General features: G+C 60.8%; 49 protein-coding genes and 12 pseudogenes (1 of these 61 cut by a window edge). 21 read left to right on the top strand and 40 right to left on the bottom strand.

Going from position 1 to position 56,449, the window contains the following annotated elements:
* Both AB4Z53_RS27735 and AB4Z53_RS27730 read right to left on the bottom strand, forming a co-directional pair.
* Positions 1-598: the 5' portion of a PhzF family phenazine biosynthesis protein gene (locus AB4Z53_RS27735; RefSeq protein ID WP_441598770.1), read on the bottom strand. 251 nt of this gene lie to the left of the window's left edge; the window shows 598 of its 849 coding nt (coding positions 1-598); it begins with the start codon at positions 596-598; its stop codon lies beyond the left edge, outside the window.
* A gap of 338 nt (positions 599-936) precedes the next feature.
* Positions 937-1,107, bottom strand: coding sequence for a hypothetical protein (locus AB4Z53_RS27730; RefSeq protein WP_441598769.1), 171 nt, complete (start codon positions 1,105-1,107; stop codon positions 937-939).
* A 462-nt stretch (positions 1,108-1,569) separates the two neighbouring features.
* Here AB4Z53_RS27730 and AB4Z53_RS27725 point away from each other — a divergent pair.
* Together AB4Z53_RS27725 and AB4Z53_RS27720 are read left to right on the top strand one after the other, a co-directional pair.
* Positions 1,570-1,834: pseudogene (locus AB4Z53_RS27725) on the top strand (integrase); the annotation flags it as partial.
* A 173-nt stretch (positions 1,835-2,007) separates the two neighbouring features.
* The gene (locus tag AB4Z53_RS27720) at positions 2,008-2,211 is read left to right on the top strand and encodes a kynureninase/PvdN C-terminal domain-containing protein (RefSeq protein WP_441598768.1); all 204 of its coding nucleotides are present in this window, start codon (positions 2,008-2,010) and stop codon (positions 2,209-2,211) included.
* A 1,601-nt stretch (positions 2,212-3,812) separates the two neighbouring features.
* Here AB4Z53_RS27720 and AB4Z53_RS27715 read toward each other — a convergent pair.
* Positions 3,813-4,607: a hypothetical protein gene (locus AB4Z53_RS27715; RefSeq protein WP_441598767.1), complete on the bottom strand. Its 795-nt coding sequence runs from the start codon at positions 4,605-4,607 to the stop codon at positions 3,813-3,815.
* A gap of 705 nt (positions 4,608-5,312) precedes the next feature.
* Here AB4Z53_RS27715 and AB4Z53_RS27710 point away from each other — a divergent pair.
* Entirely contained in the window at positions 5,313-5,654 is a 342-nt protein-coding gene (locus AB4Z53_RS27710) for a hypothetical protein (protein WP_441598766.1), read from the top strand.
* Between the two features lie 1,335 nt (positions 5,655-6,989).
* Here the strand turns inward: AB4Z53_RS27710 and AB4Z53_RS27705 are convergent.
* The 5 genes and pseudogenes from AB4Z53_RS27705 to AB4Z53_RS27685 all read right to left on the bottom strand — a co-directional run.
* Positions 6,990-7,907, bottom strand: coding sequence for a recombinase family protein (locus tag AB4Z53_RS27705; protein ID WP_441598765.1), 918 nt, complete (start codon positions 7,905-7,907; stop codon positions 6,990-6,992).
* A 277-nt stretch (positions 7,908-8,184) separates the two neighbouring features.
* Positions 8,185-9,337, bottom strand: a pseudogene (locus tag AB4Z53_RS27700) (site-specific integrase).
* Positions 9,338-9,359: 22 nt separating this feature from the next.
* Entirely contained in the window at positions 9,360-9,782 is a 423-nt protein-coding gene (locus tag AB4Z53_RS27695) for a type II toxin-antitoxin system VapC family toxin (RefSeq protein WP_441598764.1), read from the bottom strand.
* Entirely contained in the window at positions 9,779-10,030 is a 252-nt protein-coding gene (locus AB4Z53_RS27690) for a FitA-like ribbon-helix-helix domain-containing protein (RefSeq protein ID WP_113535836.1), read from the bottom strand. The genes AB4Z53_RS27695 and AB4Z53_RS27690 overlap by 4 nt, the downstream gene beginning before the upstream one ends.
* A 176-nt stretch (positions 10,031-10,206) precedes the next feature.
* A pseudogene (locus AB4Z53_RS27685) lies at positions 10,207-10,383 on the bottom strand (integrase); the annotation flags it as partial.
* A 388-nt stretch (positions 10,384-10,771) separates the two neighbouring features.
* Here AB4Z53_RS27685 and AB4Z53_RS27680 point away from each other — a divergent pair.
* The 4 genes from AB4Z53_RS27680 to AB4Z53_RS27665 all read left to right on the top strand — a co-directional run bounded on the left by AB4Z53_RS27680 (position 10,772) and on the right by AB4Z53_RS27665 (position 13,541).
* A complete protein-coding gene (locus AB4Z53_RS27680) occupies positions 10,772-10,999 on the top strand; it encodes a hypothetical protein (protein WP_441598763.1) in 228 nt (75 codons plus the stop codon).
* 296 nt (positions 11,000-11,295) lie between these two features.
* Positions 11,296-12,534, top strand: coding sequence for a phosphoglycerate dehydrogenase (serA, locus tag AB4Z53_RS27675; protein WP_441598762.1), 1,239 nt, complete (start codon positions 11,296-11,298; stop codon positions 12,532-12,534).
* Between the two features lie 453 nt (positions 12,535-12,987).
* Entirely contained in the window at positions 12,988-13,233 is a 246-nt protein-coding gene (locus tag AB4Z53_RS27670; RefSeq protein WP_060608251.1) for a type II toxin-antitoxin system ParD family antitoxin, read from the top strand.
* Between the two features lie 17 nt (positions 13,234-13,250).
* Entirely contained in the window at positions 13,251-13,541 is a 291-nt protein-coding gene (locus AB4Z53_RS27665; RefSeq protein WP_441598800.1) for a type II toxin-antitoxin system RelE/ParE family toxin, read from the top strand.
* 48 nt (positions 13,542-13,589) lie between these two features.
* On the opposite strand, the gene AB4Z53_RS27660 is transcribed toward AB4Z53_RS27665, so the two are convergent.
* The 4 genes from AB4Z53_RS27660 to AB4Z53_RS27645 form a co-directional block, all read right to left on the bottom strand.
* Positions 13,590-14,747 carry a tyrosine-type recombinase/integrase gene (locus tag AB4Z53_RS27660; protein WP_441598761.1) on the bottom strand — a complete coding sequence of 386 codons (1,158 nt, stop codon included), beginning with the start codon at positions 14,745-14,747 and terminating at the stop codon, positions 13,590-13,592.
* 204 nt (positions 14,748-14,951) lie between these two features.
* Positions 14,952-15,338, bottom strand: a complete 387-nt coding sequence (locus tag AB4Z53_RS27655) for a type II toxin-antitoxin system VapC family toxin (protein ID WP_441598760.1) — start codon at positions 15,336-15,338, stop codon at positions 14,952-14,954.
* The gene (locus AB4Z53_RS27650; RefSeq protein WP_441598799.1) at positions 15,338-15,592 is read right to left on the bottom strand and encodes a type II toxin-antitoxin system VapB family antitoxin; all 255 of its coding nucleotides are present in this window, start codon (positions 15,590-15,592) and stop codon (positions 15,338-15,340) included. Before AB4Z53_RS27650 ends, AB4Z53_RS27655 begins: the two co-directional genes overlap by 1 nt.
* A gap of 944 nt (positions 15,593-16,536) precedes the next feature.
* Positions 16,537-17,649 (bottom strand): site-specific integrase, encoded by a 1,113-nt coding sequence (locus AB4Z53_RS27645; RefSeq protein WP_441598759.1) that lies wholly within the window; start codon positions 17,647-17,649, stop codon positions 16,537-16,539.
* A gap of 125 nt (positions 17,650-17,774) precedes the next feature.
* On the opposite strand from AB4Z53_RS27645, the gene AB4Z53_RS27640 reads away from it, so the two are divergent.
* On the top strand, positions 17,775-18,737 hold the full coding sequence (locus tag AB4Z53_RS27640; protein WP_441598758.1) for a DUF1403 family protein: 963 nt from the start codon (positions 17,775-17,777) through the stop codon (positions 18,735-18,737).
* Between the two features lie 2 nt (positions 18,738-18,739).
* A complete protein-coding gene (scpB, locus tag AB4Z53_RS27635) occupies positions 18,740-19,429 on the top strand; it encodes an SMC-Scp complex subunit ScpB (RefSeq protein WP_441598757.1) in 690 nt (229 codons plus the stop codon).
* A gap of 97 nt (positions 19,430-19,526) precedes the next feature.
* On the opposite strand, the pseudogene AB4Z53_RS27630 reads toward scpB, so the two are convergent.
* The 10 genes and pseudogenes from AB4Z53_RS27630 to AB4Z53_RS27585 all read right to left on the bottom strand — a co-directional run.
* Positions 19,527-19,739 (bottom strand): annotated as a pseudogene (locus tag AB4Z53_RS27630) (hypothetical protein); the annotation flags it as partial.
* A 314-nt stretch (positions 19,740-20,053) separates the two neighbouring features.
* The gene (locus tag AB4Z53_RS27625; protein ID WP_441598756.1) at positions 20,054-21,094 is read right to left on the bottom strand and encodes a TniQ family protein; all 1,041 of its coding nucleotides are present in this window, start codon (positions 21,092-21,094) and stop codon (positions 20,054-20,056) included.
* Complete coding sequence (locus tag AB4Z53_RS27620) at positions 21,091-21,966, bottom strand: TniB family NTP-binding protein (protein WP_441598755.1); 876 nt, start codon at positions 21,964-21,966, stop codon at positions 21,091-21,093. Before AB4Z53_RS27620 ends, AB4Z53_RS27625 begins: the two co-directional genes overlap by 4 nt.
* A gap of 7 nt (positions 21,967-21,973) precedes the next feature.
* Complete coding sequence (locus tag AB4Z53_RS27615) at positions 21,974-23,623, bottom strand: transposase (RefSeq protein ID WP_441598754.1); 1,650 nt, start codon at positions 23,621-23,623, stop codon at positions 21,974-21,976.
* A gap of 263 nt (positions 23,624-23,886) precedes the next feature.
* Positions 23,887-24,122: pseudogene (locus tag AB4Z53_RS27610) on the bottom strand (IS66 family transposase); the annotation flags it as partial.
* Between the two features lie 135 nt (positions 24,123-24,257).
* Positions 24,258-25,205: an FAD:protein FMN transferase gene (locus tag AB4Z53_RS27605; protein WP_441598753.1), complete on the bottom strand. Its 948-nt coding sequence runs from the start codon at positions 25,203-25,205 to the stop codon at positions 24,258-24,260.
* On the bottom strand, positions 25,186-27,393 hold the full coding sequence (locus tag AB4Z53_RS27600; protein ID WP_441598752.1) for a PepSY domain-containing protein: 2,208 nt from the start codon (positions 27,391-27,393) through the stop codon (positions 25,186-25,188). Before AB4Z53_RS27600 ends, AB4Z53_RS27605 begins: the two co-directional genes overlap by 20 nt.
* 12 nt (positions 27,394-27,405) lie before the next feature.
* On the bottom strand, positions 27,406-27,873 hold the full coding sequence (locus AB4Z53_RS27595) for a DUF2271 domain-containing protein (RefSeq protein WP_060581929.1): 468 nt from the start codon (positions 27,871-27,873) through the stop codon (positions 27,406-27,408).
* 263 nt (positions 27,874-28,136) lie between these two features.
* Positions 28,137-28,652: a cytochrome b gene (locus tag AB4Z53_RS27590; protein ID WP_060581928.1), complete on the bottom strand. Its 516-nt coding sequence runs from the start codon at positions 28,650-28,652 to the stop codon at positions 28,137-28,139.
* A 54-nt stretch (positions 28,653-28,706) separates the two neighbouring features.
* On the bottom strand, positions 28,707-29,102 hold the full coding sequence (locus AB4Z53_RS27585) for a PepSY domain-containing protein (RefSeq protein ID WP_112597211.1): 396 nt from the start codon (positions 29,100-29,102) through the stop codon (positions 28,707-28,709).
* A 146-nt stretch (positions 29,103-29,248) separates the two neighbouring features.
* Between AB4Z53_RS27585 and AB4Z53_RS27580 the strand changes: the two genes are divergently transcribed.
* The 5 genes and pseudogenes from AB4Z53_RS27580 (at position 29,249) to AB4Z53_RS27560 (ending at position 33,504) form a co-directional block, all read left to right on the top strand.
* The gene (locus AB4Z53_RS27580) at positions 29,249-29,908 is read left to right on the top strand and encodes a response regulator (protein WP_060581926.1); all 660 of its coding nucleotides are present in this window, start codon (positions 29,249-29,251) and stop codon (positions 29,906-29,908) included.
* Positions 29,905-31,233, top strand: a complete 1,329-nt coding sequence (locus AB4Z53_RS27575; RefSeq protein WP_441598751.1) for an ATP-binding protein — start codon at positions 29,905-29,907, stop codon at positions 31,231-31,233. Before AB4Z53_RS27580 ends, AB4Z53_RS27575 begins: the two co-directional genes overlap by 4 nt.
* Positions 31,234-31,277: 44 nt before the next feature.
* A complete protein-coding gene (locus tag AB4Z53_RS27570; RefSeq protein WP_060581924.1) occupies positions 31,278-32,543 on the top strand; it encodes an MgtC/SapB family protein in 1,266 nt (421 codons plus the stop codon).
* 99 nt (positions 32,544-32,642) lie between these two features.
* A pseudogene (locus AB4Z53_RS27565) lies at positions 32,643-33,293 on the top strand (PduL/EutD family phosphate acyltransferase); the annotation flags it as partial.
* 34 nt (positions 33,294-33,327) lie between these two features.
* Positions 33,328-33,504 (top strand): PduL/EutD family phosphate acyltransferase, encoded by a 177-nt coding sequence (locus tag AB4Z53_RS27560; RefSeq protein WP_246812644.1) that lies wholly within the window; start codon positions 33,328-33,330, stop codon positions 33,502-33,504.
* Positions 33,505-33,613: 109 nt separating this feature from the next.
* Here the strand turns inward: AB4Z53_RS27560 and AB4Z53_RS27555 are convergent, their stop codons facing one another.
* The 9 genes and pseudogenes from AB4Z53_RS27555 to AB4Z53_RS27515 form a co-directional block, all read right to left on the bottom strand.
* Positions 33,614-33,853, bottom strand: a complete 240-nt coding sequence (locus tag AB4Z53_RS27555) for a YdcH family protein (protein ID WP_023513018.1) — start codon at positions 33,851-33,853, stop codon at positions 33,614-33,616.
* A 35-nt stretch (positions 33,854-33,888) separates the two neighbouring features.
* Positions 33,889-34,290, bottom strand: coding sequence for a hypothetical protein (locus tag AB4Z53_RS27550; RefSeq protein ID WP_060581922.1), 402 nt, complete (start codon positions 34,288-34,290; stop codon positions 33,889-33,891).
* An 83-nt stretch (positions 34,291-34,373) separates the two neighbouring features.
* Positions 34,374-34,580, bottom strand: coding sequence for an MBL fold metallo-hydrolase (locus AB4Z53_RS27545; RefSeq protein ID WP_060581921.1), 207 nt, complete (start codon positions 34,578-34,580; stop codon positions 34,374-34,376).
* 67 nt (positions 34,581-34,647) lie between these two features.
* Positions 34,648-36,625, bottom strand: a pseudogene (locus tag AB4Z53_RS27540) (heavy metal translocating P-type ATPase).
* 2 nt (positions 36,626-36,627) lie between these two features.
* Positions 36,628-37,324 (bottom strand): annotated as a pseudogene (locus tag AB4Z53_RS27535) (VIT1/CCC1 transporter family protein).
* 301 nt (positions 37,325-37,625) lie between these two features.
* A complete protein-coding gene (locus AB4Z53_RS27530) occupies positions 37,626-37,943 on the bottom strand; it encodes a PepSY domain-containing protein (RefSeq protein WP_060581920.1) in 318 nt (105 codons plus the stop codon).
* A gap of 62 nt (positions 37,944-38,005) precedes the next feature.
* Positions 38,006-38,227 carry a hypothetical protein gene (locus AB4Z53_RS27525; protein ID WP_246802823.1) on the bottom strand — a complete coding sequence of 74 codons (222 nt, stop codon included), beginning with the start codon at positions 38,225-38,227 and terminating at the stop codon, positions 38,006-38,008.
* A 194-nt stretch (positions 38,228-38,421) separates the two neighbouring features.
* Positions 38,422-38,709, bottom strand: a pseudogene (locus AB4Z53_RS27520) (phosphoketolase); the annotation flags it as partial.
* A gap of 27 nt (positions 38,710-38,736) precedes the next feature.
* Positions 38,737-39,324, bottom strand: a pseudogene (locus AB4Z53_RS27515) (transposase); the annotation flags it as partial.
* Positions 39,325-39,378: 54 nt separating this feature from the next.
* On the opposite strand from AB4Z53_RS27515, the pseudogene AB4Z53_RS27510 reads away from it, so the two are divergent.
* Positions 39,379-40,082: pseudogene (locus AB4Z53_RS27510) on the top strand (IS6 family transposase).
* 115 nt (positions 40,083-40,197) lie between these two features.
* Positions 40,198-40,428: a hypothetical protein gene (locus tag AB4Z53_RS27505; RefSeq protein ID WP_060581917.1), complete on the top strand. Its 231-nt coding sequence runs from the start codon at positions 40,198-40,200 to the stop codon at positions 40,426-40,428.
* Positions 40,429-40,716: 288 nt separating this feature from the next.
* Here the strand turns inward: AB4Z53_RS27505 and AB4Z53_RS27500 are convergent, their stop codons facing one another.
* The 7 genes from AB4Z53_RS27500 to AB4Z53_RS27470 form a co-directional block, all read right to left on the bottom strand.
* Positions 40,717-41,361: a helix-turn-helix domain-containing protein gene (locus AB4Z53_RS27500; RefSeq protein WP_060581916.1), complete on the bottom strand. Its 645-nt coding sequence runs from the start codon at positions 41,359-41,361 to the stop codon at positions 40,717-40,719.
* A 68-nt stretch (positions 41,362-41,429) separates the two neighbouring features.
* Positions 41,430-41,768 carry a hypothetical protein gene (locus AB4Z53_RS27495; protein ID WP_029742522.1) on the bottom strand — a complete coding sequence of 113 codons (339 nt, stop codon included), beginning with the start codon at positions 41,766-41,768 and terminating at the stop codon, positions 41,430-41,432.
* Between the two features lie 88 nt (positions 41,769-41,856).
* A complete protein-coding gene (gene fixJ / locus AB4Z53_RS27490) occupies positions 41,857-42,468 on the bottom strand; it encodes a response regulator FixJ (protein WP_029742523.1) in 612 nt (203 codons plus the stop codon).
* On the bottom strand, positions 42,464-43,948 hold the full coding sequence (locus tag AB4Z53_RS27485; RefSeq protein ID WP_060582018.1) for a PAS domain-containing sensor histidine kinase: 1,485 nt from the start codon (positions 43,946-43,948) through the stop codon (positions 42,464-42,466). The genes fixJ and AB4Z53_RS27485 overlap by 5 nt, the downstream gene beginning before the upstream one ends.
* Before the next feature lie 250 nt (positions 43,949-44,198).
* Entirely contained in the window at positions 44,199-44,966 is a 768-nt protein-coding gene (locus tag AB4Z53_RS27480; RefSeq protein WP_060581915.1) for an SDR family NAD(P)-dependent oxidoreductase, read from the bottom strand.
* 193 nt (positions 44,967-45,159) lie between these two features.
* A complete protein-coding gene (locus AB4Z53_RS27475; RefSeq protein WP_049810946.1) occupies positions 45,160-45,423 on the bottom strand; it encodes a hypothetical protein in 264 nt (87 codons plus the stop codon).
* Between the two features lie 547 nt (positions 45,424-45,970).
* Positions 45,971-46,450, bottom strand: a complete 480-nt coding sequence (locus tag AB4Z53_RS27470) for a MarR family winged helix-turn-helix transcriptional regulator (protein WP_029742527.1) — start codon at positions 46,448-46,450, stop codon at positions 45,971-45,973.
* Between the two features lie 46 nt (positions 46,451-46,496).
* Here AB4Z53_RS27470 and AB4Z53_RS27465 point away from each other — a divergent pair, with 46 nt between their 5' ends.
* From AB4Z53_RS27465 to AB4Z53_RS27445, 5 genes and pseudogenes are all read left to right on the top strand, one after another.
* Positions 46,497-48,014, top strand: coding sequence for an FAD-dependent oxidoreductase (locus AB4Z53_RS27465; protein ID WP_060581913.1), 1,518 nt, complete (start codon positions 46,497-46,499; stop codon positions 48,012-48,014).
* Positions 48,011-48,985, top strand: a complete 975-nt coding sequence (locus tag AB4Z53_RS27460) for a quinone oxidoreductase family protein (protein ID WP_060520149.1) — start codon at positions 48,011-48,013, stop codon at positions 48,983-48,985. Before AB4Z53_RS27465 ends, AB4Z53_RS27460 begins: the two co-directional genes overlap by 4 nt.
* Complete coding sequence (locus AB4Z53_RS27455; protein ID WP_060581912.1) at positions 48,982-50,214, top strand: MFS transporter; 1,233 nt, start codon at positions 48,982-48,984, stop codon at positions 50,212-50,214. The genes AB4Z53_RS27460 and AB4Z53_RS27455 overlap by 4 nt, the downstream gene beginning before the upstream one ends.
* 303 nt (positions 50,215-50,517) lie before the next feature.
* The gene (locus AB4Z53_RS27450; protein WP_112597219.1) at positions 50,518-50,817 is read left to right on the top strand and encodes a patatin-like phospholipase family protein; all 300 of its coding nucleotides are present in this window, start codon (positions 50,518-50,520) and stop codon (positions 50,815-50,817) included.
* Between the two features lie 295 nt (positions 50,818-51,112).
* Positions 51,113-52,736 (top strand): annotated as a pseudogene (locus tag AB4Z53_RS27445) (ISL3 family transposase).
* Positions 52,737-53,112: 376 nt separating this feature from the next.
* Here the strand turns inward: AB4Z53_RS27445 and AB4Z53_RS27440 are convergent.
* Together AB4Z53_RS27440 and AB4Z53_RS27435 are read right to left on the bottom strand one after the other, a co-directional pair.
* Positions 53,113-53,892 (bottom strand): transporter substrate-binding domain-containing protein, encoded by a 780-nt coding sequence (locus tag AB4Z53_RS27440; protein ID WP_441598750.1) that lies wholly within the window; start codon positions 53,890-53,892, stop codon positions 53,113-53,115.
* Between the two features lie 82 nt (positions 53,893-53,974).
* Positions 53,975-54,658, bottom strand: a complete 684-nt coding sequence (locus AB4Z53_RS27435) for a TetR family transcriptional regulator C-terminal domain-containing protein (RefSeq protein WP_441598749.1) — start codon at positions 54,656-54,658, stop codon at positions 53,975-53,977.
* Positions 54,659-56,449: the final 1,791 nt, after the last annotated feature.

The raw sequence follows: 56,449 nt of genomic DNA, 5'->3' as shown, positions 1-56,449 counted from the left end.
TTATGGGATCCCAGGGGGCAACAACACCGCCCCGCAACCCGGAAAGGACGGCAAAGTCCGGACGCAGCGCCAAGACGTCAGCCCTGGAGCGTAGCAGGACAGCCAGCCAACCAGGACCATTGTCCACCCAGTTGGCGTCGACGATGTCATCGTAGATCAGTCGCAGACCTTCGAGGGCTCGCGTGAGCGTGTCGAGTTCCACCGGGCCTGAGCGGCGTAGCTCGGGGGCTTCGAAAGCAAGCCGTTTTTTGTGGCGCCGAATGCGGATAAGTCCTGCTTCGCACTCCTGGATAATGTCACCACTCTTTGGCCGCCCACCGGAAGACAGCCAGACGTGACAACTCCCCAAGGTAGGGTGGCCCGCGAAGGGCAATTGAGCAACGGGCGTAAAGATGCGAACGCGATAGTCGGCAACTGCCGACTGCGGCTGTAAGAGGAAGGTCGTTTCGCTAAGGTTCGTCCAACTCGCGAAGGCAGCCATCTCAGATGCGGTCAAGGAATCTGCTCCGATGACAACCGCCAACGGGTTACCTAGCAAAGCTCTGGAGGAGAAAACATCTACCTGCTGGAATGAGTATTTTGTGGTTCCGTGTCTCACTATGAGATCCTAACGTTCTAAATTTATGCGGCTTTCCGCATTTGGCGTGACTCTGGCTGTCTGCCAATTCCATGGAGAGGATCATCGCATGCGCGCTGGCAAGGTCGTCGGGAAGCTGATCGGCCACATCGGTCATGGCGGGATGGAATCATATTCGCTTCCGCCGTGCTAGCGGTTTTGCTCATCCCGCAGACGTCGGACGCCAGGTTTCTCGCGACATTCGCCAGTCGATGCCTTCGAGCAAATAGCCGAGCTGCGCCAGGGTGACTATCACCGTGCCGTCAACCGCCGATGGCGAGATAAAGCGGCACCTTGGCCGTCATGCCAGATCACCTTGATCAGCCCCCGCTCCGGCCGCGAAAGACGAAGAGATGGCCGATCATCGGATCGCGCTTCAGCGTCTCCTGCACCATCAGCGACAGGGCGAGCCCCGGCGCATGTCGGTATAGCCGGCCACGAGCCAAACCGTTACACCGCTCGGGATCGGGATCATCGCCGCTCCTGCACATCGAGGATCCGGGCCAGGGAATCCGTATCGACGTCGCTCTGGACGCGCAGGCGACGGCCGCCGCTTCGTCATCAGGTTGACCTTCCTGCGCGGCCGGGAGACTGGTGGCAACTCCGGCGATGCCTTCGGTGGCGGCACTGGTAGGGCCTCGACGACCTCCACGGGAACAAGTTGCGGCACGGCGGGCGCGGATATCTGGCAGAGCTCCTTGCGCCAGCGGAAAAGCCGGCTCTCATTAATGCCGGCCGACCGACCTCCGAAACGCGGGCCCCCGGTTCAAATTTCGCCGCGACGAGACGCTCCTTCTCGTCCTGAGACCAGCGCCGAGGCCGTTCGACCGACGTAATCACCTCAATCTGATGCTTCGTCCTAGGCCTACTCTAGTGTTTGCACTAGGACTTGCAGCCTTCGGCCTACCTGAGCAAGCCGGTCGTTACCGGTCGTTACCGGAGGGGTACCTTCCGACGACGTCGCGACGCTCAAGCATCTCACAAACGAAGGCATGGGCGAAATCGCGCTTCGGGCGCTGGCCTCCCCTCCCCTCCCCTCCCCTCCCCTGGCCGGCGCACCAGAGTCTCGCCCACCATCTCTCGGGTCTGGACAAGCGCATGGAGGATCCGAGCGATGGCATGCCGGCGGACGTGGAAGCTGGTTTGCGCTGCCGACGTCTTTTTGATGGCGATGGGCACATCGCTCCGGAGACCGTTCGACGCCGACAGACGAGTTTTGGTCAGGAATCGCACGGCGCGTCGAGGGTAGTTGCGATGCCCGGCCTCTTGAAACAGGCAACGGACGCCCAGGCTCTCACCGCCAACCCGACGCCCCTGTATCTAATCATATTGCTGCCCAGGCTATCAACACACCTCTCTCCCATGTGGAGCGCGGCAGCCAAGTCGCCCTGATGCATGAACACGCCTGGCCGATGATGCAGGCGCTGATCGACGCGGGTGTGATAGGAGATTTCCGATCGCCCGATATTCTTAGGTTTGGCTTCACGCCGCTCTACACGTCATATGTTGACGTCTGGGATGCCATTCGGTGCTTCGAGGCGGCATGGAGACCCAACGATGGCGGCTGTCGCAATACTAGGTGCGCAAACTGGTGACGTGAACGAGCTCCGAAGCGCCGCATAGCCAAACTCAAACGTCAGCGATGATGTTGGCGCGCAGGCGATCAACTCAGCCGAGACGCCAAAGCTTTGTGACGATCCGTCTTAAATGGGGGCGGAGCCGCGGAGGTCAGCGACGGGAACTGCACGCGGCCCACACCAAGTCAGCTCCTGAACAGCATCCCGCTTAAGCCGGCGGGGCAGCAAGAATGAGGATCGCGAGCACGGTTGGTCGTCAGAAACTGGAAGGATCGCGAAGAAGCCAGCGGGGAAGCTGCTGACGCGCGTAACCGAGCTCACAAGTCGGTCGAAACTTTGTCGGCTGACTTGGCGAAGAAGCAGGGTCCCCTCCCCGGCTTTGTCGATCGTGGCTAGCGACACTCGTTGGCGCCGGATCGGTGGACGAGCGATGGCTCCAGAAATCAAGTCTGACGGTTCATCATTCCCTCTTCTTTCTTCCGAAGAGGCGCAAAGCATTGAATGAATGTGAAATTCCGTCGATGCCGAAAGTCGGGTTCGAGGGTTAGCATGGAACTTGTTCATGTGCATTGAGGCGGTCGGCGCACGATTAAATTCCTCTGGATGCGTATCTACCCGCGAGGCGAAATTGACTAAGGTACTGAAAACAAAGAGCATTGTATCGATATTGCCGACCGGCAACTTCTAGCCAATTGCAGCACTCGTGCGCCCACTTTCAATGACTTGCTGCGTTTGAGGTCCGCCATGCTTCTGACCGTGAAGTATCGCGGCTGTAAAGGATTAGGCCCTGACGTTTGGTCGAGTGGTGATTTGAGTAGTTTTTTGAGAAGCGCGGACTAGCGCTGCTGAGAGAGATTTGGCGCTTTCGCGGCGCTGCTTGGTCGCCAAAAGCCTGACAGCTGTCAGGCTTTTGGAACCCCGCGTCGTCGCAAGGGCGGACTTCTTAGCCGGCTACTGAAATGCGACCGAGCACGAAATCTCGCCATCGTCTGCGGAAATTGGGTGACCGCGCTTGCTCGCCGCATCCGGTGTTTGCCGGGTTTGATGCAAATGGCTGCATCGTCACCCGTATGAGGCAGATCGCTCTTTGGAACCTTGAATACTCAAGGACTAGTGAGTTCTGCGGGAACGAGCCGGAACTCGTCCATGATCGCGGTTTCGAAGGATCCTGACTGAGTGAGCAAAACGCTTTAACGGCTCCCGCGTAATCACTGAAAACCCTGACATCTGTCAGGGTTTTGTTGAGACTCTCGGCTTTAGAGGAGGCTCGCCTGCGCAGGCGCGCGTTGGTTCGATGGTCCCGTCGCGATTTCCACTGCGAGAAAGCCGACGTCGCTTTAATTTTCCGCCGGCTTAGACATGAGCCAGGAGTGGCTGAACCTGGCGTCCTTATCTAAGCTTATATGGGTGAGTGAGGCCGAAACGCCTTGCCTCATCAAGAAGGTCCCGAAGGTATGATGACCGCCACTTCCGCCCTCGCCCAGTGGCAGCTTTGGTATTGCATCCAACTGCCCAACGATATCGCGTGGGCCAGAGCCAGCTTGATGACCTGCTGCCCTGGGCTCACACCGCCAGGCAGTTCATGGCCGTAGCCTGAGAACAGCGCGCACAGCAGACCGTCAGCGCGAAACCGGGGTCAGCGTCAGCACCTCGCTGTTGGTCTTGCACGAACCCGGTACGCCGTTGATGCAGCCCTTGGTGGTTTGCTTGATGGTCAGCGTAGATCCGTCGCCGGACGGACCGATCTTGTAAGTGCCGCTGCCGGCGCCTGAAAAACCGCCCCCCGCAAGCACATACTTCACAGTCCCGCCCGAGCGCGACGTTGGCGTGTAGACGAAATCCGCAGTGCCGCCGGGGAACTTGCCGACAACCTGGAACGCCTCGTTCAGCTTCACCACAGTTCCACTGACCTTGATCCGGGCTCCGCCACCGGTGACCGCCCACGGGCCGGGACAACGCTTGTCCAGCACATGTTCGGCAATCCGGGCAGCGTCGTCCAGATATGCATCGTCGTCTGAAAAGCCGGTGAAGCTGTCGACAATGTCACCATCGGGGTTCGTTTTGGTCTCTATGGTCCAGTCGGCTTTCCCGGCGCCGAATGTGATACGCCCGCCAATCAAAAAGTCTGGCATCATCGTACCCAGCTTCTTTATCGCTGTGGTCGGGTCGGCATACTTGGACTGCTGAAACTTCTGTTCCTTGATCACCTCGTCGATCCGGCGCCATTCGACAACCTTTCCCGCGCACCACGCAAACTCCCCGCCGTCGTCCAGCATGGTGAGAAGGTGGTGTAAGATGGCCTCACCCAGACCGTTGCCAGCAAACTCCCGTCCGGGATAGTTGTCATCGGAGATTGTGCCGACCGCCAACGCCACATCGGCTTGCTGCGCTGGTGCGATCGTCGATGACAGCAAGACAAGCAGAGGCGCACAAAGCACTGGAACTGCATGCGACAGTCGTTTCCGAACTTGCACCTGGATGCCCCCCGCTCGCGGATCTTGCGACTACACTGCCTTTCTAGCCAGTGGGCTGTCCAACTAATTTTCGGGAAGGCGGCAGGACCGCCCTTCTACTCCCCTGCCCGCTCGGACGATCAGATTGCTGCCATTCGGCCAACGGGACGCTCGTTCCTGCCGGCCTCGACCAGCGTCGTGATGCTTTCAAGCCGGTTGTCCGAGGCAAGGTTATTGGCTTCGATTCAGCGCGAAAAGGTACAGGCATCGCCATGAACGCAGTGTGGGGTCGTTAACACCGACGCCCTGATCTTACCGGCAAGGTTGAATTGCGCCGATAAAGGCGGGCGAGAGGTGGGATGCACCAGCTTCTCCACACGCGCGCGACCCTCGCGATCGGCGAAAGGACCAAGAAGGGCGCGGCGGGCATCTTCGTCCCGGAACGCATTCGCAGGAACTCGGCCGGCCTCCCGCTTCGCCTTCCCCGTGCCGCATCGATCATCTTTTCTCTTGGGCCCCGAAGGTCCGCCACGGTAAGATACCATCGTCTGTTGCCCGATTTGACGACGTTACTATAGCGAGCGGTGTGCCGTTTGCTTCGAGGATCGAGAAGGTGTCCGGCAAGTCAGGGTGCGCGCGGAGTTGGACGGTGGACGGATCGTGGAAATGAGCATCAGTGACCGCGAGCTTATAGCGCTGATGAAACGCTATTTTACAGCAAAAGCCGAGCTGGAGGGCCTGAAAGAACAACTGGAGGCGGCGCGACACGCAGCCGGCGAGGCGATCGGCCTGTTCTACGATCCCCGCTCGAACGCCGAGCATGCTGGGGACCTGGAGCGCTCGCATCGTTTGAAGGCGGAGATGGTGGCGCTGATGCAGCGCGCCGAAGCGTTGTGGAGGGCAGGGTCGGCCGACGATCAACACGACAAATCGGAGGGGGAAACGGAACTGGAACCGCAACAGTGGCAGCAGTTTGAGAAGCGAGCTGATGCATTCTTTGGCGGATAGTCACCAACGATCAACCGGGTTGTTTGTGCATTTGTTCGGTCGTCGTTGTTACAGTAGCTCGCCGGTTGCGTTACCGATTTGTGCAACGACTGCTGCATGGTGGAAGGAACGCCGCGGTTTCCGGGTCGGTCAGGTAGCCGCAACTGCTTATGAAGTTGCTGCGTGTTCGGCCATCGTTGTCTGATCCTTTGGCTTGGCAACCGGTCGGTGATAAATATACGGGAAACCAAAACCCTGACAGCTGTCAGGGTTTTGCGTGCAAACTGGGTTTCGCAGGTAGTGCGTGAAGCTGGCCGCGCCGATACCGGCCGACCAACGAATGACATGTTTGTCGCTGTGTTGGTACGGCGGAGTCGGAATGACGGGGAGGTGAGGTCTTGCCGATAGGATCGGCGCGCACCGCTCCCTCATCGGTGGGGCCTTGATGCGCAGTGCTCTCAGTTCGGTCACCGGAAGCGAAAGCGGTCAGAAGCAGCGCCGATCTCGTAGATCGTCCAAGCGCTCGCCGGCACAAGCCTTCATGACCTGTGCAAGGACATTGGCGATGACAGCCCTTTAGCTCTTTGGTTATCGCGGCAGGGCGCCGGCGGGGACCGCAAGCCGCTGCGCTCGACTTGAGTAAGCGACCGTCAAACGAACTGCGGCGCCGCACGGCTTCGAAGGCATGCGGCCCGTCGACACGCAACAGTCGCTGCAAACACAAGCGAGCTTCCACCTCCACCGGGGCGCCGTGGATTGGATCGTCCGCCCGCTTGACTGGGCCCCGGAGGTAGCGCGCGACGAACCTCAGCGGTAGGCCCTCGAGGGCTGTCCAGGGGAGGGGAATGCCGGTGGCAAGCTAACACCAGGCTGAGATAAGCCGAGATCGGAGGCAAACGCGATGCCTTCACCTGCCAAGTGCTTGAGCGTCGCGATGTCTTCTTCGGATGCTGATCCCGGCGGTTGAAGGGAAGCATGGCGTCGAGGGCACAGAGTTGCTCGCGCGACGAAGGACGGCCTGGGCCGCAACATCGGGGGCTCGCCACGTCCACTACCTTACCTGGTCGTCCGCGGGTTGATGACCTAAACCGACACCAATCCGGCACATAACGAGTTGCCAGCGCGCCGCCGCCACTTGGAAGCAGGCGCAGTTCGTGCCGCGTTTCGCGATAGAGTATTTCGTTTTAGGTCTTCGTCGCCGCGTCCAGACAGACAGCACTGAGCTAAGGCTGCCGATCGATAACGACTACCGGCGCCTGGCGCTGCAGATCCTCCAAAGTCAAGCCTGGAAGTCCATGCCGGCAAACAGCGGCAGCGAGAGGAAGCGCGCAATCGGTCGCCCAATGAACCGTGCCTTCAGCGGCGGATGAGGCCAAACCGGTGAGCTTCGTCCAACAGGTTGCGGACGGAGGAGGGCTGCCATCTCTTGCCGCCGCGCGCAGGTCGTTCTCCCATCTGATCCAGTTGAGCGGCGATGTCGCGCAGCGACAGATCGGGATGGGCAATGGCGATCGCCGCCACCAGCTTCATCAAATGGTCCTCGGGGGCGCGGCGAGGGGACCGGGCCAGGAGTTCTTTTTCCGCGAGCTTTTCGCGGACCAAGCGATGAACGGCGCGACGAAGGCGCTCGACGGTCCAGTCGTGACCGCGGCGATTGAGCACGCGCACGACATTGTCCCAACTGTGCTGAGGCCGGAGTTGCCGCACCATCGGCAACCACGTCTGTGCGGACGCAACGAGTTCATCGAGATAGAGTTTCTCGCGTGCTTGGGAGACTGCTTTGATCGCCTCCGGTCGCCGTTCTCGCAGGCCGGGGTTTCCAGGAAGCTTACCGCGCGCCTTCGCCGCCTTGATGCCTGCTTTGGTGCGCTCGGCAATCAGCGCTCTTTCGAGCTGCGCCACCGCGCCGAGGACCTGGAGAGAGAACATGCCCTGTGGCGACGAGGTATCGATCGGGTCGCGGATCGACCGGAAATGCACCCCGCGCCCCTCGAGGTCCTCGATCACCGACAAGAGATGACTCACCGATCTGGCCAGACGGTCGAGGCGGACGACGACGAGGACGTCGCCCGCGGTAAGCTCGCCAAGCAACTTGGTCAATACTGGGCGAGCGCGCGATGCCCCGGAGCCGTGCTCCTGATAAATCCGATCACAGCCGGCGGCACGCAGCTCGTCCAGCTGGGCATCATGATTCTGGTCGTCGGTCGACACGCGGGCATAGCCGATCAGCCGCTTGAGAGGCTCTAAGACTTCAACTGTTTGTCGCTTGGCCATCGCGCTTTTCACGGCCTCGTTTCAAAATGGTTTGTACAAATAAGAAATGCGTGAGAAATAGGCCAGTTTCAAGCGTGTTTTATAGTGCGAATGGAAGCCTGCCAGACTCCAAGTGTAGATGCGGATGAGTGGATGGTCGCAGCCTGTGACGAAACCGCATCAGCGAGCCTCTGTGGCCGAAATGCAGCTCTCATCATAACCTAAACTCTCGAGCGGGGCTGGACACATTAACTCAGCCGGCGGCTGCGGGTTTTCGCTCGGGCCGATGCTGATGGCGCTAGGTAACCAATCGTGCTGCCCGTCCGTGTTTGCGCTCTGCGTCGTTGTAATAGCGCGCCGCCTGCGTAACGGACTTGTGCAGCGACTGCTGCATCGCTTCTGGAAGGGGAATGCCTCGGTTGGCGGCCTCGGTGAGATAGCCTGACCGCAGTCCATGCGCCGAAAACAAGGTCGGGTCGAGCCCCGCCTGTGTGCAACGGCCTTTCAGGAACCAGGTTGACGGATTGCGGCGTCAGCGCCCGGCGATCAATGTTCTCCCACTGGTCAGATGCGCCGAAACACCGGCCCGCTCTCGATGCCGGCCGCCTCCAACCAACCTTTTTCAATGCCAGCACCGGCCGGCCGATCAGGACCACCCGTTCGTCGTCATCACGCGTCGTCGTTTTCGTGCGGCCGACGCGGATGGATAGGCAGGGGAGGGGAGGGGAGCCAGGGTCGGCTGGATCGGCCTGCACGGGGTCCTCGTCGATGAGATCCTCGACACGAAGCGCGGCCACTTCCGATCGGCGACGGCCGCCGGAGGCGAAAGCGGTCAGAAGCAAGGCGCGGTCGCGAAGATCGACCAGACGTTCACCCGCGCAGGCGTCCAGCAGCTTCGCCAGGATATCGCCGGTGACAGCCTTTTTGCTCTTGCGTTGCCGCAGCCGGGCGCTGGCGCGAACCGCAAGCCGCAGCGCCGATTTGAGCGCGGGACCGTCGAAGGCGCCTGTCAGGCCGCGCCAGCGTGTGAGGATCGACCAGCTGGTCAGGCGGCGACGAACGGTTTCGGGGGCATGCGGCCCGTCGGCGCGCAGAAGCCGCTGGGACCGCAGGCCATTTTGCACCTCCACCGGCATGCCATGGCTGGGATCATCCGCGTGCTTGACCGGGTCCCACAGGTGATGGGCGACGAATTTCAGCAGTAAGCTTTCCGGCGCCGGCCAGGGGAGGGGGCTGCCTGTCGCGAGCTGGCACCAGGTCTCGAGATAGCCGAGGTCGGACGCAAGCGCCCTGAGCGTGTTGTCGCCCATGCCCTCGCTGGCGAGGTGTTTGAGGGTGGCGACGTCGTCGTCAGTCAGCAGGGCGGCGAGCTGATCACGACGGTCGAACGGCAGGATGGCGTCCAGGGCGTCGAGCTGCTCGGCGCGATGAAGGATCGCCTCGGCTACGATCGATTTGCGGCGTCCTGCCACCCTACCTGTCCTGCCACGGGTTTATGATCACCAAACCGAGGTCCTCGAAATCCGGTACATTCCGGGTTGCCAGGGCGGCGCCACGGGAAAGGGCGATGGCGGCGATCAGGGCGTCGAATTGACTGATCGGGCGACCCGCCTTGCGCCGCTCCGTTGCAATTGAGCCATAGATGTCTGCGGCCTCCCGATCGAACGGCAGCACGCGACCGGCGAGATCCTGGGCAAAGATCGGCAAGATTGCTGCTTCAAGGTCACGCCGGCGGCGACCATCGGGAAGCAGGCGTAGTCCATACAGGATTTCGGCTTCGGTGATCGTGGTCGTGAAGATGGCGGCAGGAGGCTGGCCCGCAAGCCAATCGACAACTGCGGGCTCCGGCGCCGGCAACAGCAGCTCGGATATGATGTTGGTGTCGAGAACGATCATGGCGCAGAGAAATCCGGCGCGTCACGGATCGGCTCGCGCGCGGGAAGTTCCAGTTCGACGCCGCCAAGCGGCTGCAAGCGCGCGCGGATCGCGCCAGCGAGGTTTCCCGCCGTTGTCTCCTGCTGCGCCAACACCATTTTAAGGATATCACGGGCCTCGTCTTCCATCGATCGGCCATGGATCGCTGCGCGAACGCGCAGCCTCTGTTTCAGTCGATCGTCGATGTTGCGAATGGTCATGCTGGCCATTAAATCGCCTCCACTCATCATTGATTGCATATAATGCAATGATGGCAATTTTTCAATTGAAGCCACAGTTCCGCGGCCGGAGGGGCTTTTACTTACCGATTTCAATTGGAGCGCTAGGCTGAGATTTCGCCCCTCGATTTTTACAACAACTTTACTCCGAGGAGGGGAGGGCCTTCTCAAGGACCGGATGCCTTAATGAGATTGACCTGGAAACGGTCGCGCCGCCGTTGATTTATGCGGGTCATTTCGGCGCTCGCATGCCCGAGCTGCTGTTGCACATGGCGCTCGTCAATCTCGGCCGAGGAGGCCAGGCCGGCGCGCAGCGAATGGCCGGGGAATTTTGCCGCCCGTTCTTTGATCTGCCGCCAGGACCGTGCCGGGTGTGGCACCCTGGACGAGACCCGCGCTTAACTCGATACGAGGCAACCCGTTTTGGCGCTGGATATGCGTAGGACCAAAAGCGTAAACCGCCTCATCCACGGCTGCGAGGGGAACCATGTCCCCGTTGGCGGAGCCGAGCGAATTCGCGATCGATCTCGCCGATTGTCGCAACGACCTTTGTCTCAGGGATCTGACGGCAAAGGCACGCCGAGGGGAGTTTTCGCTCGGGTCGATGCTGATGGCTCAAATGCGGGCGAACCCTGGTGCGGGTAGGAAGGCCGGATAGTACCGTGGCGAAGCGACTGTTAAGCTATGCCGATCTGACAGATCAGGGCCGAGAAAATTACGGAAGGAGGGATCGTGGAAATCAGCGCCAGTGACTGCGAACTTATCACGGTGATGCGACAGTATTTTGCGGCGAAGAGCGAGCTGGAGGGCTTGAAGGAACACTTGGAGGCGGCACGACAGGCAACCGGCGAGGCGATCGGGGTGTTCTACGATCCGCGCCGGAACGTCGAGCACGCCGCTGACTTGCAACGGTCCCATTGTTTGAAGGGAGAGATGGCGTCGCTGATGAAAATGCGCTGAAGCCGGGGGGAGGACAGCATTGGCCGATGACCGTCAAGATAGCTCGGAGGCGAGACTGGCAGTCGTTTGAGATGAGAGCAGATTCATTCTTCGGCTCGTAGTCACGATCAGATGATCAGCCGCGGGGCTCATCGAAGGGACGGCGAAGCCTTGTCAACCTTGGGATAGGAGGGATGGAAACCGCGGTACCTTGAGATTTGTTCGCGGTATCAGTGTGTTGATATTAGCCTGTCCGGCCGCTTAAATCTTCATGGCGCCGAAGCCACATCGGCCTTCCGGAAATCGGAGCAATATTTATGACCCGCCAACTTTCTCTCCCACGCGACCGAATTTCCGTGCTTCTGCTGGAAGGCATTAGCCAGACTGCCGTGGACTACTTTTCTTCGTCCGGCTATACCAACCTCATTCATTTGCCGAAGGCGCTTGATGACAAAGATCTTAAGAGCCACATCGTCGACGCTCATATCATCGGCATTCGTTCCCGCACGCAGCTGACGGACGAGATTTTCGAATCCGCCAAGAAATTGATCGCCATTGGCTGTTTTTCCGTCGGTACGAACCAAGTCGATCTGGATGCAGCGCGGCGGCGCGGCATTCCGGTGTTCAATGCACCTTATTCAAACACGCGATCGGTGGCCGAGCTTGTGATCGGCGAGATTATCATGCTGACACGGCAGATCTTTCCGCGCTCGGCTTCCGCGCATCAAGGTGGGTGGGAGAAATCCGCTGTCGGCAGCCGGGAGGTCCGCGGCAAAACGCTCGGCATTGTCGGCTACGGCAATATCGGCTCGCAGCTCAGCGCGCTTGCCGAAAGCATGGGCATGGTCGTGCGCTACTTCGATCTTTCCGATCGGCTGCGCCGGGGCAATTCGGAGTCGATGGCTTCGCTCGGCGACCTTCTCGAGATCTCCGACTACGTGACAATGCACGTTCCCGAAACACCCTCGACGCATAACATGATCACCGAAACGGAATTGCGCCGCATGAAGAAGGGCGCCATCTTCATCAACAACTCTCGCGGCACGGTGGTCGATCTCGATGCGCTTGCGAAAGTCCTGAAAGACGGGCATCTGGCGGGTGCCGCGGTGGACGTGTTCCCCAAGGAGCCGGCATCGAACAACGAGCGTTTTGAGACGCCGTTGCAAGGCTTGAGCAATGTCATTCTGACGCCGCATATCGGCGGCTCCACCGAGGAAGCCCAAGAGCGCATCGGCGGGGAGGTTTCAAGGAAGCTGGTCGAGTATTCCGACATCGGCTCAACGATGGGCGCCGTCAACTTTCCCCAGGTGCAGCTGCCCGAGCGCCCGAACGGCACGCGTTTCATTCACGTGCATGAAAACCGCCCCGGCATGCTCATCCAGCTCAACGAGATCTTCTCGTCGCGCGGGCTGAACATCGTCGCTGAGTTCCTTCAGACGCTTGGCGACACGGGCTATGTGGTGGTCGAGGCTGATGGAATTTCCGAAAATGCCGACGAAATTCTTCAGGCTCTACGCGAAATTCCTGGAACGATACGAACGCGGTTAGTCTACTGACAGCTGACCGGGACTCAGCGCACCAGCGAATGACCTTTGGTTTGGTTGCGATCGCTGAGCTCCGTGCGCTGCCCGGCCGTTCCTGCATGAGGCGTTCAGGAATTTTCGGGGAGGGGAGAGAGGGACCGGAAGGACCCGCCGCCGCGCCCCAGGCTGACGGCGTTGAGCTGAAGCTGCGGACCGATAGCGACTACCGTCGCCTGGCGCTGCAGATCCTGCCTATGCCATCGGACAGCGGTAAGAAAAAGCGTCGTGCTATCGGTCGCCTTATGAACCGTGCCGTCAGCGGCGGATGAGGCCAAATCGGTGGGCTTCTGTGGCGGAAATGGAGCTCTCATCATCGCCTCCTCTTGAAAGTGGGAGCGATCGTTCGCATTTGCGGCGCTGCCGCAATGTCAATAATTGCGCAAATAATGTTATTGTGGCATGCTGTGACGCAATCGGAGATGTGACATGAACGTTTCCATTGGTGACCGCTGGGAAGCCTTTGTATCTAACATCGTGAAGGATGGCCGTTACGGTTCCGCCAGCGAAGTTGTGCGTGAAGGATTGCGCCTCGTCGAGGAACGGGAACAGAAGCTGAGGGCTCTGACCAGCCTACTCAACAAATCGATTGCCGATGGCGGCGAAGCATCCGACGCAGATATTGACGCGGCGCTAGAAGCCAAGGCCGCCCAGCTGACCAAGGAAGGCTTTTAAGGGTGCCGCAGCTTCGTATGCTGCCTTCGGCGCTCACAGACCTGGTCAATATTTTCGAATACATCACCCGACAGAGCGGTAGCTTGGTGGTGGGCCGTCGGTTCGTCGGTGAACTTCGGCAAAAGTGCCGGTCCCTGGCCGATCTCCCTGGAACCCTCGGCCGAGCAAGGCCGGAATTGCGCCCCGAGATACGCAGCGCGGTGTTCAAAGGATACGTCATCTTTTTCCGCTACGTCGACGAACGAGGTCGTCAATATCATCGAGGGGCATCGCGATATCGACGAGTTGTTTTCCTCGGTCGACGCTAACGAATAGCACCTCACGCCCCCGCTGATACCAACGAGCTCGCGGGGGCGCTAGGTAACCAACCGCGCCGCCCGTCCCTGTTTACGCTCTGCGTCGTTGTAGTAGCGCGCCGCCTGCGTAACGGACCTGTGCAGCGACTGCTGCATGGCTTCCGGCATGGGAATGCCTCGGTTGGCGGCCTCGGTGAGATAGCCTGACCGCAGTCCATGCGCCGAAAATGAGGTCGGGTCGAGCCCGGCCTGCTTGCAGCGGCCTTTCACGATCAGGTTGACCGACTGCGGCGTCAGCGCCCGGCGATTAATGTTCCCCCACTGGTCGATGCGCCGAAACACCGGCCCGCTCTCGATGCCGGCCGCCTCCAGCCAGCCTTTCAATGCCAGCACCGGCCGGCCGATCAGGACCATCCGTTCGTCGTCATCACGCGTCGTCGTTTTCGTGCGGCCGACGCGGATAGATAGGCAGGGAAGGGAAGGGGAGTCCGGGATTGATGGATCCGCCAGTACGGGGTCCTCGTCGGTGTGGTCCTCGACACGCAGCGCCGCCACTTCCGACCGGCGTCGACCGCCGGAGGCGAATGCCAGAAGAAGCAAGGCGCGGTCGCGCAGATCGACCAGGCGCTCACCGGCGCAGGCGTCCAGCAGCTTTGCCAGGATATCGCCGGTCACCGCCTTTTTGCTCTTGCGTTGCCGCGGCCGGGCACTGACGCGGACCGCAAGCCGCAGCGCCGATTTGAGCGCGGGACCGTCGAAGGCGCCTGTCAGGCCGCGCCAGCGTGTGAGGGTCGACCAACTGGTCAGCCGGCGCCGAACGGTCTCGGGGGCATGTGGCCCGTTGGCGCGCAGCAGGCGCTGGGACCGCAGGCCGCTTTCCACCTCCACCGGCATGCCATGGCTGGGATCTTCCGCGCGCCGGCCCGGGTCCCAGAGATGATGGGCAACGAACTTCAAGAGTAGGCCTTCCGGCGCCGGCCAGGGGAGGGGGCTGCCCGTGGCGAGATGGCACCAGGCCTCGAGATAACCGAGGTCAGAGGCGAACGCCCTGAGCGTGTTGTCGCCCATGCCCTCGCTGGCCAGGTGCTTGAGCGTGGCGACGTCGTCATCGGTCAGCAGGACAGCAAGCTGATCGCGGCGATCGAACGGCAGGATGGCGTCTAAGGCATCGAGTTCTTCGGCGCGTTTGAGGGCGGATGCTGAGGCCGCCTCGCTCATTTGGGAAGGCCATTGATGGCGTAGAGATCGCCGTGTGCCGACGTCGTGCGGCGCCTCGAGCCCGGGATGCCTTCCGCGGCGCACAGCCATACGGCGTCGATCGAGCCGGATTTTCCGATTTGGCTCGGCTTGGCGCTTTGCGGGGTCGCCGACACATCCGCGGGCGCCGCTGCTGGGTCGCTTTGAGCCACCATGAATAAATCCTCACGCCGCCGCGATGTCAGTTTGCGAAAAATCGTTCCCCTTGTAGAGGAGAGGTTCTCCGGAAAGCGCGGCAAGAGCATAGGAAAAGCAGTCGCCGTAATTGAGGCTGGCCGGATGACGGCCTTTGCCATAGCGCCGCCAGGCGCGCCGCGCACGATCAGCATGTTCGGCTGTAACTGGGACGATTTCGACTTCTGCCTTGTAGAGCCAGAGGTCGAGATCGGCGCCTGCGGCCTCCCCAAGTCGAGTTTCGATCACCATGGCAGCCTCTAGGACGGACGCAGCGGAGATGAGCCTGACGGGGTCGTCTGCGATGCGCTCGTGGAAAGACGCCGCTTCCGGCTCATTGAAGGCGATGGCGGCAAGGACGGAGGTATCGATGACCATCAGGATGGCAGTCCGTTCTCGTCGTAGCCGAGAATCTCGTCGGCGGTGCGGTTGTCGAGGACAGGCCTAGCGTTCCAGCGTCGTTGGATCGCTTCGAGATCCTCAAGGAGTGCAGCTTTGCGCATGTTAGAGCCAAGCCGTCGCAGGCGCTCTTCGAGCGCGCGCTTGGTTGCCAGTGTGATGCTTTCGCCTGTCCGTTCTGCAAGCGTGCGGGCCAGCTGTTCGGTGTCGTGGTCTTTGATACTCAGCGCCATCTTGTCGTCCAAGGTTCCTGAATCTCTATATTCTACCTAATAGCACAGTCGCTGTGCCCGGACAATGCGAGGTTGGGGCGTAAGCGGACGTCGGCGAAATGGTTCCATTCGAACCTCAACGGGACGAGGAAATCTTCGAGGACGAAGAAACCCGATAAGATGGCCGCGACCGAAACCGCCTGGACGAGGGCGGTCGCGGGCGAGGTGGCTCATCCGTCCGCTCTTCGGCGATTTTGCCACGGACTTCTAGGCCCGATTCCGGGATCGTTGTTCAAATAAGAAACGCGCTGATAAAGGGGCGGTTGCAAGCGTGTTTTATGGTGTGAACAGAGGGCTTCCAGACTCGAAACGGAAGTGCGGATGACCGACGGACCGAAAGCGGCCAAGAAACCGCGCCAGCGGGCTTCTGTGGCGGAAAAGGCCGGAAATCGGCCCGCCGGAAGGGGGCCGGGTCGCGCCCTGTCGTTTTTGGTGGGCCAGGAGATGGAAAAGTCGATTGGCGGATGGCTCTCCGCCGGCCGCTCGGATCCAGTGAGTCCATTCGGCCAAAGCGGATGAGTCCGCTGGACAAGGTTGAAAAGCGGCTGAAAAGCCCGGATTTCCAGGCAAATCCACCGATCCAGGGCGACCGACACTAGGCGATTTGCGACTCGAAAACCATCACTATCGATACTGAGACCCTATCGATAGCGATAAACGTTCCCAGCGATCATACCAGGTGAGAAACTCTAATTTTGATATAGAGTTCGTTTAAGAAATCATTTACCATGATTTCAATGCCTTACAATCTCGCCAAATTGCCCATCCAGAGCCTGCTGCGGCCCATCTCGGACGCCGGGATCGCTGTGGCTTTTACTTAACAATTTCAATTGCAGCGCTAAGCTGAAATTTCGACCCTCGATTTTTACCTTACGATTTCAGCGCGGTACCGGGGGAGGGAACCTTCAAAGCCCGGAGGCCTTGGTCAGATTGACCCGGAAACGGTCGCGCCGACGCTGGTATTTGCGGGTCATTTCGGCACTCGCATGGCCGAGCTGCTTTTGCACATGACGCTCATCGACCTCAGCCGAGGAGGCCAGGCCGGCGCGCAGCGAATGACCGGAGAACCTGGCCGCCCGCTCGTCCTCACCAAGGTCGCCCTGCAGGCCGGCGGCAAGGGCTGCGGACTTGACGAGGCGGGCGACGGCCTTGTCATTCAGGCGGTCGGGGCCAACGTCTTTGCCGCGTCCGGTGACACGGCGGAAGAGGGGGCCTTTGGCGAGCTTGGCGAACCGGATCCAGGTCTCGACGGCGACGAGCGGGCAGGTGGTGTCGGCAGAGCCGCGGCCGATCTCGACCTCGCGCCAGCCGGTCTTGCCACGCAACGTCAACAGCAGCCCCTGGTCGAGCATCTCGATCCAACCACGCCCGTCCTCGGTCTGATCGCGTCCGAGGTCGAGACCGGTGATTTCGGAGCGGCGCAGACCGCCGGCAAAGCCAATGAGCAGGATTGCCCGGTCGCGCAGGCCCCGTAGCGTGCCGCGTTCCAGGGTCTCGAGCATGGCGATGAGTTCTTCCGGCAGGATCGCCTCCTTCTGCCGCGGCGGGGCGGCATGGCGCTTGCGGATCCCGGCCATGACGGTGGCGATGACCCGGTCCTTGCGGTCGAGCGATTGGCCCCGTTGGGTATAGTTCCAGGCGATCGCCGACAGGCGGCGCTCGATCGTGGAAACGGAATTGGCTTTCACGCCGCGCTCGGCGGTCCCGGAGGCGCAGGCGGTGATGTAGAGGCCGACGACGTGCGGATCCGGGGGGAGGGGAGCGAGGTTCTGGCGCCGGCACCAGGCGGAGAAATGCTTCCAATCGGAGGCATAGGCCTTGCGGGTGTTGGCGGAACTCGCGGCCTCGACATAGCCGCGGGCGCGATCGGCAAGGTCTTCGAGATGGCCGGGAAGAGGGGAGGGGCTCTCCGCCGCCGCCGTCAGCGCCGGATCATCACCAGAATGGGCCGTGCTTTCAGACGGAGCAGAGGTCTCTTTTGCGTGATTTTTACCGTTTTGCGCGACGATTTGGGCCATTCCTTCTATAAAGCGGAAAACGTCCGATAAGGCAACATTATCGGACATCATAGGCAGTCGACGAGCCGTGCGCTTTGTGTCGAATTTGGTGGCAATAAGCGCACGCGCGGCATAAGCTGAACACCATGGATTCGCGCCCGCTCCCGTCGTCATCGCCGTCCCTTCCGTCCCTTCCGTCCGTTCAACTGCCGGCCTGGGCGCTGCCCCGCGGCCGTGAGCCGAACGAGGCAGACGCCGCCTTCGCAGCTGGCATCGCCCTGAAATCGCTCGATGATCTCGTCAAAGCTGAACCGCAGTGGGTCGGCTGTTGGCGCGCGCGACAGGCGCTGAAATGTGCCGCCGTGGCGGTGCGGCTGATGGGGCGCAACGAGGACGAACACGCGTTGCGTGACGCGCTTTTGCTCACTGCCGCCGGCGACGATCCGGGACCGGCCGGAAAGGTGTTTCTGGCCTACAGAAGGCTTGTCAGCCGCAAGCCCGGCTTCTCCTCCAAAAATGTGGCCGAACTGGCTGACCTGCTGGAGCTTGCCTGGGACGACGATCTGGCGGCGGCGGTCGATCATGCCGATAATGCCCTGCAGTCCGGCCGTGCCGTGCCCTTTGCCGCGGCGGACCTGGTGAGCGCCATCAGTGCCGAACGTCCGGATGCCGAGCCACTCGCCTGGGCACTCGCCGATGCGCTGGTCGCCTCCATGCTGAGCTGGCCGCTCCCCATGCCGCTGCTGATGGGCGAGCGCTATGGCCCGGCTTTCCGCACGCTTGGGGGCAGAGGACGGGTGCGGCCAGGCGAGACCGCCTTCCCCCGTGCCGTGTGCCTCGCCCTGGTCGAAGGCGCTGGTGCTGCGCTGCGCTCGGCCGGCGAGATTGCCCGGCGCGCGGACCTGCTTGTCGCGACCGCGTCGAAGGTGCGCACCAAGGGCGCCGAACCGGTCATCCGTAAACTGCTCGATGACGATGCCGTGCCGATTTCGGCGCCGGGGACGGACCTGTCCCGCTGGGCGAGCAAGCGCCTGTTTGAACGGCTGGAAGCCGCAGGTGCTGTGCGCGAACTGTCGGGACGGCCGTCCTTCCGGATTTATGGGTTGTGACGATGACCGGAGCGACTGCAAAGAGGAGCTCGAACTCGAAAGTGAACGCTGCAGCTGAACAGCTGTTTGATCGGGAATTGGAGGATCTGCCGGCTGAACTTCGCTGGCGTGAATGGATGCTGCGCGTCGAGGCGGTGATCTTCGCCTCCGCCGAACCCGTCACCCGTGAGACCTTGGCGCGTGTGGTTGGCAAGGACTGCAGCATCGACTTGCTGATCGATGATCTGCGTGAGGAACTGCGCGCACGCCCCTATGACATCGTTACTGTTGCCGGCGGCTGGCAACATCGAAGCCGATCGGCATACGCAGCGGCGATCCGGGCGTCTCAAGCGCCGACCCGCTCGGGGGTAGCCCGCCTGTCTGAACATGAGGCGTCGGTGCTAATGGCGATTGCCTATCTGCAGCCGGTGACGCGCGGCGAGCTGTCGAAAGTCTTCGGGAAAGAAGTCAGCCGCGACACGATTGCCAGCCTGCGCGACGCCGGGTTCCTCGGCTCCGGACCACGCAGCCCCACGCCTGGCGCGCCATATACCTACGTGACGACGAAGCACTTTCTCTCCGTCTTTGGCATGGAGACACTCCGCGACTTGCCCGACCTGGAGCGATTGGAGGACGCGGGATTGCTCAGCCGGCAGGCTCTCGTGAAGGAGGAGTTCGCAGGGGCAGGTTCGGACGGTGACGACCAGGACTAGCCTCAGCTCATCTCGGTGAAGCAGCCAGATGAACTCGTCTTTCCTGGATGAAAAGGGCTAGCGAGCCGAAGTCACCAAGATGGTGCTCGTAGAATTACAGGCCGAAGACACCAATGCCGTTCTTGTTCGATGCGATGCGGGCAGGCGTTTCGGTGTAGTCGCCGTCGATATCGACGACAAGACCATCCCTAATTTCCTGGATCTCGGTCACGCCGGCGGCCTTGCATGCCTCGACTTCACTGTCCTTGATCTTGCGAGAAGCATTGGCGATGTCGATCATGTTCTCACCGACACCCCTACAAAACTCCTTCTGCGCGTGAATCGATCGCCATTGGTGAAATGGAAATGGGGAAGGGTGAAAGTCGATTTTTCCATGACTGCTAGTCAAAATCGGACCCGATACGCAAAATTCGAGAGAGAACAGAATTCGGCCTTGGGGTGGGGCAGTTGGCGTTGCATTTTTATGGGCTGAAGAGGCCGGGCCGGTGGCAAGGGCCCACGGACAATTGCCAGGTTGGCGCTAGGCGCGACCGGTTGTTCCGCACAGCAGAGTTGCATGGCGGCCGTCCCCCTTGGGACGACGTCACCCATTTCCGGCGCACCGCTGGCATCGGTATCAACACTTCATCGATCGCCGACAGGACCGCGGTTTCGACGGGTCGGCGGATGAGCTGCCTCCCTGATGCGTAAGTAGGCGCCCAGAACGGCTGGAAGCTCCGCAGCCGGTGGAGGCCGGCTCGTCGGGAGGTGGCGTTGCGCTCGCCGCTCCAGCGTTGTGACGATATGGGCGATCAAGGGGGCATGCCCACCTGCCGCCAAAATCAAACGCCGCCGATGGGCGACGACAAAGTCGTCTTCTGTCGTCAGCCAATTGACCGGCTGCTCGGCCAGGCGTTCCATGCACCGTATACGCGCCGCTGTGGACAGGCCGACCAGGTTCAATGTGGGATAGACGTCGGCGGCAGCTGGCATGTCCAGCAAGCGCTGAACGAGGCTACTTGTGGTCAGAGATCCGGTGATTGCTTCCAGGCGACAGATATCATGGATGCAACGGTCGAGCCTCCTTGCCGGAGCACGGACAGCGACATTCGACGCACGCCGCAAATCGAAGCCACAGATATCGCAGAAATGTTGCGGGACGAGCTCGTCCTGATCGAAGGCCGCGATGCGATTGGCGCAGGAAGGGCATCGGTCACGCAATCCGCACCCGTGGATCAGACATGAAACCTGGGTTGCAAACCGCCAGCGCCGCCGAAAATACGGCTGAGCGTCATCGGCAAGACATCGCGGGCAGAACTGCAGCCAGGTCGAACTGCCCCGGCGACCGTCGCTGCGAAGCGGAAGCAAGAGCGGCTTCAGCGGCGACGATGTCATTGGCATCGCCGAGAGCTTTCGCAGAGAAAGGCCCGTATGTGTGTGGAGCAGGCGGGCGACGTCGGCGGGAAGTCTAAGGTCCACGGATGCCGCCCGCATCCCCGGGCCTAAATCGAGCACACGGGCGAACGCACGCGGCGCAACACCGTTGGCATAGGCAAGCCGGCGCAGCCAGCTCGACAGCAATTCGTCATGCTGCGGGGCGACGATGGCGGGCCACCGGTCCGAGACAACGTCGCGGTATCGCTCGCCGATCCCGATTGCTACGCCTGGCCTGTCGGCTATCGTCATAGCAGGCTCTCGCGCAGCGCCGAATTGCGCCGGTGCGAGATCGGAACATAGTGCAACGCGTCAATGCCCGCCTTCGTGATCCGCTCCGCACCGGAGCCGATCGCGGCGACTGCCGCCTTGGTGACGATGGTGACGATCTCGCCGATCAATCCCTCCGAAAGGTTGAATATCTGCCGCGCCAGCCGTTCGTCCGACAGATCCGAGATACGAGCCAGCGGCAGTGCTGCCTCGAGGCTGTCGAGAAGCGAGAGAAAATCCTCGTCATAGTGCCACCGCGGGACTGAGAGCAGATCGAACCGGCTCGCCATCTCGCTGGTGGCGTTGACGAAGTCGTAGACGGCCACCTCCCCGATCAGCACCGGTGCGATATCGTACTGGCGACCGATCCGTCGCAGGAGCGCAAAGATCGCCTCGATGTCACGCGTCCGGCCGCGTAGCGCATTGTGGAACTCGTCGAAGATCAGGACCCTCGGCCTGAGACTGCCCAGCAAGTGATCGACTTGCTCCGCCTTTCGACCCACGCTGCGGTCGCCGATCGGCGCCCGCAATGCCTGAAGTATGCTTGCATAGAAATGACCGAGGCCAGCGCCTTCGCGGGTCTGGACGATCCACACCTTCTGTTTCGATGCGGTTCGCAGATGTTCAACGGCAAAGCGTTCGGCGATCATCGTCTTGCCGTTGGCATAGGGCCCAACCAGCATCAGGCCCTGCGTCCGCAACGACGCTGGTCGCGACAGCAAATCCGCCAGCTGTCGATGGGTGTCCTTGGCAACCTGGTGCCCGATCCATCGCGGGGCGCGGACATAGGCAATGCGCTCGTTGGGATCACGGTCGAGATACGACCGCACATGATCAAGCAAATGATCGGACATGCGGGGGCTACCAATCCTCTACCGGCAACCGGCGCTTCTGGCGCACCGGGTGTTGCGCGGGATCAGACACTGGTGGCCGCATGGCCTGATAGGGTTTTGCTGCGGCGGTGGCGTGCGCCCTACGCACGGCATCGCGCAACTGGCGCTTGGACGGTTTCGCCGCTTCAACAATGGCGGCGATTTCACGGCGGATCGCCACTTTCTCGTTGCTTGAGCGGTGGTTTGCGGCACGCTGGCCGGCCCGCTCAGCCTCGTGCTCCCACAGCGTCAGTGAGGTCAACTGGCCATCGCGCCGCTCGACGGGACGAAACTGCCGGGTTTCCGGGTCGCGGACGTAGACATGGCTGATGTCCCGCGGGTCGTATCGCACTTCCAGCTTTCCGAGCCGGTCGCGCTGCGGAATGAGGCTACCAAGCCAAGGCGCGTAATAGTGCAAGGCGAACATGTTGATCCCTTGCGGCGACAAATGCCGTTCCGTTCCTGGCAGAAACGATAGCAGTACCTGTTGCGGATCATCGTCGAAGCGGGGCAGAGCCGCGCTGTTGCGTTGCCACTCCGTGATCGGCACCTTCAGCGTCCTGGCGTTTTCCTGAAGATTGTGATCGATGACGGCAAGCGCGATGCAGCGTTCCAGCTCCGCGAAGCTCAGACGCGCACGCCGCTCGGACGGATATTCGTCACGGTCTGCCACCGAGCGCCCCGAAGACCCGGGGTATGCGGCAAGTATAGCATTGAGCTTGCCCAGCAGCCGCTCGACCACGCCGCCCTGATGCACGCGGCCGCGATCGCGATAGCGGATACGAATGCCATAGTCATCGCAACCGCGTTGGAACGCATGCCCCTTGAATTCCTTTGCCGAGTCCGTGACGAGCAGCTTTGGCCGGCCGAACATCGACCAGGCATGATCGAGGTTGCGGGCCGCAAGCCATGCCTCTTTCGGGCACAGGGCCTGGGCAAGACAAAGTGCGACAGACAGGACCGAAGGCTTTTCCAGTGCGAGGCAGAACCCCAGAATGCACCGGGTCGCAACGTCGGTGACGATCGTCAGGTAAGGACGGCCAACGAACAGTCCGCCTCCGTCGACCACCTCCACGAAATTGATATCGGTCGGCGTATGGTCGATTTGACAGACGTCGAGCGGGTGCGCTGCGTGGATATAGCCTGGACGCGGTTTCAGCCGCAGCAGGTGCTTTGGATTGGCCGACCGCTTTCTGGCGATCTCTTCGGGCGAAAACAGCGCCGGGATGCGCCGGGCAACGGTGACATAGGACGGCAGGGCAAGGCCGGCCTCTTCACAGCGCGCACGAATTTCGGCGACGACCGGTGCGAGAGGAGGGGCCTCGAGCGTCAGCCATTGCTCGCGCAGTGTCTTGCTGATGATTGCCTCGATGCCTTCTGGCAGCCGTTTGCGTCGGGTTTCGGCGGCGCGCGGCAGCAAAGCCGTGACCGTCCGTTCGCTGCGGTATCGGGCAAGCAGATTATAAACTTGCCGCACGGACAGTCGTAGCTCGGCCGCAGCCCGTTCAACGGCGGCGTGTGTTGGACCGGAACCATCGACAATCTTGTCCAGTTCATGAGCCACACGACGCGCGGTCGACCATTGCTCGTCCAAAATCGCGCGAGGCGTCAAGGGCCGGTTGTGCAATCGCTTTGGCAAAGTCGGAGTTTCACTGAAATCGTTAGCGGAAAATAAGACCGCTTTTACCGGCTAAAGCTAACGGGCATATGACATTTCACCGTTTGAAATCGCAAACTAAAATCCACATTTGGGGACAGACGGGTTGAGTCGCGGAAGCACGGTGGTTTTCGGTCATCGAGATCGGAGCAGTCTTGCGGCGTTGTGCACACATGTCCGTGGCATCGACGCTGACCCAAGGTAGTTCTCCTTGCCGGGGCTGTTTGCAAAGTGGAGAGCCGTGTTCAAGCCTTAGCCGCGACCAGAGTGGCCAGCGGCGGGATGGGCGGACCGTCGAGTTGCAGGCGGTCGCCGAGATAGTGCCAGAACGACAGCCCGAGCTTGCGGCAGGTTTTCATCAGCCCGAGCATGGTGTCGCGCGCCACACGACCATCGCGCTCATCGTGCCGCCGGAGATCTTGCGCTTGACGAGGCTGCGCAGGTCGTTCTCCGACGCATTGGTGTGGAGCGGCGTTCCCGGACAAGAATGGCTGGCCAAAGTCCACCCGCCACCAGGAGGCACGGCCATTTTCCGGTCCCGTCAGTCCGAATTGTGCGATTGTTTCAATCTTTGCCGATAGACCTCAGGAACCCTCCGACAGGTCTCCCAGCCTGCCTAAAAATGTGGCCCTGTCGCTATTGGCCGGACTCGACCAGAGGCGTCGCGCAGAAGAAACAGCACGTCGAGGCCAAGGTGCTGGGCAAGCTCGATCCCGGACGTCGGACCGAGAACCATCAACGCGGTCGCCCAGGCGTCGGCTTCAGCGCAGGTTCGTGCGACGACTGTGACCGAAGCGGGCGACGACAGCAGCGGCGCACCGCGGCGCGGATCCATGGTGTGTGAGAGACGGCGACCGTTCACGACAGTCCAATGCCGGTAATCGCCAGAGGTAGCGACCGCAGCATCCTGCAAGGCGAGGATGGAATGCCGCGCTCGACGGGCCGTGTCGGGACTTTCAATGGCGATATTCCAAGGCTCACCGTCGGGACGCAAACCGATTGCCCTCATCTCGCCGTCAATTCCCACGAGGCCGGAAGTTATGCCGAAGCGCGCGAGGATCGCGGCCAGCCGGTCGACGCCATATCCCTTGGCAATGCCGTTGAGGTCGATGGTGATCGGCGCGCGCTTTCGCACCGTCGCGCGAACAGGATCGAGTTCGAGCGCGGCATGGGTGGGTTGGCGCGGTGTCGCGAGTGCCTTCTGGATCAGGGTCCGGTCGGCCGCGTGCGGGCCAAAACCCCAGGCGCCAACCGCATCGCCCACGCCGATATCGAAGGCCCCGCCGGACGCGCGGCCGATTTCGAGCGCAAGATGCAGCACGTCAGCCAGACGAGCCGGGACCTCGATCCAGTCGCCGACTGGGTCAGCGTTCAACCTCATCAGAGCGCTGTCGGGCTTCCAGGTGGACATCTGCTCGTCCACCTCGTCCATTTCCGCTTGAAGAGCGTGCCGAACCGGCTCTGGATCGAACCCTGCCGCGGTGTAGAACAGCGCCGACCAGCGCGTTCCCATGGTCGGTCCGTTAAGCGTGTGCCTCATCGGATCAGTAGACGTCTTCGACATAGCGTCCCTCCGCCTTGAGCAGTGCCGGCGTCAATCCGGCTGGCGCTAGAAGCTCGGCAAGCGCCGCCGAAACGCCGACAGCCATATCGCGCCCACCACAGACCATGACTCTCGCGCCCCCACGGATCAGGGTCGTCATCTGGGCGGCTTCCTCAAGGAGGGCGTGCTGGACATAGCGCGGCATCCGCCCGCGCGAGCACGCCCCGACGAGCCGGTGAAGGCGCCCTTCGCGGCGCCAGCACGTCAGTTCGTCCTTGTAGAGGAAATCGCTGGCAGGATGACGCATTCCGAAGAACAGGTGGATCGGACGGCGGCGCGCATTGGCACGCACGAAGCCCGCCAGCGGCCCTATCCCTGTTCCAGCTCCGATCAGGATCAGCGGTGTCCTGCTCCTGCCGGCATGGAAGCCCGGATTGCTGCGGATGAATGCGCGAACGGCACATCCTGGCTCCAGATTGAAGAGCTGCCCGGAACAAAGCCCCGCCGGATGCTTCTTCACGACGATCTCGATGAAGCCGTCGCACCGTCCCGAAGCCAGCGAGTAGAACCGGGGAACGGACGAGCCCTCGGGCAGCACGCCGAGAAGATCGCCTGCCGAAAACCGACCGAAGCCACGCCCGGCCAACCGATGCCAGAACGGGACTTTGGGTAGCGCGAACCGCAGGATCACGGTCGGAGCTTGCACCTCTGCGCCGTATTCGCGTCGCGAAACGAGGGTCAACGGGGAGGCCGCCGGCAAGGCTGGCCGATGGACAAGCTCCAACCCGATCCCCATCGCTTCACCCAGCGATCGTCCCCAACGGGCAAATTCCTGCGGTGACTGCCGGTCGACGGTGTCATATGGGATCAGCGTGCTCCACCCTCGCGCCTCGGCGGTCCTCGCGACGACCTGGGCAAAAGCGCAGTAGGCCGGGAAGCTGCGGTCACCGAAGCCGAGCACGGCCACTGGAATGGCTGGCTCTGCCGGCAGGGCTTGCAGGCGATCGAGGAACCCCCGCGCCGAAGTGGGCGCATCGCCATCGCCATAGGTTGCCGCAAGGATGAGAATGCGCCGGGCATGCCGGTAACGCTCAGGATCGAAAGACGACATCGGCGCGGTGTGAACCGCCTGCCCGAGCTTCGTCAGTGCGGCGTGCAGCGTCGCAGCGAAGCTCCATGTGTTTCCGCTCTCGCTGCCGACAAGCAGCATCGTTTCTGCACGTCCAGCCGTTACATTGCCGTGAATTCGGGGGCGCCCGCGCCGACCCGCCAGCCACAGGATGAGGCCGGTGCCCGCCATCGCCGGCAAGCCGAGCGCCATCATGCCGAGCACGAGGCCCAAGGCGGCCGCGCCTCGACCGGTATGCAGCATATAGATGATCTCCGAGAGGCGCTGCCATCCGGTCAGGTCGCTCCAGGCCAGCAGCACGCCGGTGCCCTGATCCAGATAGCCCGTGCCGCGATCGGTCTTCAGCGTGAAGACATCCGTCGCATCGGCCGGGTCGGGAAACGCCAGGCTGCGCAGTTCGGTGACCGGTGTCCGTTTCAGCAGATTCATGTGCGATGCGGCCATGCCGGCCCGGCCGCTCGCCTCGATGTGGGCGACGGGAGATGTGGCCGTGTCGGGCAGGAGATCGAATGTCGACGCCGTCATCCACAATGCGGTGACCGAGGACAAGACGAGGCCCGCGACGGTCAAGCGCGCGATCTCGACATGCAATCGTCCAGCGAGCGGCCCGCGCATCGGCGCGAACCATCGCCGCCAGCCGCCGGCCCTGCGTGCGACGAGCATGGCGCCGGACACAGCCAGGACCAGCATGGCGGCAGCGCCCACTGCCCCTGCGATGCGCCCGCCGTCACCGAGAAAGAGCGACCGGTGCAGGCCGGTAAGCCACTGCAAGACAGCATTCGGATCGCTGGAGGCGACACCCAGCCCTGTTGCGGGATCGATGAGGGCGGCCTGAGGCACCCCATCCTCGAACCAGTAGGCGGTGATCTTGCCGGAGGGCGCGCGACGTATCTGTTCTATCTGAGGGTGGACGGTGAGGATGCGCCCGGCCAGCGTCGCGACGGAAAGCCCTGCCTCGGCTTGCGGGGCGGACAACCGTTCGGCGGCGGGAAACAGCGAGAGTGCTGCACCGCTAAGGCTCAAGACCAGCAGAAAAAGAGCGGCCAGAAGGCCTGGCCAGCGATGGATGACACGAATCATGTCCTTCACCGCCTAGAAGGAGTAGGCAACGGTCGAAACGTAGCGTCGACCGCGAACGGGCGTCTTCGCGCTCGCAACCGTCAGGGGAACGGCGACCTCGTTGGGGCTGTCACGCATGTCCTCCACGGCTGCGTCGACATGCAGCGTGTAACCTGCGTCGAAAAGCGCATCGGCAAGGTCGAGCGAGATCTCCAGGGTGCGCCCCGCACCGACGCTGGCCCCGGTAATGCCGTCGATACCGGCGCGGCCGCCAGTGGCGCGATACCAACCCGAAAGATGCTCGTAATATTTGGACTTTCCGCCAGCGACCCAGAGCGTGCCGGCATATTTGCCCTGGGGATCGGTGACATAGAGCGCGAGATACGCGCCGTCGCCGCCATAGTTGGTCAGCGTTGTGGTCAATGTCACCGGCCGGGCCATGGCGAGGCCGGGCAGCGTGAGGGCGGTTGTCATGGCGAGAACTGAGAGAAGCGATTTCATGTCGGCTTGCCTTTTGCGAGGAAACGGTGTCCGGGTCGTCACAGAGCGCCGACCCGTCCTCGTCACTGTGGCGAAGACGCCTGAGGGCTGCCTGACGGTCATCGGGATTTTCCGTCAGCACTTCGTCAGGAAGCATCGGAAACGGTCAGGTCCGCAGATGCAGGAGCGGCCGGCCTGTCGGCAGGCCAGCCGCGAAAGCTCCGGGGACTGAACAAGACGGCAGCCAGCCACGCTCCGTTCGGGCGCGTGTTTCTGCCACTGCGTCAGCGTGGGGACATCCGCTGCAGCGTCCCGTCGCGCAGGACGTACTGGTGCCAGACCGCCATCGCGGCATGCAGTCCGGCGAGGTAGAGGATGATCGTGCCGGCATTCTCATGAATGTCCGCGATCAGGCCCGGTGCGCCCTGCACCCGCTCGGTGATCGCCGGAAGCTGGAAGCCGAAGAAGGAAACGGGAACACCGAGGCGCGAGGCAGCGCACCAACCGCTCAACGGCAGGGCAATCAGGAAGAGATACAGCAGCGCATGTCCGGCTTTGGCGGCAAGGGCGAGACGGCCATTGGACTGGGGCGCGTCCGGGTTTCCGCCCACAAGGCGCAGGATCAAGCGCGGAAGCACCAGGACGAGCACGGCCAACCCGAACGAGAAATGCAGCAAGGGCGGGTTTTCGGCCATATGACGGCCTCCCGTCGAGGTCAGCCAGGCCCCGAGGATCAGCAGGGCCGTCAGCCAGTGGATGACGATCATGCTTCTGGAATAACGGGCCGGATCATGAGGCATGGCGGAATCTCCTTGCGACGGTCGCAGTGCTTGAGCGACAGCGAGATGGGACTGCTACTTGATGGTGGTTTTGGGCCGCACGGTCGCCCCGAGCAGGGTGTTGGAGGATGTCCCACCTACGGCGTCGTTCTCCGAGGCTGGCGGCCGCTGACGCCTCGATCCGTGACGGTCGTCATCGCGATCCCTGTGCCGGAACTTGACGATTTCGAGGGTTTCCGGATCGACCTTGGCCTTGAAAGCCAGGCCGTTCCGGTCTGTTCCCCGGATTTCGTAACAGCCGTCGTCGATCTTGATCCTGGCAACGGCCCAGCCTTGACCGGCGGCCATTGTCTCGACCGCTTCCCGCGGCTTCCATCGATCCATCGAGACATGGCAATCGTCGTCGTCAGCCTTAGCGATACCGGGACCGGAGAACGCCAGAACGAGAATCGCGGCCAGCAAATGTTTCATCGTTTCATTGTTCCTGATCAACGCGCTTTCGGGGGAACCATGGCACGCTTTCCTGACGAACGCCTGAAGCGGCGTTGGGCCGGTCTTCAACAAACCGACAGCATCGGACGCTAGGTAGGAGGATGGCGAGTCGGGGTGACCTTGGGATGAGAGTTCTACTGATCGAAGATGATGCAATCCTCGGAAAGGCCGTGCGCGAGCAGGTCGCGACCCTCCACTCGGTGGACTGGGTGACACGGCTCGATGCGGCGCGCGAACATCTCCAAAGCGCGGCATACGATCTCATCCTGCTCGACCTGATGCTCCCGGACGGATTGGGCATCGTCTTTCTCAAAAAGCTTCGAGCCGAGGGCAGCGTGACGCCGGTCATCATCCTGACGGCGCTCGACCAGATCTCCGACCGCATCGCGGGCCTCGATGCCGGCGCCGATGACTACATGATCAAGCCGTTCGATCTGTCGGAACTCTCTTCGCGGCTGAATGCCGTGGCGCGGCGATACAGCGGCAACCCGAATCCTCTCATCGAGATCGGCGATCTGCGCGTCGATCTCGCCGCCCGGACCGTGATGCACGGCGCGCGCCCTGTCGAGCTTACCGGTCGCGAATGGGCGCTGTTCGAAGCATTTCTGCAGCGGCCCGGCATCGCGATGACCAAGGCGCAGCTCGAAGACCGGCTCTATGCGTTCGGCGCAGAGGTCGAGAGCAATACGATCGAGGTTCACGTCAGCAGACTGCGAAAGAAGCTCGGCCACGGCGCGATCGATACGGTGCGGGGCATCGGGTATCGTCTTGGAACGGCAAGATGATGCGGCCCAGAAGCCTGCAATGGCGGCTGTCGCTATGGCTGGGGCTGGGGCTGACGGTGTTGTGGGCACTTGCCGCGGTCGTGACCGCGCAGATGCTGCGCCATGAAATGGACAAGGTGTTCGACAGCGCCCTCGAAGAGACGGCGCAACGCATCCTGCCGCTTGCGGCGATCGAGATCATCGGCCGCGATACCGACGACACCGAACAGCGCGTTGCCACGCTCCGACAGCACGACGAGTATTTCACCTACGTCGTGCGCGATGCGGCGGGCAAGGTTCTGCTGCGGTCGCACAGCGCCGACCTCGCTGCATTCCCGCCGTTTTCCGGGATGGGCTTTGCCACGACGCCGACGCACCGCCTCTACTCCGACGCGACCCTCCAGCAGAACCTGACCATCACCATCACTGAGCCCCTGTCGCATCGCCGGACGACCGCCGGACGATTGTTGCTCGGGCTGAGCCTGCCGCTCGCCGTCATTGTCCCGCTCGGCTTGATAGGCATCTGGGTCATTGTCCGGCTGTCCATGACCCCGGTTCGGACCTTCCGCTCGCAGATCGAAGCGCGCGGCAGCGGTGATCTGACACCCATCGACGCGGAGGACCTGCCTTCGGAGATCGGCCCCGTCGCCAAAGCGGTCAACCACCTCCTGGACCGATTGACGCGTACCTTGCAGGCCGAGCGCAGTCTCGCGGCCAAATCGGCCCATGAACTGCGGACACCGGTGGCTGCGGCACTGGCGCAGGCGCAGCGCATGATCGCGCAAGCGCCGGACGACGCCACGCGTGAGCGCGCCGAGGATATGCAGATCGCCTTGCGGCGCCTTTCCCGCCTCACCGAGAAACTCATGCAACTGGCGAGAGCCGAGGGCGGACGCCTTCTCGCCGAGGCGCCGGTCGCGATCGGCGCCATCCTGCGGATGGTTGTGAGCGAATTCGACGGGCAGGCCGAGACGGCAGGGCGCATCGACTTGGCACTGCCAGACGCGCCGGTGTTCGCAAGCATCGACGCCGACGCCTTCGCCATCCTGGCCCGGAACCTGATCGAAAACGCCCTCAAGCATGGCGTGCGGGACGAGCCAGTCGCCGTCACCTTGTCGGCAGACGGCTGTCTGCGCGTCACGAACGCCGGCCCGGTCGTGCCTTCCGCAGTGCTTGCGCGGCTGAGCGAGCCCTTCGAGCGCGGTCAGGCTCTGGTGCGAGGGGCCGGCCTCGGGCTCGCCATCGCCCGGACCATCGCTGCCGGAACAAATGGGCGGATAGAACTCCAATCCCCCGCGAGCGGCAGAATTGACGGGTTTGAGGCAAGGTTCTTCATAGACAAATGATCATCGACATCGACGCCAGATGCTGAAAGGCAACTCGGGAGACTATGGACACTGACGCCCTGCTCAGCCGCCTTGCGATATCGCTTTCGATCGGTCTGCTGATCGGCCTGGAGCATGGATGGCGTACCCGCAACGAGGAAGACCATCAGCGAGCGGCAGGTCTACGAACGTTCGCGCTGACCGGTCTCACCGGCGGCATTACCGGCGCCCTGGCCCGGCAGTTCGACTCAGGCCTCGTGATCGGTCTTGTCTTCCTGGGATTCACCGCGGCATTCACCTCCTATCACTGGCTCGAAGCGCGGGCCGAACGAAATTACAGCGCGACATCCGTCGTCGCCGGCATAGCCACGTTCCTGCTGGGAACGCTTGCCGTCGTCGGCGACCTTGCAGCCGGCATCGCGGGGGCTGTTGCCACGGCTGTGCTGCTTGCCCTGCGCGAGCCGTTGCATCGTTGGGTCGCATCGCTGAGCTGGAATGAGATCCGGTCGGGCCTGACGCTTCTGGCAATGACCTTTCTCATGCTGCCGATCCTGCCGAACAGGCCGGTCGATCCCTGGGGCACCGTGAATCCATATGAGATCTGGTTGCTGACCATCCTGATTGCCGCAGTCTCCTTCGCCGGCTACGTCGCTGTCCGCGTGTTCGGGGACCGGCTTGGGGTCCTGATGACGGCGATTGCGGGCGGGCTCGCCTCTTCGACAGCGACGACCTTGACGCTGGCAAGGCTTGCCCGCCGACACCCCGAGTCCAGCACGCTGCTTTCCTGCGGCGTGCTTCTTTCCGGCTTGACCATGATCATCCGCGTCGCAGTCGTGGCGACGGCCTTGAACCAAAGCTTGCTTCCGCACCTCAAATGGCCGTTCCTCATCGGCGGTGGCGTGCTCGCCATCGGCGCCGGGCTCCTGCTGTTGCAGAGTCGCGGCTCCTCCGAACAGCCGGAACTTACGATCACCAACCCCCTGGAATTGGCGCCCGCCCTGAAAATGGGGACGCTCATCACCATGGTCATGGTGGTGTCGCATCTGCTTCAGCAGTCATTCGGGAATGCGGGCGTCCTGGTGACAGCCGCCGCTTCGGGGATCGCCGATGTGGATGCGATTTCGATCTCCATGGCCCGCCTGGCGTCGCATTCGATCGAGCCCGGTCTTGCGGCGGATGCGATCCTGATCGCCGTGGCCATGAATACACTTGTCAAAGCCGTGATGGCGGCATGGGTCGGAGGCTCAAGGATCGGCGGGCGCGTCGGCGCCCTTAGTGTGCTCGGCCTTGCGACCGGCACGGCAGCGTCTCTGTATATTGGCCGTCTGTGAACTGAGGCCCAGCAACCAACAACTTTGCCAGGGCCTGAACGCACTTCGGCGCATCACCCCGCAGACCACGGAACACTGTTCAACGATCAGGGAAACTGAATGAAAATTCTCGTCTTGAACGCCGGCAGCTCCAGTCTCAAATTCGGTGTATTCGATATCGCCTCGATGCGAAGGCGCATCTGCGACGGCCTTGCGTTCATGGGGGTGCAACTCGACTTCGACCGCAATGACGCGCCGGATCTATCCGACCATGCCGCTCCGCAAACTCAGTCCTACGGCTCGCGTGTTCGTGTCATCGTGACGGAAACGGCAGAGCAATTGATGATCGCTCGCGAGACGGCGCATGCGCTTGCCCGTAAAGCGCCGGCCACTGAAACGATCCCGGTGGCCGTTTCCGGTCGTCACGTCCATTTTCGGCCGCAGCCGTCGAAACTTTGTTCGGCAAGGACTACCTTGAGGCGGACAAAGCCGCTCCGCCAACCGGGGCATTGGGCAGCGCAAGAGCGGGTAACACTGGAAGGTCCGAAAGAAAGACTGGAGCGGGTTGCTATTCTCGGACCGTTGTGGGAGCGTCGGCGAGTGGAGGTCTCACGTACCGACAGCTTCGTGCTCGGCATCGACGTGCCGTTGCGCGAAAGCGGCCAGCTTGACGGTACACCTTCTGTGACATTGATCGGCCCGGCCGGCAAGCTCTTGAGTGACGGGCTGATCGTGGCGGCGCGCCACATCCATGCCACCCCGCAGGACGCGGCCAGGCTTGGCCTCGCGGACCGGGAATTGATCGATGTGCGCGTCGGTGCACGGCGCCCGCGGACTGACCTTTACGCAAGTTCTGGCACTCGTCGGCGAGAAGGCATTCACCGAAATGCACATCGAAACCGACGAGGCAAACGCTGCCGGTATCGCCGCCTTCGGTGAGGGGGAGATTGCGGCCGGGCATGCAGCCACACTCGGGCCTTGATGGTCGGTCTGGTCGGCTGTAGGCGATGGTTTCGGGGAAAGTGGTGTCACTGATCTCCCCGAAACCGGGTAATGCAAGCGGGGCAGCAAAACGCGGCCTCGCTGTCCCGTCACGCGTTGCGGAGCGATGCCACGATCTTGTCTTTTAGCATCAGCCGCTGGCGGCGCAGATCGGCCTCGGCTGCTTCAGAAATGGCGTCGAGACGTGTCTCGGACCGATGAATCTTGTCGTTCACCGCGTCATATTCCGTCAAAACATGCGCAAACTCGGGGCTTTTCGCCTTCAGGGCATGAATGGCGTCCATCTGGTCCGGGAATTCGTCGCCAAGAGTGTGAGGTGTATTCGACAAGGTTCTTTCTCCTTTTCTGCAATTTCGCCCCGGCGTCAGGGCTTTTCGACGCGCGCGACCTGATAGGTGACAAACGCGCCTTCCCGCCCGACCGAGATGTATTCGCCAAGTCGGAAGCATTCCTCGCCCAGGCGGAAACCGATCTCGTCGTCCCGATCACCCGGCTCGTAATCGAAATACCACTGCCCGCCGGGCTTGCGCCGCAACAGCCCGATGCGGGCCGTCTTACCGTCCCGGAAATATCGGACGCGACAGGCGTCGCGAGATTTCTTCCATTCGAGCGGATCAAGGAACCCTTCGTGGTTGAGCGGAACCAGAAGATCATAGCCTACTGCCCGATCTCCCTCCGGATGATCTTTGCCGCGAGTGAGAACCAACCGCACGTGGCGGAAACTTGAGGGTAGTTCTTCTGCCTTGACCACAATCCGATCCTTCATTTTCCCCCTGATACGCCATTGGCAAAGGACCTTTCTTGATCTGGCGCAAGTGAGACGAGGCATGTGTTATCCGATGCCGGCGACTATCCGGAATGGTCGAGATGAGCATGCGTCAGGATGACCGCGTCGATCGCCCCCGGATGAACCGGAAGCTTCTCCCAGTTCAGCTCGCGCAGGTTCTTGGGTCCCTCGAACAGTCCGTCGATAAGGATGCGGTGACCGTCGTGTGTAAGGAGATGTTTCGACCCGGTTACGGTTCCGGCCGCGCCGAGCCATGTCAAAGTCAGCATTTGTGTACCTTTGCGGTTTTTTAGGACAGGGAAGGTCTGGCTGCCGACCTATCAGCACTGGGGCCGATCATGGTGTGGTGGGCGAGGTCGCCCGCGATCCGGACGTGCTGCCTGCTCGATCCTGGAGCTCAGATTGACGAGAACGGTGGAAGTTCCCGTCGCCGGTGCGGATTCCGTCCGACAGGAGGCGTAGACCATTCAGCACGACCAGAACGGTACCGCCTTCGTGTCCGATCACCGCGAGCGGAAGCGGCAGGTCGAAGAACAGGCCGCCGGTCACGAGCAGCAGCATCGCGCCGATCGCGACGACGAGATTCTGTCGGATGATGACGCCGTCCGCCGTGCCAGCCGGTGCGCATCGGCCAGCTTCTTCATGTCTTCCGACAACAGGGCGACGTCGGCGGCCTGCAGTGCGACGTCCGACCCCGCCGCTCCCATCGCGATGCCGACATCGGCACGAGCCAATGCGGCGGCATCGTTGACGCCATCGCCAACGAAAGCGACCTTGCCACCACGCGCGAGGTCGCCGACCTGGAGCACCTTGTCCTGCGGCAGCATCTCGGCATGAATCTCGTCGGGCGCAAGGCCAAGTTCCGCACCGATGCGCAAGGCCACCGGCCTGCGGTCGCCGGTCATCATGACGATGCGGTTGATACCACCGGCGCGAAGCGCGGCCAGCGCCGGGGCTGAGCTGGCTCTTGCTTCGTCCGCAACACTGACCGCCCCCAGAACGGTCGCACCGCGCCCGAGATAGACCACGGTTTGAGCGCTGTCGGCGAGTTCCCGGAACGCGACATGATCCACCGAGGCACCCATCTCTCCGACGAGGTGGGCATTGCCGGCCCATATCGGGCCGAAGGTATCGTAGCCGACGATACCGGCGCTCGGATGGGAGGTCACGTCCACGACCGCTGCCGGCTCAACGCCATGAACCAGAGCCTCACGACGGATGGCGGCAGCGATATGATGCTCGGAATGCGCTTCCAGCCCGGCAAAGAGCGAAAGGAAACGGCGATCCTCACCATCCAGGGCGACAATGCGCGTGACCTCCGCACGTCCATTGGTCAGGGTCCCGGTCTTGTCAAAGGCGAAGGTATCGACAGCGGCGAGCGTTTCAAGCGCACCGCCCCCCTTGAACAGCACGCCGCCTCGCGCCGCGGCGGAGAGCGCCGACAGGATCGCTGCCGGGACCGATATCACGATCGCGCAGGGACTGGCGGCGACCAGCAGGGTCGCGGCCTTGTAGAGGGGCTGCTCCCAGTCGCGGCCAAGCCAATAGAAGACCGCAAGGGCCAGAGCGGAGCCCAGCAGGACACCGACGGTATAACGCTGGCCGAACCACGCGCTGAAGCGCTCGGATGGCGCCTTCGCTTCCTGCGCCTCGGTGACGAGCTGGATCATGCGCGCGATCGTGCTGTCGCCGACCGTCCTGGTGACGGTCACGTCAAGGACCCCGTCAAGATTGACGGTCGCCTCGAAGACCTGGTCGCCGGTTCCTTGGAGACCGGCATCGACTCACCGGTGATATTGGCCTCGTCGATCCCGCCGTGGCCATACAGGATCACACCGTCTGTCGGCACGCGTCCGCCCGGACGCAGCACCACCACATCGCCGACGGCAAGCTCCGCAGCGGGAACCTCCACGACGGTGCCATCCTCCCTTTTGCGGAAAGCCGTCTCCGGCCGGAGCGCCATGAGCGCCTCAACAGCCCGGCGTGCGCGTCCCAAAGCCTGATGTTCGAGCGTGGTCGACACGCTGAAGAGCGTCAGCAGCACCGCGCCTTCGAACGGCGCCCCGACGATCGCCGCCGCCACGGCCGCGACGACCATCAGCAGATCGATGTCGAGGATATGATCGCGCCACAACGCCGTCAGGGCGCTCCAGGTGGCGGGAAGCCCGCCGGCTAAATAGACCATCGCCAGACCGGGCGACCTTAGAATGGAAAGCCCTTCCGCCGCCGGCCAGGTCCCGATGACGGCCAGCATCATCCCGAGGACCGCAATTGCCGACATGACGGTCTGGAAATCGAACGACACGCGTTTCATCGTCACACCGCCCGGCCGATCAGGGAGCCGATCAATGCGGTCGAGGCCATCGCGACGGCGCCCCAGAACACCACCCGGATGGTCGGTTTCGAGATGCTGGCGCCGCCCGCCCGTGCCCCGATTGCGCCGAGGATGGCAAGACCGATGAGGCAAGCAAGGGATACGGTCCATGCAGCCGTTCCGGCCGGCGCAAGCAGGGCGACGATCAACGGCAAAGCGGCGCCCGCCGCAAACGTGACCGCCGAGGTCAGCGCGGCTTGAACCGGTCTTGCCATCACATGGCTCGCCAATCCGAGTTCGTCCCGCCCATGGGCTTCGAAGGCATCCTTCGCCATCATCTGTTCGGCGACCTGCCGGGCCAGATCCGGGGCCACGCCGCGCTGCTCGTAGATCGCGGCTAGCTCGGCCAGTTCGGCCTCCGGCTGCGTCCCCAGTTCGTGACGCTCCCGCGCCATGTCGGCCTCCTCGGTATCGGCCTGCGAGCTGACGGACACATATTCGCCCGCGGCCATCGACATCGCCCCGGCCACCAGACCGGCCACGCCGGCAACAAGGATCTCATGTGAGGCGTTGGTCGCCGTCGCGACACCGACGATCAGGCTCGACGTCGAGATCAACCCGTCATTGGCGGCCCAGTCCAGCCGCCCGAAGCCAGCCTATGCGTTGGATTAGATGATTTTCCTTGTGAAGGGCGCGCATCAATGGTGCTCCGGGCAGTGATGTCTGTGCAGCGGGATGATGCTGCATCGACGCAACCTCATTCCGTGATGGAAAACGCAGCGAGATATTCAGTTTAGAATTATTCTAATTAAAGGATCGTTTCAAGATACATCCGGCCTTTGGAACCTCACTCGCCAACTACGCGGTCTACGGCCATTGAGCGATCACCAGATCCCGGCAGGTCTGCGATCAAGACCAAGATCGCTCGCCCGCCGGGCGGCCCGGTGTCACCCACAGATAGACAGCTTCGAGGCCAAGCCCACTCGCAACGCAACCATCGCTAGTCCAATTCCGTCTCCGGCGACGTACCGATGGTGCTGCCATCGCCGAAGCGCTTGACGCTGCCATCGACGACCTCGAGCGTTGCGGGATCGATCTTCACCTTGAGGACGTTTCCGCTGGTGTCAGTGACACGAAGTTCGTAGCAGCCATCGTCGATCTTCATCTTGTCGATGGTCCATCCGAAGTCGCCCGCAAGCTTCCCGAGCGCTTCGAAGGATTGCCTCTTCTGAGGCGGAACGTCGCACACTTCTCCAGCAAACGCGGACGTTGCCGGAAGCGCCGCGAGCAGTGCAAGCACTGCCAATGTCTTTCTCATGATTTATTCTCCTGGGCTGTGTGTTGTTGATGGAGGAAATCATGCACAGAGGGACTGACGGGCTACTGACGATCGGCAGGAATTGTCGTCAGCTTCCGGTCAGCAAACACCGCCACAGTTGCAGCGGCAAGATAATCGTTCTCACGGGCCTGTGTCGAAGCCGCGCCCTTCGCCTGCTTCTTCGTGGGTGAACCGTCGCGGATGTGGTAGATGCGCCTGAGGGTGGGGATGATCTTTTCGTCGTGCGTGACGACGATGATCGCCGTTCCGAATTTGATAGCCATGTCGTTGTGGATCCGGATCACGGCCGGCAAGCATGGGAAGCAGGGCGACATTGTCGGTCACGTCCAAAAAGGGAATGAGGTAAGGCGCCTGGAAGACAAAGCCGATTTTGTCGCGCCTCAACGCGCGCAGATCGCGGATCTTCCATCAATCGTCATAGATCAGCTCGTCGCCGAGAGTCATGCGTCCACCGCTCGGGTCGACAACCGGGGAAGGAGAACTGCCGGAACAGCGCCTTCAGCCCCGCCTCGTCCTCGCCGATCTCGGGATAGACCTGCGAATAGGTACCTTCCAGATAGGTATTGGCCACAATGCCCGGCCCGCCGTGGCCGGGGCCGCCGATATAGAGGACATCGGCATCGCGCATCCGGATGATGCGGTTGAGATGGGCATAGATGAAGTTGAGGCTCGGCGTCGTACCCCAGTGGCCGATAAGGCGCGGCTTCACATGCTCCGCCTTCAAAGGCTCGCGGAGCAACGGATGTCGTTTGGCATTTAACTGGGGTCTGCCTCACTTTGTGTGGAGATCGGCCGATTTGATTGGCATCATTCGCGCTCTTAGAAGTTCTGAACCCGCTCGGCCATACATTGCGCACTTGATCGTCTTCAGTCGGTTAATCTGACCCCCGCCTGACCATTGCTCCAGGAGATGGCGTTACAGACGGCGTCTATATCGCCGCGAGGAACCCGGGCAAAACGGGCCGGGAGAATGAGGCCAGAATGAATGGCATCATCGATCCATTCTTCGAGTTTCGCCGAAGTCCGGCCATGAAATATTCCGCGAAATCGCATGGAGAAGCTGCGCAAAACAGCAAACGTCTGTGATCCGTGTTTGAGGGCATCCACTTTCCGTGCTTGATTGGATGGTAAGCGCGCCGCGCGGCTTGATGCAAAGAGTAGCGGTGACAACCGGTGCAATCAAATGACCGCTTTGCGGATCACGCACAGGCGCATTGTCAAGTGTTCTGGCGGCGAGCCCAATCCGAGCCGGCGCCGCATCACCATTATCCACTTCCGGCCTCTCGACGCTGCGCCAGGTCGCCAGGAGGCGTTCAAGATTGGAAAAGCTGCCGGTGTATCCGCGGCTCTTGATGTCATGAAGCGGTGATGTCACGTTATTTGCGGCTTAACGGTTGATGGCTATCGGTCGGTGATGAATTCATCGATCGTCAGCTACAAGAACCACCGTTTCCCGCCGCAGATCATCGCCCGCGCGGTGTGGCTGTATTTCCGGTTCCCGTTGAGCCTGCGGCTGGTCGAGGAAATGCTGCTGGAGCGTGGCATTATCGTGTCCTATGAAACGATCCGGCGATGGGGCCGCAAGTTCGGGCCGGCCTATGCCAAACAACTGCGCAGAAAGAAGCCGTCACGAAAAGATGTCTGACATCTGGACGAAGTGGTCATCTCCATCGCGGGTCGAAAGCATTGGCTATGGCGAGCGGTCGACCAAGACGGGTACGTTCTCGACGAAATCGTTCAGGCTCGTCGTGATACGAAGGCGGCCAAGCGATTGCTGGTGAGGCTGCTGAAGAAGCAATGCCTCACGCCGGAGCGGATCATCACCGACAAACTGCGCTCGTATGGAGCGGCCAAGGGGAGGCGATGCCGAGCGTCGAACACCGATCGCACGAGGGCCTGAACAATCGGGCGGAAAATTCACACCTGCCGCTGCGAAAACGAGAGCGGGTGATGCAGGGTTTCCGATCCGCGGGCGCCTTGCAGCGATTCATATCAGTGTTTTCGGCGGTCAGAAATCTTTTCGTCCCGCAATCACAGAAGCGTTCTGCCCTGTGCACCCAAATTCACCGGATGCGGGCAATGGCCCAGTGGAAGGCCATAACCGGCATCGCCGCCTGACTCGATGGAAAGTGTTTCATCAGGCTTCAGTCAAACAACGTGACATTACCGGCAGATGCCATCGCAAGTCTTAACTGTTACGTACTTCCCTTCCGCACGTAATAAGCAATGATGTTTGCCGGACGTCGCGCCACGCCATCGCGAGCAGTTGCGGGGCGCGATGGACGAACGCATCTGTGAGCTTTTCGAGGCCTACGCATTGGCATCGACGACACTCGACAAGCTCGAGCGAGAGATGACGAGGCGTGAGCACTTGATAGATGAGTATCGTCAGATCTGCCTGGATTTGCAGGCGGACGTGATGACGATGCTCGCGCTGAGAAAGGGTAAGTCGTATCGTCGCTGATGAGCGGTCGTTTGTGTAAGCGACAACTTCGTCGAGAGAGAAACCGAGGAACCGGACGAGCCCGTAAAGGGCTAACAGACGAATCCCTCATCTTCCAGCCTCGTGAGGTGGCGGGTGTAGCCATCTAAGCCGTCCATCCTGTGCAGAGAATCGTCGGATTGGACGGCGACGGCAACCAGCGCCGCGGCTCTTATGCGGTAGCGAGGTCCAAGGATAATGCGGGCGTCACGACCTTGCTAGGCTTGCTACCCAATCGGGGCCCATCGTCGCGGCGATGCGTCATCTTGTCTATTCGCCCATGCGACGGAGCGCCGTGAGGTTCAAGACTTTTACGCAACGCGTGCTCTCGAGCCGGATGATTCCCATAGCGCGCAGCTTCGAAAAGCTCCGTGAAACCGTTTCGATTGTCATACCGAGATAGTCGCCGATATCTGTTCGGGTCATTGGCAGGTCGATCGTGCCGTTTGCGCCTTGACGTTCGAAAAGGTCAACGAGGAAGACGGCCACTTTTTCAAGCGCGTTCTGTTTTCCGACGACCAGAAGATGTTCCTGCGCCCGCACCATGCTCTCCAGCGCCAGCGCCATCAATTCGGGAGTACCATGGCCTGTTTCTTCGATGGCGACGGTGGTCAAACCCGTGGGCACGATGCTTTCAGCAAAGAAGCTACGCATGGCCCTCGCTTCGAAGCCGAAGGTTTCTCCGGCAACGTGAAACGCCACGACCTGCCGGCGTCCGTCGGCGAGGAGACGGAAAATCCGAACCGCGCCGTACTCGATCCGATAGAGCGCACCCGCCAGTTCGCCTTGGGCATAGATTTCGGTTTCTGCGTCGTAGAATGCGACCGGGCGCGGCCGAGCAAACGACCGACCAACAAGGCTGGCAGCGGCATTAAAGCCGAAGGAGGAGGCGATGGAAGCGGTAGAAGCGTGCATGGGACCGACCCTTTGTTGATGGTCAGATCATGACGAAGCATGGCCGCGTGCGAAATTCGTTCGTTCCACTACGCATTACTACGTAGTGCGGCCAAGGCCGCGATGACATCGGGGCCGGAAAGAGGTTTGTGAAGGACAAGAATGTTCTGAGGCCTCGCCCGGTCGATGTCTTCATCTGCAAGCAACAGGACTCTCTTGCCGGCCGCCAGCGCCAAGCATGCTTCGATGTCCGTCACCGGAAGAGATCCGTCAAGCACGAGGATCTCGGCCGCAGAGCTTCGCTCTTTTGCTGCAAGCCATGACTGGAACTGCTCGACCTGGTATCCATGCGCCTGCATTGCGAAGACCAATGAGCGGAGCAAGGCTTCGTCTTTCGCAATGGTGACGACAGGTGGCGGGCTGGACACTGCAGTTCCGTGGGTTCGAGCGATAATTCCTCAAACTTCGCACAGACTGAAAGTCCAGGCTTTGTCCCAGATCAAGATGATGGCGCGATTAGTCTGCGGTTTCCGCTGCGAGAGACATTCTGACAAGTTCCGGGAGACTGCGGGCCTGCATCTTCGCCATGACGTTCGCCCGGTGAACTTCAACGGTGCGCGGGCTGATGTCGAGCGTAAAGGCGATCGCCTTGTTCGGTTGTCCAGCAACGACCGCGGTTAGAACCTGACGCTCGCGGTCGCTGAGGGTGCTGATGCGCGCCCGAATGTCTTCAGCACTCTCGATTGGCGACGATGCATCGCTCAAACGCTCAGAGGCGCGTCGGATCGCTTCAACAATGGTGTGGTCGTCAAAGGGCTTTTCAATGAAGTCTACGGCTCCCGCTTTCATCGCTTCGACCGCCATCGGCACATCCCCATGGCCAGTTATCATGATCGACGGGATGGTTGTCTTGAGGGCGACCAGTCGGCGAATGAGGTCCAATCCGCTAAGGTCCGGCATGCGCATGTCGGTAATGAGCACGGCTTGCCGCAGATTTGGAGCAACGGAGAGGAACGCAGTGGCGGACTCGTGCACTCGAACACCCAGTCCGTTCATCGTCAACAAAAATGCGAGCGATTTCCTGACCGCCTCTTCGTCATCGACAATATGCACGGTGAAATCGTCAATCGGCATTTTCTTCCTCGTTGTATTGCGGCAAGGTAAAGCTGAAGCGCGCGCCGCCCAAACTCCCGCTGAAGACGGTTAGATCGCCACCATGCGCCTCGACGATGCGCTTGGAGATCGACAACCCAATGCCCATGCCACCAGCCTTGGTCGTTGTGAACGGCTTAAACAAGTTGGCGGCAATTTCCTCAGGTATGCCAGCGCCGGAGTCTTCGACCGCAATCATGACCTCTGTAGTGCCCAAGCGCCGAATGGTGACCAAAAGTTCCTTCTTGGGCGTATTTTTCATCGCCTCTACGGCGTTGCGCATAAGGTTTGTCAGCACCTGCTGTATCTGGATTCGGTCGACCAGGACCTGGTCTGCGCCTGATTCGAAATCGAAGACCGTTCGCACGCCTTTCTCACGCGACCCGACCAAAGCAAGCGCGCCGGCTTCTTCGACCAGTTGCCGCAGGTTGTGGGGAGACTTATCCGTCTCTCCCTTGGTGACGAATTCCCGCAAGTGTTTGATGATTTGTCCCGCACGCAGGCTCTGTTCGCCGGCTTCCTTCAGCGCATCCCGTATCTGGATGTCGCGCGGACTTTCGGCTTGCTGAAGCAGCCGCCCGCAACCGTGGACATAATTGGCTATAGCGGAGAGTGGCTGGTTCAATTCGTGGGCGAGCGTCGAGGCCATTTCGCCCATTTCGTTGAGACGGGCGAGGCGAGCCAACTCCGTCTGAACCTCTTGCAGACGAGCGGCCGATTCTTCGCGCTCAGTCAGGTCGCGTATAAAACCTGTGAAAAACCTTCGACCACCGGATCTCATCTCCCCGACGGCAAGTTTCATGGGAAAGGTCGACCCGTCCTTTCGTTGACCGACGACCACACGGTCGGTTCCGATAATACGTTTTTCACCGGTCGAGAGGTACCGCTCGAGATAGCCGTCGTGTTCCTTGCGATAGGGTTGCGGCATCAGCATCCGCAGATTTTGGCCGATCACCTCATCTTCGCGGTAGCCAAACTGTCTGATGGCCGCAGCGTTGAACGATACGATCGTGCCGTCCTGCTCGCTGACGATGGTGGCGTCGAGAACAGTGTCCAGGATCGACCGGAGATGCGCCTCTCTAGTACGCAAGGCTTCGTCAGCGGTTGTTAACTCATGTTGAGCGCGTCGGAGCATTTCTCCCAAGAAGGAAATTGCGACCCCCACGGTGGTGAACACGACCAATTCCGGTATCTGTACCCCGCCAGGAGTAAGTGACCGAAGATAGGCTGCCGAACCGATGGAAGCGATGACAGCAAGGATCCCGGGACCGATGCCCCCGATTGCGGCTGCAAGGAGGACGGGGGGCACGAAAAGAATGTAGATTGCCCGATCATCTAGAACACCCATTAGGAAATAGCGAAGGACAAAGGCAATCAAGACCGCGGTGGCGGCAAATCCGTACGCTTTGACGGGTGACGAATTTCTGTGGAGCACGCAATCCGAAATGGTGCGCATGAAGCCGGCCCGACCAGTGAGCATTATGTCTTCTTCCGCGATTCCCAGTTGCACTCGAACTGACGTTTATCATCCAGACAATGCTGCTGTCACATGGAAAGCCGAACCTCTGCCTTGCCGAAACGGCGATTGGAATGTTGTTTCAGTCCGGATGATGGACCTGATGACGGTCGGGTTGGGGAACCAGTCTTGCGCTTTCGTGACTCAAGTGCCGGTCGGCCAGGGTGTCAAGGTCGGCGGCGCCACGCCCTTAATAGGCGCGAGTAAAACCGCCATCGTGCAGGATGTTCAAGCCTGTCATGTGATCCGAAAACTGCGAAAGCAATCCCTCGACCACGATCGCAACCTCGGCTGGCTCGCCATATTTGCGGAGTGGAACATTGTCCGTCTCGATGGCGAGCTGCGCCTCAAAGGAAATGCCGTTCTTCTGCGCCTTCGTTTCGAGTTTGTCTCGGTACCACGGCGAAAGTGTACCGCCGAGGGACAGGGTGTTGACGTGAATACCTCGGCTTCCAAGCGCGAAGGCGAGCGTTTTGGCTTCGCCGATCCAAGCGGTTCTGATGACGTTGGCCGTTGCGTAGTGGCCCAGGACTTGCGCTGACGAGATGCCGGAGATGATGACGATCTTGGCTCGCCGGCCCCGGGCGGGGTCCGGGTTCATGCGTGCGATCGCGGCTTTCAGCAACCCCAGCGGGCCGATGAAGCTTACCTGAAACAAGTGTCGCCAGACGTCAGGGGCGGGCATTGGATCGTCATCAGCATGCGGTTGCGGTGGCATGAGTACCACCCCATCCAGATTGACATGCTCGCTTTCCATTCTCGCTGCGAAAGCATCGATGGCGCGATCCTCACCTATGTCGGTCGCCCATGCCCGGTGCGTTCCACCAAGATCCCCAGCTAAGGCATCGAGTTTGGCCTGATTGCGCGCCACCAGCATCAAAGAATGATGCGGGGCCATTCGTCGGCAGATTGCTTCACCGATGCCACCGGTTGCTCCGGTTATCAGATAGGTTCCCATTTATCGCTCCCCGGACCGCGCGGAAGTCCCACCATATTGCGACCGGCGCTATGAAGCCGTAGCCTCTGTCGTGATTAACTCGACCCTCGTCGCGCAGCTTTGCGGCCACAGAAATTATTCCGCGCCGTGGTGTCGGGCAATCATGCAAACGGGTGAACACGCGGTCGCGGATGTTGCGGGTCCAGTCCCGGCGCTAGTGGAGAGTTTTGGGCCAGGTCACATCCACGAACCGTCCAATCGACCGAAGGTAAGTGATAATCTCAGACTTGAGGGATGCGCGGTTGCCGTACCGTTGGGCGATCCGTCTCAATTCCTCTTTGGCTTCTTGCTGCTCGTCGACGTCGCCAAGCACATACATGTCGTTGCCCACGGCGTTGATGTCGCAACCCGCCGCAATCACCTCGGCGACAAAACTCGGGATCTCATGGACATTCATGATACGCTTGCTGTCGGTCATGCAGCCTCGCTTGCTGAACGACAAACGAAGGCGAGGGCATCGGGTTCCGCGCCTCCGCGAGATTGATCTTTCCGAGCAAGGCGAGGTTACGTGTTTGATGTCATTTTAGCGCGCTCTCAATAACAACTGAATTGCCTACCGGAGATAGCCCACTGCGGGTTTCGCAGGTGTTTTCGCCATCCTGACTAGGCCTTCGTCCAGTGGCGGGAGTGTGGATTTCCACACCTTACCTTCTTCCGCACCTTCTTCCGCGTTGGCGAAAAGCTAAACCAATGCAGAAAGCACGAATTTCTAAAGGTTGCCGGATGCCTGCGCACGATGTTCCTTACGCAACCGAAGGAAAGGACTCAGCCGGGAAAACGCAGGCGCCCTTCATGCTCGGCAAGGTACTTTAAATCATCGCATCGCGAGCATCACTGTCGGCATCCTGCTTCTCGCGCTCGCCGTTGTCGCGTTGCGTGTTTGCCTAACCGTTGGACGTTGGGTAGCGTTTCCACAAGTCGTGATGAGTGGTGAAGAATTCCGATAGATTAGCGATCCTTGACCTTCATGTCTTCTTATCGTGTCTGAACGCTTCGGCAAATCGGGACATCAGCCGCACCAGATCTTCAACATCCTTCTCCTCCCATGTAGCGAAGATCGCTCGGCACATCCGCTCGCGCGCTGCATCGAGTTTGTCGGTCATATGCTTTCCCTCCTTCGTTATGTCCGCTTCTCGAATTCGTCGGTCGGCAACGCTTCCCTTGCGAGCGACGAGACCCAGGCTATCGAGCTTACCGACTTGCCGACTAACCGTCGTGTAATCCAACCCTATGCGCTCAGCCAGCTCAACAACGCCGATCGGCCCGAAACGCTCGATGGCTATCAGGAGGCGAAACAGCGCGCGATCCAGCGTAATCCCTGCTTCACGCACGAGTTCGTCGTCGCGCTGGGGGCGGTTCATCGCGCTGACGATCTCGATCAAGGCACCGTGAAGATCGCGCATCATCGCGGAGGTGCGTGTATTTTGCACATTGTTTGTTGACATCGGTCCCATCTCCATTTATGTGCATAATACACATATGGAGGCAGAGATGACAAATGATTTCGCTGCAGATGTACTCATCTGCGGAGCGGGTGCGGCTGGCCTGACGCTCGCCATTGAATTTGCGCGGCGCGGGGTTTCCTTCCGATTGATCGATCGGCTGAACGCGCCATTTCACGGGTCGCGCGGCAAGGGAATACAGCCCAGAACCCAGGAAATATTCGAAGACCTCGGCATTCTCGACAAGGCTGTGGCAGCAGGCGGACTTTATCCACGCCAACGGACCTATCGGGACGATGGAAGCTACAGCGATGCTGACATGGGCGAGATCATTCAGCCAACGCCGGCGGAGCCCTACCATTTGGCGCTCATGGTTCCTCAGTTCATAACCGAACAGATTCTACGCTCGCGCCTGGCCGAACTTGGTGGCCGGGTTGAATTCGGTCTGGAGTTGAAGGGGTTCGAGCAAGATGAGGACGGAGTTACTGCCTTTGTTGCGCATAATGAGCGCGAAGAAATCATTCGGGCACGCTGGCTGATCGGCGCTGACGGCGGCAAGAGCTTCGTGCGACGATCTCTTGGGATCGGTTTTCCCGGGAGCACGCTTGATGCGCGTGCTGTCGTTGCCGACGTCGAGCTTTCCGGGCTTTCCCGTGAGGTCGCTCACCGCTTCGCCAGGGGCGGCGACATGAGTTTGCAGATTTGGATCGGTCCGCTTGCCGGCACAGATCTGTTCCAGATCCAGGGACCTGTCGCGCAAGAAGCGCACGTGGATCTCACTCCCGCAGGGCTGACGAAGTTTGTCTCAGAGCGCACAGGTCAAAGCGACGTCGTCGTGCGCGCTGTCTACTGGGCCTCAGACTACGAAATGAACGCTCGCCTGGCTGACAGTTATCGGAGCGGCCGCGCATTCCTGGTCGGCGATGCTGCCCATGTCCATCCGCCGACTGGTGGCCAGGGCCTGAACACCAGTGTGCAGGACGCCTACAATCTGGGCTGGAAACTTTCTGCCGTGTTGCGCGGCGCGCCAGTTCGCTTGCTGGACAGCTACGAGGCAGAGAGGAGACCGGTCGCAGCCACCATGCTCGGCCTGGCAAGCCGCCTGCTTGACGCCCAGAAGCAAGGAGAGATGCGACGCGGCAGGGACGTCCGTCAGCTCGATATCGACTATCCGGTTTCCGGACTGTCGCTGAATTGCACGGCAACGCAGCCTTCTGTTCCTGCCGGCACGCGTGCTCCAGATGCACCCCTTCGCGGAGCCGGAGGACAGATCACCCGCGTCTTCGATCTGCTGAAGGGACCTCATTGGACCTTGCTGGCATACGAGTTCCCAAAGCAGACGGTCAAGTCACGTGCGGGATTGCACGTTCACCGGATCGGCTCCGATGGCGAGTTTTTCGACGCGTGGCAGCATTTCAAGGACGCCTACTCACTGATGCCGGGAGAGTGCGTCCTGGTCCGTCCGGACGGATACGTTGGCGCCGTCTTCGATGCCGAACGAGACGAGGACATAGAAAGCTATTTGGCTGGAGTGAACCTCACCTCTTTGCAGGAGGAACGCCGATGAAGGCGGCAATCGTCGCGGCGATGGGAAGGGAACCCGTTTTGGGTGAAGTCTCCCCGCCTGCCCCTCTCTTTGGAGAGAACTGGATCAAAGTCACCGCAGCCGCGATCAGCCATGTCGCCAAGGCGCGTGTTTCGGGTGCCCACTACAGCGCGAACGAGGTGTTTCCCTTCGTCGTCGGAATCGACGGCGTTGGCAAGCTCGATGACGGGCGTCGTGTCTACTTTGGTCTTCCCCGACCGCCGTTTGGAAGCATGGCTGAGTACGTGGTCGCAGCACCTCGCTTTTGTGTTCCCCTTCCAGACGACCTCGACGATTTTACTGCCGCTGCCGTTGCCAATCCGGGAGCTTCATCTTGGGCGGCGCTGACAGAACGGGCCCGTTTGCAGCCGGGTGAAACGGTATTGATCAACGGAGCGACCGGAACAGCCGGACGCCTTGCAGTGCGGATCGCGAAATGGCTTGGCGCCGGCAAGATTGTGGCAACCGGTAGAAATCCGATTGCGCTTGGCGAACTCAAGCAGAGTGGCGCCGTCACGACCATCCAGCTCGCGGCAGAACCGGAAGCCCTCGAACGCCGATTGGTGGACGAATTTGAACAAGGCATCGATATCGTTATCGACTATCTCTGGGGAAAGAGCGCGGTGTGCCTTTTGACCGCCGCTGCAAAGGCTGGCCGCGACCGGCCGCCGGTGCGTTTTGTGCAGGTGGGGTCCGCCGCTAGTTCTGAGATCTCTTTGCCGGGTGCTTTGTTAAGAGCGTCAGCGCTCGAGTTGATGGGCTGCGGAATTGGCAGCGTATCCGTGCAAAGGCTCGTTGAAATCACCGGCGAGGTGCTGCGTGCCACGATCCCCGGCAATCTGGACATCAATTTTAGAAAGGTCCCGTTCGCGGATTTCGACAAGGCATGGCCTAAGGACGACAGTACATCGCGTACTGTTTTCGACCTTACTCAGGGGGCGACGTGGGGATGAGCGACACCATGTATCCGAAAACCGCTTCCAAGATGCGCCGGAACTGGCAAACCTTGGCGCCACTCTTTCTGATCGTTTGCATCTATGCTGCTGGAATGGCGTCGGTCCTGCCTGTCTTGCCGTTCTACCTGCGGGACTTGGGGGCAGGCCCGTTCATCTTCGGCCTTGTCCTTGCGACGGAAGCATTCATCCAGTTTGTTGCCGCACCCACCCTCGGTCAGCTGTCAGACAGGTTCGGGAGGAAACGCATTCTGCTTGCGAGCCAACTTATGGCAGCCGCGAGTCTTCTTCTCCTCGCGATTGCGCCAAATGTGTTCGTCGTAATTGTAGCGCGCGCTCTCTTTGGACTGACAGGCGGCAATTTCTCCGCCGCCGCAGGTTACGTCGCTGACCACACGACACCTGAGGATCGGAGGCAGGCCCTTAGTATCCTGACCGGTGGCGTAGGTTTGGGCGGTATTAGCGGCGCCGGCTTGTCAGGGTTTCTCTCTAACACTTCGCTGACAATGCCAATCTTTGCAGCCCTTTTCCTCTCGATCGGCGCTGTTGGGCTGACAGTGTTTGCGCTCAAGCGAGATCAAGGAGCATCTCCTCAGACCACAAGATATCAACGCGAGAAAATCTCGTTTCGTGCCATCTTTTCCTCGCCGGTCGTTCGCATCCTGGTTCTTGTGATGTTATGCCATTTTCTTGCCTACGGCATCTATAGCTCGCAAATGCCAGTCTTCCTCGCGGAGACGTTCATCTGGAATGGGGAGCCTTTCGGCCCCCAGCACCTCAGCATCATCGTCGCGGCTGACGGAGTGATCAACATCTTGGTCCAGCTCGTTGTATTGGGTTGGCTCAGCCGGGGGCTCTCCGAACGCCACCTGATCCTTTTGATGTTCGGCCTGGTCTGCACAGGATTTTTGGTGGCCGGCCTGGCGACCACGGTGCCTTTTCTGGCATTGGCGGTCCTTTGCGTGAGCACAGGCGATGCCATGGCCAAGCCAACATATCTTGCGGCCTTGTCCGTTCATGTGCCGGGAAACCGTCAAGGGGTCGTCATGGGTTCCGCCCAATCGCTCGGAGCGTTCACGGACATTGCATCGCCTCTGATCGGCGGTCTGATTCTCGGTCAAAAACTCTACGGCGTGTGGATCGGTCTGGCGATGGGTGTGGCGGCCATAGGCGCCATGTTGGCGGCTGTAAAACTTCCCGCAACAGATCCGGAAACACCGAAGTCGTAGGCTGAGCTTGATCTGCCTCAGAAGATCCTTCCTCCGCGCCGCCGGCAAACGGTGGCTGCCCTCTCCGACGGAGTGACTGGATGAAGCTCTCAATTCGAGAGAATTATAGAATGCCCTTTCACGCCGCACTCGTCAGCGTGTCGATCCTCTTAACGGTTTTAAGCGGATGCACGACACCGGAACGTCCGATGTATAGTTCGTCCGAGGCGATTTGAGAACATCAGGGCTCACGTTGATGATCCGCGGCCAACGGCTTTAGAACATGACCCCTGGAGGCCGGTCGTCGTGAATGGAAGGCCTACTATGCTTGCCATCTCAGGCGGCGGTTCCGGGGGAGCCTTTGCAGTTGGAATCCTGTCCGCATGGAGCGAACTTGGAACCCGTCCAAATTTCGCAGTAATGACGGGCGTGAGCACCGGAGCCTTGATTGCGCCTCTTGCGTTCCTTGGACCTGAGTATGACGAGCAGCTCAGGCGCCTCTATCTGTCGGACAAAACGAGAGGTATCCTTGATATCGAATGGAAAGGCGTTGGTGTGTTCTCTCCCTGTCGTTTGGCATTTAACCGTAAGAATGCGCCCGTTCCGGCAGGTGATCGCACTTAATTTGAGATTTTTCCGTGCGAGTTTTGGCACTTGACGCCTTGCGGCCCGGCCATACCGTTTGTGATATTTGGCATTTTCTGATGAAGCTTGGCCGCAGGCAGCCATGTTTTCCTCGGCGGCCAATCTCACGTTAAGTGCCAACATCGAAGCCAGAATCTCAAATTAAATGCCCAATCTCAATTTAAGTGCCGCGCTATCTTGTTGAAATTATTGCATGCGGTGTCTCACGATTAAAGGTTCTTCCTCAATCTCTGTGGTTAACAGAGTGTTAGCGCCTCGACTGCTATCTGCGGGGATGCGAGCGCAATTGAAATGGTCACCCGGCCCAGGGGTCAAGGTTCTGGGTATTACCGTTCAAGATGAAGAAAACTGGGTTGTTTCTGCCGCTGCGAAACCTGTCGGTATCTGCCCGGATTGTGGAACGCAAAGCCGGCATCGCCACGGCTGGCACAACCGCCGCCTCCAGGACTTGCCTGTTCAAGGTCAAGTTGTGAAAATCGAGCTCGCACTGAACCGGTGGCAGTGTAGACACCGGAATGCGGGCGACGAACCTTCACCGACAGGTTGCCTGAGATTGCTTCACCCTACATGCGACGAACTGAACGGATGGCTGAGATTGTGGGCTTGGTTGGCCACAGGATGGGCGGTCGTCCGGGAGAGCACTTGCTGCATCGGCTCGGCATGCCGGTCAGCGACGACACGATCTTGCGGCAATTGAAGCGCGATAATCCGGCGTCCACGCAAAAATGCACTATTCGGGTTGTGGGCATCGATGATTGGAGCTGGCGGCATTCCTCGCGGTACGGGACGATCATGGTCGATCTTGAGCGTCATTCGGTCGTCGATGTTTTGGAGGACCGCAGCGTCGAGAGCGCAAAATCTTGGTTGCAAGAGCGTCCGACGATCGAGGTCGTGAGCCGAGATCGCTGTGGTTTGTATGCTCAGGCAGCCCGAGAGGGCGCCCCGCAGGCCCTCTAAGTGGCTGACCGTTTTCATCTGGTCCAAAATCTCAGGGAGGCGATGAAGGAACAGATGAGCGTGTACGGTCACGCCAATGTTAGACCCATTCTCTCTGAAGATGCTATCGCCAGCGCCAGGTCACAACAGCGCCGTGCCCGCTTGGCGCATAGGCAATCTCGTCAGGAAATATTCGACACGCTTCAAGCTTTGCGGCAGCAGGGCCTCACCTACAGTGAGATTGCAAGACGGACCGGATACGAGCGCCGCAGCATCGCGAATTGGCTTACTTCCAGTGCGCCTCGAGACAGAAACCGGGCGACATAGTATCCGACATCGCCACTGTATTTTGAAACATTTCTGGCTGAATGCTGGAGGAATGGAAACCGCATTGGGCGCCATCTGTTTTACGACATCAAGAACCGCGGCTACACGGGCAGCCGCTCCAATCTGGAGCGCCTGTTGAAGGTGTGGCGTGAGGTCGAAAACATTCAATCCGACGAGCGCCTCCGGAGACGGATGTTTCAGAACCCGTTCGCGATCCTGACACGGGCCATATGATCTCGTCTGTGGTGGCAGCAGCTTTGTGCTTAAAGCCGCGCGGCTTGCTGACAGATCGCCAGGCCAGAAAGGTCAATGCATTGAAGCAGGGCTCTCGAGTGTTCGCCATAATGCGTGGCTTGGCCATGCGCTTCAACGGCATCTTGCGCAGCAGGAGCCCGGACGCGCTGGATGAATGGATCGACGATGCCATCGACACCGGGCTCACGGCAATCATGCGTTTCGCCAGCGTTTTGCGCCGGGATATTGATGCCGTCAAAAATGCAATCGAACTCCCGTGGAGCAACGGTCAAGCCGAAGGGCAGATCAACCGCCTCAAGATGCTGAAGCGAGCAATGTACGGTCGCGCCGGCCCACAACTGATCAGGGCGAGAATGCTGCCACTGAAACACAGAAATTGAGGATGAACCTTTAGGTGATGCCCGCAAGCGACGAGGCGCTGTTGCCGTTGATCGTCGCCGTCGGATGCGACATCGGAAGGTCCGTTCTTGCGTGGGAAAGTGCCCTCCGGGCAGCGGCGAACGGAGCCGTTCTTCTCGAGCCTGTGCAGGGCTTGCTGCGAAAATGTCATTCGCCTGGGCGAAAGGCAAGCGCCGGCGCATGCGGGGCGTGGTCCCGGAAAGCATCGCCGCCGGGGCCTTGCTGCATGGAACGCGAGGTCGGTTGTCGTGAACGGGGCGGTCGACGTTTCACCTCGGCAAAAGGCAAAGCCGATCAGCCAACAACCTCAATCCCGATTGAGCTGATGCTGTCGTGGAATGATCTTGCTCGCCCCGGTTACTCTCTCGGCAGACCGTAGATATCGAAATTGAAGTACGGCTTGGCGATACGGTCATATTCGCCGTTCTTGAGAAGCGTGCGAATTGCCGCGCTGACCTCTGCCGTCAATTCCTTGTCCTCCTTGCGAATGGCGATGCCGGCATTCAGCGTTCCGCCATCCTCGGCAGGCACGTCGGCAAGCATGGCAAGGCCGGCGCCGTCAGGAGATTTGAGGAAGGCATCGAGCGCGACATTATCGGCGAGTACCGTATCGATGCGCCCGGCGACCAGATCGGCATTGGCTTCGTCCTGCGTGGCATAGGTGCGGATTTCGGCGACGTCCTTGAACTTGCTCTCGACATAGGTTGCATGGGTCGTCGAGGCCTGTACGCCGATCGCCTTACCCTTCATTCCCTCGGGCGTCAGCTCAATCTTCGTGTCTTTCGGCCCGATGAAGGTGGCGCGGGTCGAGTAGTACGGGCCGGTGAAGTCGACGATCTTGCTGCGTTCGTCCGTGATTGTCATAGAGTTGAGGATCATGTCGATCTTCTTGGCCTGCAGCGCCGGAATGATCCCGTCCCAGGCGACTTCCACAAGGATGCATTCCTGCTTGATCTCGGCACAGATCGCCTTGCCGATGTCGATATCGAACCCTTTCCAGGTGCCGTCGGCTTCCTTCCACTCAAAGGGTGGATAGGCCTCGGGCGCCATACCGATTTTCAGCGGTTCGGCGCTTGCCGCCGCAACTGCGGTAAAGGTCATGGATACGGCGAGGGCGAGGGGCAGCAGGCGTTTCATCGGCACACTCCGTTCTGGTTGAGCGGAGATGATACAGGTTCGGTTTTCCGACGCAATGGAAATTGAACGATCGTTCAAATGTCTATTTTTCGAGGTGCGGAGTTTGCCGAAGTTGCGGCATCGCGCCGGCGCATAGCGCGTCAGCCCAGCTTTCGCACAGCATGATGGCTTCGTCCCGCGCGAAGGTCGTGGGGTTCAGGCAGAACTCCAGCCAGAGGCCGTCAAGCATCGCCGACAGGCCGATCGCCGCAAGGCGCATATCGATGCAGGGTGCGTCTCCGTTGGCGACGATATCGCTCAGAAGCGTCTCGAGTAGTCCCCGATACACCGCGTAGGTTCGGTCATGCGCTTCGTTGATGGCTTCGGAATGGTCGATCATCCCCCAGAAAACCACCCAAGTTCGCAGCGTGCTGCGTTCGAGCGCCGAAGATGAGAAAATACCGTGGAAACAAGCGCTGAGCCGCGCACGCGGATCGGGCCCTGCGGCGGCTACCTGCGCCCTGACGGTGTCGAGCAGGCTATGCGCGAGATGCTCATAGGCATGGCCGACGAGCGCGTCCTTGTTTGCGTAGTGATGGTTGATGAGGCCGACGGAGATATCGGCCTCCTTGCTGATCTTGCGAATAGAAAGACCCGCATGGCCTTCGCGGCCCAAGCAAACCAGGGTCGCGTTGATCAGGGCCTGGCGTCGATCCTCCGGAGGCTGCCGCTTGAATTTGCCAGGTTCATCCATCTTCGCTGCACTCTTCAAGCTGAATACGGACATTGTTGTAGGCCCAAAGAAGATGTGCCGCCAGCGCCCGCAGAAATTTTCGTCACCTGCCGGAGCATGATCGCCAATCGACAAGACAGCGCCGCTGTCGATGCTGTAACCGGTGAAATTGGTGATGTCATGTCTGGATGGCGTCCGTTCAAGAGCATCGTTCCATACCGCGCCAAAGACCGACCACCTGGGTATGCTCGGCGGTGACGCCGAATTCGGTGGGTAAGGTTGGAGAGGTTATCTACCGGTGTCTTCTCCGGAAGGTCGGAAGGCAAAGTCGCTGAGGACCACCCGATGTCGGCCTGTGCATGGCGTCCCCGGTTTTCGCGAGCCTGACTTGTTTGCGACGGAGGTCCCACCGCCCTCGGGGAAGGTCCTAGAGGCGGAACTTTGCGGAGCCCTGCTTGGATGGCTTGTCCGGGCAAAATTCATTTGGTCGCCCGCCGGGCTTGGGTGTGACAGTCTCCCTGGAAACGTGATGAATACGCGTCGGCTGATCCTGGTAGCAATCTGGACCTATGGTTCGCGGATAGCGCATTCACAATTGATCGGCTGGATCAGGTAATTAACCAGTTCACGGATCTCGTCCGAGCTCAGGCGACCGACGTACCAAAGATCGTGAAGGTCAGCGGCACGCCCGAGTGCTGCCATGCCGTGCACGCCGACCGCCAGGTAGCGGCGACATGATCGAGGTCGATGCTTCATCCAGCTACGGTGAATGAAGACGTCCTTTCCCAAACCGCCAAACCAATGCTGAGAGCGTCGTTACGTCATGGCTCCATCCTCACGCGTGCTGCAATTGGCTAGAGGCGTGGCGAACCTACCAGATGACACCATTTTGCCCTCTCCATTCATCAAGCCCCTCAAGTAGGCATTGGTTTCCGGTTAGGTCAGAATAAGGAAGCGATCCTCCAAAGCGCCACCGGAGCCTGACGATCACAAACATCCGACGCGAGATACAAGAGAGACGCCGGCGCCGAACCCGAACGCGCCGTGATTAACGCATCAATGCGTGCACGCGGCTGGGAAACAGATAATTCACCGAGCTTGCGACCTGTAGTCCAGGCAGTGACGGCCTTTCCCCTCCAGTCTGACGCTGGCGGAACTACTGTTGGCATCGCTACGCGACCGGCAGGGTGGCGGAAAAAGGCGTTGCCTGGAACGCTTGATGGGGTGCTCAAGCTATTCGACGATCGTGCGTTGTCATTCGGCATTGCTGCGGCTCGGTTCTATGCGGATCCTGCTGCGAACGCGCGAGCGGCGGGGGCGGCGGCTTGATTAGTCGAATGTGCGGAAAAGAAAGGCCCCGCGGGCAGGCGGGGCGAGTATCGCCCCCAGATGGCTCACTGGGCGCGGGGCAGGGTTAGTCCAACAGAAAGTGATCATGTACGCTAAGCGCATAGCTAAGCGGATAGAAGGTCTGTTTCCTCGGTTCCGGTACGCTGCCGCAGAAAAACTCGGCCACGAGCGTTGCAGCGTGAACGGCTGCATTCGCGGCCGGCGCCTAGTCCGCCTTCGGTTCCCGCATTGACCGGCAACGGTGTCATGCGCCAACTGATAGATGATGTTGCGATGCGCAGTTGTTGACTCTGCGATCCGCCCAATGGAAAAAGATGATCGGTTTGAGAGGGGAAACACCCATGGTAGACGAGAGCAATACCGAAATCGTGGAGACCGCGCCGCCGGCCGAAGTCGCGCCGCCTAAGAAGCGTCGGGGGCCACGACCCAAGAACGTCGTTGCGGAGACGACTGCAGACGTACCGGGGGCAGCTGCTGCCCAGCCGGTGAGGGGGC

It is taken from the genome of Ensifer sp. 2TAB8 (assembly GCF_052115125.1).
Lineage (GTDB): Bacteria > Pseudomonadota > Alphaproteobacteria > Rhizobiales > Rhizobiaceae > Ensifer.
This window is presented reverse-complemented; position numbering and strand designations above follow the sequence as displayed.

Coding starts and splice junctions, on each gene's coding strand:
- AB4Z53_RS27625 (WP_441598756.1), bottom strand. CDS start 21,094: ATGACGATAGCCGACAGGCCAGGCGTAGCAATCGGGATCGGCGAGCGA.
- AB4Z53_RS27455 (WP_060581912.1), top strand. CDS start 48,982: ATGAGCGACACCATGTATCCGAAAACCGCTTCCAAGATGCGCCGGAAC.
- AB4Z53_RS27580 (WP_060581926.1), top strand. CDS start 29,249: ATGAGAGTTCTACTGATCGAAGATGATGCAATCCTCGGAAAGGCCGTG.
- AB4Z53_RS27440 (WP_441598750.1), bottom strand. CDS start 53,892: ATGAAACGCCTGCTGCCCCTCGCCCTCGCCGTATCCATGACCTTTACC.
- AB4Z53_RS27660 (WP_441598761.1), bottom strand. CDS start 14,747: ATGAGCGAGGCGGCCTCAGCATCCGCCCTCAAACGCGCCGAAGAACTC.
- AB4Z53_RS27525 (WP_246802823.1), bottom strand. CDS start 38,227: ATGGCTATCAAATTCGGAACGGCGATCATCGTCGTCACGCACGACGAA.
- AB4Z53_RS27590 (WP_060581928.1), bottom strand. CDS start 28,652: ATGCCTCATGATCCGGCCCGTTATTCCAGAAGCATGATCGTCATCCAC.
- AB4Z53_RS27485 (WP_060582018.1), bottom strand. CDS start 43,948: ATGCGCACCATTTCGGATTGCGTGCTCCACAGAAATTCGTCACCCGTC.
- scpB (WP_441598757.1), top strand. CDS start 18,740: ATGACCGGAGCGACTGCAAAGAGGAGCTCGAACTCGAAAGTGAACGCT.
- AB4Z53_RS27690 (WP_113535836.1), bottom strand. CDS start 10,030: ATGGCCAGCATGACCATTCGCAACATCGACGATCGACTGAAACAGAGG.
- AB4Z53_RS27570 (WP_060581924.1), top strand. CDS start 31,278: ATGGACACTGACGCCCTGCTCAGCCGCCTTGCGATATCGCTTTCGATC.
- AB4Z53_RS27710 (WP_441598766.1), top strand. CDS start 5,313: ATGAGCATCAGTGACCGCGAGCTTATAGCGCTGATGAAACGCTATTTT.
- AB4Z53_RS27705 (WP_441598765.1), bottom strand. CDS start 7,907: ATGGCCAAGCGACAAACAGTTGAAGTCTTAGAGCCTCTCAAGCGGCTG.
- AB4Z53_RS27650 (WP_441598799.1), bottom strand. CDS start 15,592: ATGGCGCTGAGTATCAAAGACCACGACACCGAACAGCTGGCCCGCACG.
- AB4Z53_RS27560 (WP_246812644.1), top strand. CDS start 33,328: ATGTGCGCGTCGGTGCACGGCGCCCGCGGACTGACCTTTACGCAAGTT.
- AB4Z53_RS27585 (WP_112597211.1), bottom strand. CDS start 29,102: ATGAAACATTTGCTGGCCGCGATTCTCGTTCTGGCGTTCTCCGGTCCC.
- AB4Z53_RS27475 (WP_049810946.1), bottom strand. CDS start 45,423: ATGACCGACAGCAAGCGTATCATGAATGTCCATGAGATCCCGAGTTTT.
- AB4Z53_RS27500 (WP_060581916.1), bottom strand. CDS start 41,361: ATGCACGCTTCTACCGCTTCCATCGCCTCCTCCTTCGGCTTTAATGCC.
- AB4Z53_RS27670 (WP_060608251.1), top strand. CDS start 12,988: ATGAACGTTTCCATTGGTGACCGCTGGGAAGCCTTTGTATCTAACATC.
- AB4Z53_RS27470 (WP_029742527.1), bottom strand. CDS start 46,450: ATGTCAACAAACAATGTGCAAAATACACGCACCTCCGCGATGATGCGC.
- AB4Z53_RS27605 (WP_441598753.1), bottom strand. CDS start 25,205: ATGTCGAAGACGTCTACTGATCCGATGAGGCACACGCTTAACGGACCG.
- AB4Z53_RS27550 (WP_060581922.1), bottom strand. CDS start 34,290: ATGAAGGATCGGATTGTGGTCAAGGCAGAAGAACTACCCTCAAGTTTC.
- AB4Z53_RS27640 (WP_441598758.1), top strand. CDS start 17,775: ATGGATTCGCGCCCGCTCCCGTCGTCATCGCCGTCCCTTCCGTCCCTT.
- AB4Z53_RS27435 (WP_441598749.1), bottom strand. CDS start 54,658: ATGTCCGTATTCAGCTTGAAGAGTGCAGCGAAGATGGATGAACCTGGC.
- AB4Z53_RS27665 (WP_441598800.1), top strand. CDS start 13,251: ATGCTGCCTTCGGCGCTCACAGACCTGGTCAATATTTTCGAATACATC.
- AB4Z53_RS27465 (WP_060581913.1), top strand. CDS start 46,497: ATGACAAATGATTTCGCTGCAGATGTACTCATCTGCGGAGCGGGTGCG.
- AB4Z53_RS27720 (WP_441598768.1), top strand. CDS start 2,008: ATGCATGAACACGCCTGGCCGATGATGCAGGCGCTGATCGACGCGGGT.
- AB4Z53_RS27480 (WP_060581915.1), bottom strand. CDS start 44,966: ATGGGAACCTATCTGATAACCGGAGCAACCGGTGGCATCGGTGAAGCA.
- AB4Z53_RS27595 (WP_060581929.1), bottom strand. CDS start 27,873: ATGAAATCGCTTCTCTCAGTTCTCGCCATGACAACCGCCCTCACGCTG.
- AB4Z53_RS27730 (WP_441598769.1), bottom strand. CDS start 1,107: ATGTGCAGGAGCGGCGATGATCCCGATCCCGAGCGGTGTAACGGTTTG.
- serA (WP_441598762.1), top strand. CDS start 11,296: ATGACCCGCCAACTTTCTCTCCCACGCGACCGAATTTCCGTGCTTCTG.
- AB4Z53_RS27460 (WP_060520149.1), top strand. CDS start 48,011: ATGAAGGCGGCAATCGTCGCGGCGATGGGAAGGGAACCCGTTTTGGGT.
- AB4Z53_RS27575 (WP_441598751.1), top strand. CDS start 29,905: ATGATGCGGCCCAGAAGCCTGCAATGGCGGCTGTCGCTATGGCTGGGG.
- AB4Z53_RS27545 (WP_060581921.1), bottom strand. CDS start 34,580: ATGCTGACTTTGACATGGCTCGGCGCGGCCGGAACCGTAACCGGGTCG.
- AB4Z53_RS27620 (WP_441598755.1), bottom strand. CDS start 21,966: ATGTCCGATCATTTGCTTGATCATGTGCGGTCGTATCTCGACCGTGAT.
- AB4Z53_RS27600 (WP_441598752.1), bottom strand. CDS start 27,393: ATGATTCGTGTCATCCATCGCTGGCCAGGCCTTCTGGCCGCTCTTTTT.
- AB4Z53_RS27530 (WP_060581920.1), bottom strand. CDS start 37,943: ATGAGAAAGACATTGGCAGTGCTTGCACTGCTCGCGGCGCTTCCGGCA.
- AB4Z53_RS27655 (WP_441598760.1), bottom strand. CDS start 15,338: ATGGTCATCGATACCTCCGTCCTTGCCGCCATCGCCTTCAATGAGCCG.
- AB4Z53_RS27645 (WP_441598759.1), bottom strand. CDS start 17,649: ATGGCCCAAATCGTCGCGCAAAACGGTAAAAATCACGCAAAAGAGACC.
- AB4Z53_RS27450 (WP_112597219.1), top strand. CDS start 50,518: ATGCTTGCCATCTCAGGCGGCGGTTCCGGGGGAGCCTTTGCAGTTGGA.
- AB4Z53_RS27695 (WP_441598764.1), bottom strand. CDS start 9,782: ATGATCGTTCTCGACACCAACATCATATCCGAGCTGCTGTTGCCGGCG.